At 36.8% G+C, this 56,728-nt stretch carries 63 protein-coding genes (1 of these 63 running past the window's edge); 30 read left to right on the forward strand and 33 right to left on the reverse strand.

The window, feature by feature from the left end; translation table 11 throughout:
• Window positions 1-144 precede the first annotated feature (144 nt).
• Window positions 145-771, forward strand: coding sequence for a hemolysin III family protein (locus Q0X77_RS04155; RefSeq protein WP_297793468.1), 627 nt, complete (start codon window positions 145-147; stop codon window positions 769-771).
• On the opposite strand, the gene Q0X77_RS04160 is transcribed toward Q0X77_RS04155, so the two are convergent.
• Window positions 768-1,439 (reverse strand): ZIP family metal transporter, encoded by a 672-nt coding sequence (locus Q0X77_RS04160; protein WP_297793471.1) that lies wholly within the window; start codon window positions 1,437-1,439, stop codon window positions 768-770. The two genes, Q0X77_RS04155 and Q0X77_RS04160, sit on opposite strands and share 4 nt — an antisense overlap.
• Before the next feature lie 83 nt (window positions 1,440-1,522).
• Here Q0X77_RS04160 and Q0X77_RS04165 point away from each other — a divergent pair, with 83 nt between their 5' ends.
• The gene (locus Q0X77_RS04165; protein WP_297793474.1) at window positions 1,523-2,692 is read left to right on the forward strand and encodes a THUMP domain-containing protein; all 1,170 of its coding nucleotides are present in this window, start codon (window positions 1,523-1,525) and stop codon (window positions 2,690-2,692) included.
• 180 nt (window positions 2,693-2,872) lie between these two features.
• Here the strand turns inward: Q0X77_RS04165 and Q0X77_RS04170 are convergent, their stop codons facing one another.
• The 3 genes from Q0X77_RS04170 to rlmD are packed head-to-tail and all read right to left on the reverse strand — an operon-like array spanning window position 2,873 to window position 5,599.
• Window positions 2,873-3,658, reverse strand: a complete 786-nt coding sequence (locus Q0X77_RS04170; RefSeq protein WP_297793477.1) for a DUF6048 family protein — start codon at window positions 3,656-3,658, stop codon at window positions 2,873-2,875.
• Window positions 3,639-4,142, reverse strand: a complete 504-nt coding sequence (locus tag Q0X77_RS04175; RefSeq protein ID WP_297793479.1) for a DUF6452 family protein — start codon at window positions 4,140-4,142, stop codon at window positions 3,639-3,641. Before Q0X77_RS04175 ends, Q0X77_RS04170 begins: the two co-directional genes overlap by 20 nt.
• Before the next feature lie 38 nt (window positions 4,143-4,180).
• Complete coding sequence (rlmD, locus tag Q0X77_RS04180) at window positions 4,181-5,599, reverse strand: 23S rRNA (uracil(1939)-C(5))-methyltransferase RlmD (RefSeq protein WP_297793482.1); 1,419 nt, start codon at window positions 5,597-5,599, stop codon at window positions 4,181-4,183.
• A gap of 116 nt (window positions 5,600-5,715) precedes the next feature.
• Here rlmD and Q0X77_RS04185 point away from each other — a divergent pair, with 116 nt between their 5' ends.
• From Q0X77_RS04185 to rocD, 3 genes are all read left to right on the forward strand, one after another.
• Window positions 5,716-6,264 (forward strand): sigma-70 family RNA polymerase sigma factor, encoded by a 549-nt coding sequence (locus Q0X77_RS04185; protein WP_297793486.1) that lies wholly within the window; start codon window positions 5,716-5,718, stop codon window positions 6,262-6,264.
• A complete protein-coding gene (locus Q0X77_RS04190) occupies window positions 6,257-6,640 on the forward strand; it encodes a DUF6768 family protein (protein ID WP_297793489.1) in 384 nt (127 codons plus the stop codon). The genes Q0X77_RS04185 and Q0X77_RS04190 overlap by 8 nt, the downstream gene beginning before the upstream one ends.
• Window positions 6,641-6,764: 124 nt before the next feature.
• Window positions 6,765-8,051, forward strand: coding sequence for an ornithine--oxo-acid transaminase (rocD, locus tag Q0X77_RS04195; protein ID WP_297793492.1), 1,287 nt, complete (start codon window positions 6,765-6,767; stop codon window positions 8,049-8,051).
• 80 nt (window positions 8,052-8,131) lie between these two features.
• On the opposite strand, the gene rplS is transcribed toward rocD, so the two are convergent.
• From rplS to Q0X77_RS04225, 6 genes are all read right to left on the reverse strand, one after another.
• Window positions 8,132-8,482, reverse strand: coding sequence for a 50S ribosomal protein L19 (rplS, locus tag Q0X77_RS04200; protein WP_297793495.1), 351 nt, complete (start codon window positions 8,480-8,482; stop codon window positions 8,132-8,134).
• Between the two features lie 137 nt (window positions 8,483-8,619).
• Window positions 8,620-9,297 (reverse strand): tRNA (guanosine(37)-N1)-methyltransferase TrmD, encoded by a 678-nt coding sequence (gene trmD, locus Q0X77_RS04205; protein ID WP_297793498.1) that lies wholly within the window; start codon window positions 9,295-9,297, stop codon window positions 8,620-8,622.
• 27 nt (window positions 9,298-9,324) lie between these two features.
• Window positions 9,325-9,768: a GNAT family N-acetyltransferase gene (locus Q0X77_RS04210; protein WP_297793501.1), complete on the reverse strand. Its 444-nt coding sequence runs from the start codon at window positions 9,766-9,768 to the stop codon at window positions 9,325-9,327.
• Between the two features lie 42 nt (window positions 9,769-9,810).
• Window positions 9,811-10,431 carry a tRNA (guanine-N1)-methyltransferase gene (locus tag Q0X77_RS04215; protein WP_297793504.1) on the reverse strand — a complete coding sequence of 207 codons (621 nt, stop codon included), beginning with the start codon at window positions 10,429-10,431 and terminating at the stop codon, window positions 9,811-9,813.
• Window positions 10,432-10,570: 139 nt separating this feature from the next.
• Window positions 10,571-12,019, reverse strand: a complete 1,449-nt coding sequence (locus tag Q0X77_RS04220) for a glyceraldehyde-3-phosphate dehydrogenase (protein ID WP_297793507.1) — start codon at window positions 12,017-12,019, stop codon at window positions 10,571-10,573.
• A gap of 122 nt (window positions 12,020-12,141) precedes the next feature.
• Complete coding sequence (locus Q0X77_RS04225; protein ID WP_297793510.1) at window positions 12,142-13,539, reverse strand: trypsin-like peptidase domain-containing protein; 1,398 nt, start codon at window positions 13,537-13,539, stop codon at window positions 12,142-12,144.
• A gap of 127 nt (window positions 13,540-13,666) precedes the next feature.
• On the opposite strand from Q0X77_RS04225, the gene dapF reads away from it, so the two are divergent.
• The 4 genes from dapF to Q0X77_RS04245 all read left to right on the forward strand — a co-directional run bounded on the left by dapF (window position 13,667) and on the right by Q0X77_RS04245 (window position 16,783).
• A complete protein-coding gene (gene dapF, locus Q0X77_RS04230) occupies window positions 13,667-14,443 on the forward strand; it encodes a diaminopimelate epimerase (protein ID WP_297793513.1) in 777 nt (258 codons plus the stop codon).
• Window positions 14,440-14,961: a GNAT family N-acetyltransferase gene (locus tag Q0X77_RS04235; RefSeq protein WP_297793515.1), complete on the forward strand. Its 522-nt coding sequence runs from the start codon at window positions 14,440-14,442 to the stop codon at window positions 14,959-14,961. Before dapF ends, Q0X77_RS04235 begins: the two co-directional genes overlap by 4 nt.
• Window positions 14,961-16,004 (forward strand): endolytic transglycosylase MltG, encoded by a 1,044-nt coding sequence (gene mltG / locus Q0X77_RS04240; RefSeq protein WP_297793518.1) that lies wholly within the window; start codon window positions 14,961-14,963, stop codon window positions 16,002-16,004. Before Q0X77_RS04235 ends, mltG begins: the two co-directional genes overlap by 1 nt.
• Window positions 16,005-16,186: 182 nt before the next feature.
• Entirely contained in the window at window positions 16,187-16,783 is a 597-nt protein-coding gene (locus tag Q0X77_RS04245) for a hypothetical protein (protein ID WP_297793520.1), read from the forward strand.
• Between the two features lie 57 nt (window positions 16,784-16,840).
• Here Q0X77_RS04245 and Q0X77_RS04250 read toward each other — a convergent pair whose 3' ends face one another.
• From Q0X77_RS04250 to dnaA, 3 genes are read right to left on the reverse strand one after another with little or no spacing between them, the layout of a single operon-like run.
• A complete protein-coding gene (locus tag Q0X77_RS04250) occupies window positions 16,841-17,563 on the reverse strand; it encodes an SAM-dependent methyltransferase (protein WP_297793523.1) in 723 nt (240 codons plus the stop codon).
• Window position 17,564: 1 nt separating this feature from the next.
• The gene (locus tag Q0X77_RS04255) at window positions 17,565-18,032 is read right to left on the reverse strand and encodes a low molecular weight protein-tyrosine-phosphatase (RefSeq protein ID WP_297793526.1); all 468 of its coding nucleotides are present in this window, start codon (window positions 18,030-18,032) and stop codon (window positions 17,565-17,567) included.
• Window positions 18,033-18,039: 7 nt separating this feature from the next.
• Window positions 18,040-19,464, reverse strand: coding sequence for a chromosomal replication initiator protein DnaA (dnaA, locus tag Q0X77_RS04260; RefSeq protein ID WP_297793528.1), 1,425 nt, complete (start codon window positions 19,462-19,464; stop codon window positions 18,040-18,042).
• 207 nt (window positions 19,465-19,671) lie between these two features.
• On the opposite strand from dnaA, the gene Q0X77_RS04265 reads away from it, so the two are divergent.
• Window positions 19,672-20,100, forward strand: coding sequence for a thioesterase family protein (locus Q0X77_RS04265; protein WP_297793531.1), 429 nt, complete (start codon window positions 19,672-19,674; stop codon window positions 20,098-20,100).
• A gap of 25 nt (window positions 20,101-20,125) precedes the next feature.
• Here Q0X77_RS04265 and Q0X77_RS04270 read toward each other — a convergent pair whose 3' ends face one another.
• The 4 genes from Q0X77_RS04270 to ribD are packed head-to-tail and all read right to left on the reverse strand — an operon-like array spanning window position 20,126 to window position 23,255.
• A complete protein-coding gene (locus tag Q0X77_RS04270; RefSeq protein WP_297793534.1) occupies window positions 20,126-20,743 on the reverse strand; it encodes a YigZ family protein in 618 nt (205 codons plus the stop codon).
• Window positions 20,743-21,606 (reverse strand): DMT family transporter, encoded by an 864-nt coding sequence (locus Q0X77_RS04275; protein WP_297793536.1) that lies wholly within the window; start codon window positions 21,604-21,606, stop codon window positions 20,743-20,745. The genes Q0X77_RS04270 and Q0X77_RS04275 overlap by 1 nt, the downstream gene beginning before the upstream one ends.
• Before the next feature lie 7 nt (window positions 21,607-21,613).
• Window positions 21,614-22,210 (reverse strand): HAD-IA family hydrolase, encoded by a 597-nt coding sequence (locus Q0X77_RS04280; RefSeq protein ID WP_297793539.1) that lies wholly within the window; start codon window positions 22,208-22,210, stop codon window positions 21,614-21,616.
• A complete protein-coding gene (gene ribD, locus Q0X77_RS04285) occupies window positions 22,203-23,255 on the reverse strand; it encodes a bifunctional diaminohydroxyphosphoribosylaminopyrimidine deaminase/5-amino-6-(5-phosphoribosylamino)uracil reductase RibD (RefSeq protein ID WP_297793542.1) in 1,053 nt (350 codons plus the stop codon). Before ribD ends, Q0X77_RS04280 begins: the two co-directional genes overlap by 8 nt.
• Window positions 23,256-23,357: 102 nt before the next feature.
• Here ribD and prmC point away from each other — a divergent pair, with 102 nt between their 5' ends.
• Genes prmC through ligA form a run of 3 tightly spaced genes read left to right on the forward strand, consistent with a single transcriptional unit; the run spans window position 23,358 to window position 26,852 of the window.
• Complete coding sequence (gene prmC / locus Q0X77_RS04290; protein WP_297793544.1) at window positions 23,358-24,218, forward strand: peptide chain release factor N(5)-glutamine methyltransferase; 861 nt, start codon at window positions 23,358-23,360, stop codon at window positions 24,216-24,218.
• Window positions 24,219-24,273: 55 nt separating this feature from the next.
• Window positions 24,274-24,855 carry a TIGR00730 family Rossman fold protein gene (locus Q0X77_RS04295; RefSeq protein ID WP_297793547.1) on the forward strand — a complete coding sequence of 194 codons (582 nt, stop codon included), beginning with the start codon at window positions 24,274-24,276 and terminating at the stop codon, window positions 24,853-24,855.
• Complete coding sequence (ligA, locus tag Q0X77_RS04300) at window positions 24,855-26,852, forward strand: NAD-dependent DNA ligase LigA (protein WP_297793667.1); 1,998 nt, start codon at window positions 24,855-24,857, stop codon at window positions 26,850-26,852. Before Q0X77_RS04295 ends, ligA begins: the two co-directional genes overlap by 1 nt.
• Before the next feature lie 55 nt (window positions 26,853-26,907).
• Here ligA and Q0X77_RS04305 read toward each other — a convergent pair whose 3' ends face one another.
• On the reverse strand, window positions 26,908-27,675 hold the full coding sequence (locus Q0X77_RS04305; protein ID WP_297793550.1) for a hypothetical protein: 768 nt from the start codon (window positions 27,673-27,675) through the stop codon (window positions 26,908-26,910).
• A 133-nt stretch (window positions 27,676-27,808) separates the two neighbouring features.
• Here Q0X77_RS04305 and Q0X77_RS04310 point away from each other — a divergent pair, with 133 nt between their 5' ends.
• Window positions 27,809-28,123 (forward strand): hypothetical protein, encoded by a 315-nt coding sequence (locus Q0X77_RS04310; protein WP_297793554.1) that lies wholly within the window; start codon window positions 27,809-27,811, stop codon window positions 28,121-28,123.
• Between the two features lie 35 nt (window positions 28,124-28,158).
• Here Q0X77_RS04310 and Q0X77_RS04315 read toward each other — a convergent pair whose 3' ends face one another.
• The 3 genes from Q0X77_RS04315 to Q0X77_RS04325 are packed head-to-tail and all read right to left on the reverse strand — an operon-like array spanning window position 28,159 to window position 30,314.
• On the reverse strand, window positions 28,159-28,605 hold the full coding sequence (locus Q0X77_RS04315) for a hypothetical protein (RefSeq protein ID WP_297793557.1): 447 nt from the start codon (window positions 28,603-28,605) through the stop codon (window positions 28,159-28,161).
• A 30-nt stretch (window positions 28,606-28,635) separates the two neighbouring features.
• Window positions 28,636-29,547, reverse strand: coding sequence for a bifunctional UDP-sugar hydrolase/5'-nucleotidase (locus tag Q0X77_RS04320; RefSeq protein WP_297793560.1), 912 nt, complete (start codon window positions 29,545-29,547; stop codon window positions 28,636-28,638).
• Window positions 29,544-30,314, reverse strand: a complete 771-nt coding sequence (locus Q0X77_RS04325; protein ID WP_297793563.1) for a 5'-nucleotidase — start codon at window positions 30,312-30,314, stop codon at window positions 29,544-29,546. The genes Q0X77_RS04320 and Q0X77_RS04325 overlap by 4 nt, the downstream gene beginning before the upstream one ends.
• Before the next feature lie 66 nt (window positions 30,315-30,380).
• On the opposite strand from Q0X77_RS04325, the gene Q0X77_RS04330 reads away from it, so the two are divergent.
• The 13 genes from Q0X77_RS04330 (at window position 30,381) to Q0X77_RS04390 (ending at window position 42,906) form a co-directional block, all read left to right on the forward strand.
• Entirely contained in the window at window positions 30,381-30,920 is a 540-nt protein-coding gene (locus Q0X77_RS04330) for a hypothetical protein (RefSeq protein ID WP_297793565.1), read from the forward strand.
• Between the two features lie 11 nt (window positions 30,921-30,931).
• The gene (gene dapA / locus Q0X77_RS04335; protein ID WP_297793568.1) at window positions 30,932-31,822 is read left to right on the forward strand and encodes a 4-hydroxy-tetrahydrodipicolinate synthase; all 891 of its coding nucleotides are present in this window, start codon (window positions 30,932-30,934) and stop codon (window positions 31,820-31,822) included.
• Between the two features lie 168 nt (window positions 31,823-31,990).
• Window positions 31,991-32,833: an outer membrane protein assembly factor BamD gene (gene bamD / locus Q0X77_RS04340; protein ID WP_297793571.1), complete on the forward strand. Its 843-nt coding sequence runs from the start codon at window positions 31,991-31,993 to the stop codon at window positions 32,831-32,833.
• A complete protein-coding gene (locus tag Q0X77_RS04345; RefSeq protein WP_297793574.1) occupies window positions 32,830-33,165 on the forward strand; it encodes a DNA-directed RNA polymerase subunit omega in 336 nt (111 codons plus the stop codon). The genes bamD and Q0X77_RS04345 overlap by 4 nt, the downstream gene beginning before the upstream one ends.
• Before the next feature lies 1 nt (window position 33,166).
• Window positions 33,167-34,372, forward strand: coding sequence for a bifunctional phosphopantothenoylcysteine decarboxylase/phosphopantothenate--cysteine ligase CoaBC (gene coaBC, locus Q0X77_RS04350; RefSeq protein WP_297793577.1), 1,206 nt, complete (start codon window positions 33,167-33,169; stop codon window positions 34,370-34,372).
• A complete protein-coding gene (locus Q0X77_RS04355) occupies window positions 34,365-35,258 on the forward strand; it encodes a DUF4835 family protein (RefSeq protein WP_297793579.1) in 894 nt (297 codons plus the stop codon). The genes coaBC and Q0X77_RS04355 overlap by 8 nt, the downstream gene beginning before the upstream one ends.
• Before the next feature lie 60 nt (window positions 35,259-35,318).
• Window positions 35,319-36,971, forward strand: coding sequence for a DNA repair protein RecN (recN, locus tag Q0X77_RS04360; protein WP_297793582.1), 1,653 nt, complete (start codon window positions 35,319-35,321; stop codon window positions 36,969-36,971).
• A 125-nt stretch (window positions 36,972-37,096) separates the two neighbouring features.
• Entirely contained in the window at window positions 37,097-37,909 is an 813-nt protein-coding gene (locus Q0X77_RS04365; protein ID WP_297793584.1) for an SDR family oxidoreductase, read from the forward strand.
• Between the two features lie 67 nt (window positions 37,910-37,976).
• A complete protein-coding gene (locus tag Q0X77_RS04370; RefSeq protein ID WP_297793587.1) occupies window positions 37,977-38,993 on the forward strand; it encodes a glycosyltransferase in 1,017 nt (338 codons plus the stop codon).
• Window positions 38,993-39,949: a YbbR-like domain-containing protein gene (locus tag Q0X77_RS04375; protein WP_297793590.1), complete on the forward strand. Its 957-nt coding sequence runs from the start codon at window positions 38,993-38,995 to the stop codon at window positions 39,947-39,949. The genes Q0X77_RS04370 and Q0X77_RS04375 overlap by 1 nt, the downstream gene beginning before the upstream one ends.
• Window positions 39,946-40,533 carry a dephospho-CoA kinase gene (gene coaE, locus Q0X77_RS04380; protein ID WP_297793592.1) on the forward strand — a complete coding sequence of 196 codons (588 nt, stop codon included), beginning with the start codon at window positions 39,946-39,948 and terminating at the stop codon, window positions 40,531-40,533. The genes Q0X77_RS04375 and coaE overlap by 4 nt, the downstream gene beginning before the upstream one ends.
• 79 nt (window positions 40,534-40,612) lie before the next feature.
• The gene (locus tag Q0X77_RS04385) at window positions 40,613-42,193 is read left to right on the forward strand and encodes a HAMP domain-containing sensor histidine kinase (protein ID WP_297793595.1); all 1,581 of its coding nucleotides are present in this window, start codon (window positions 40,613-40,615) and stop codon (window positions 42,191-42,193) included.
• 5 nt (window positions 42,194-42,198) lie between these two features.
• Window positions 42,199-42,906, forward strand: a complete 708-nt coding sequence (locus Q0X77_RS04390; RefSeq protein ID WP_297793598.1) for a response regulator transcription factor — start codon at window positions 42,199-42,201, stop codon at window positions 42,904-42,906.
• A 55-nt stretch (window positions 42,907-42,961) separates the two neighbouring features.
• On the opposite strand, the gene Q0X77_RS04395 is transcribed toward Q0X77_RS04390, so the two are convergent.
• The 8 genes from Q0X77_RS04395 to Q0X77_RS04430 form a co-directional block, all read right to left on the reverse strand.
• Complete coding sequence (locus Q0X77_RS04395) at window positions 42,962-43,456, reverse strand: gluconokinase (RefSeq protein ID WP_297793600.1); 495 nt, start codon at window positions 43,454-43,456, stop codon at window positions 42,962-42,964.
• A 1-nt stretch (window position 43,457) separates the two neighbouring features.
• Window positions 43,458-44,372 (reverse strand): tRNA (adenosine(37)-N6)-dimethylallyltransferase MiaA, encoded by a 915-nt coding sequence (gene miaA / locus Q0X77_RS04400; RefSeq protein ID WP_297793603.1) that lies wholly within the window; start codon window positions 44,370-44,372, stop codon window positions 43,458-43,460.
• Window positions 44,372-45,208, reverse strand: coding sequence for an ion transporter (locus Q0X77_RS04405; protein WP_297793606.1), 837 nt, complete (start codon window positions 45,206-45,208; stop codon window positions 44,372-44,374). The genes miaA and Q0X77_RS04405 overlap by 1 nt, the downstream gene beginning before the upstream one ends.
• Window positions 45,205-46,326 (reverse strand): exonuclease domain-containing protein, encoded by a 1,122-nt coding sequence (locus Q0X77_RS04410; RefSeq protein WP_297793609.1) that lies wholly within the window; start codon window positions 46,324-46,326, stop codon window positions 45,205-45,207. The genes Q0X77_RS04405 and Q0X77_RS04410 overlap by 4 nt, the downstream gene beginning before the upstream one ends.
• A 38-nt stretch (window positions 46,327-46,364) precedes the next feature.
• A complete protein-coding gene (locus Q0X77_RS04415) occupies window positions 46,365-47,024 on the reverse strand; it encodes a YggS family pyridoxal phosphate-dependent enzyme (RefSeq protein WP_297793612.1) in 660 nt (219 codons plus the stop codon).
• Window positions 47,025-47,107: 83 nt separating this feature from the next.
• Window positions 47,108-48,361, reverse strand: a complete 1,254-nt coding sequence (locus Q0X77_RS04420; protein WP_297793615.1) for a DUF1015 domain-containing protein — start codon at window positions 48,359-48,361, stop codon at window positions 47,108-47,110.
• Between the two features lie 4 nt (window positions 48,362-48,365).
• Window positions 48,366-49,259, reverse strand: coding sequence for a 3-hydroxyacyl-CoA dehydrogenase family protein (locus tag Q0X77_RS04425; protein WP_297793619.1), 894 nt, complete (start codon window positions 49,257-49,259; stop codon window positions 48,366-48,368).
• A gap of 50 nt (window positions 49,260-49,309) precedes the next feature.
• The gene (locus tag Q0X77_RS04430) at window positions 49,310-50,278 is read right to left on the reverse strand and encodes a Gfo/Idh/MocA family oxidoreductase (RefSeq protein WP_297793670.1); all 969 of its coding nucleotides are present in this window, start codon (window positions 50,276-50,278) and stop codon (window positions 49,310-49,312) included.
• A gap of 117 nt (window positions 50,279-50,395) precedes the next feature.
• On the opposite strand from Q0X77_RS04430, the gene Q0X77_RS04435 reads away from it, so the two are divergent.
• Entirely contained in the window at window positions 50,396-51,037 is a 642-nt protein-coding gene (locus Q0X77_RS04435; RefSeq protein ID WP_297793622.1) for a protein-L-isoaspartate(D-aspartate) O-methyltransferase, read from the forward strand.
• A 34-nt stretch (window positions 51,038-51,071) separates the two neighbouring features.
• Here the strand turns inward: Q0X77_RS04435 and smpB are convergent, their stop codons facing one another.
• Entirely contained in the window at window positions 51,072-51,533 is a 462-nt protein-coding gene (gene smpB, locus Q0X77_RS04440) for an SsrA-binding protein SmpB (RefSeq protein ID WP_297793624.1), read from the reverse strand.
• 112 nt (window positions 51,534-51,645) lie between these two features.
• Between smpB and Q0X77_RS04445 the strand changes: the two genes are divergently transcribed.
• Window positions 51,646-52,395, forward strand: coding sequence for a DUF6503 family protein (locus Q0X77_RS04445; protein ID WP_297793627.1), 750 nt, complete (start codon window positions 51,646-51,648; stop codon window positions 52,393-52,395).
• On the opposite strand, the gene Q0X77_RS04450 is transcribed toward Q0X77_RS04445, so the two are convergent.
• Window positions 52,373-52,918 carry a histidine phosphatase family protein gene (locus tag Q0X77_RS04450; protein ID WP_297793630.1) on the reverse strand — a complete coding sequence of 182 codons (546 nt, stop codon included), beginning with the start codon at window positions 52,916-52,918 and terminating at the stop codon, window positions 52,373-52,375. The two genes, Q0X77_RS04445 and Q0X77_RS04450, sit on opposite strands and share 23 nt — an antisense overlap.
• Before the next feature lie 92 nt (window positions 52,919-53,010).
• Here Q0X77_RS04450 and Q0X77_RS04455 point away from each other — a divergent pair, with 92 nt between their 5' ends.
• Entirely contained in the window at window positions 53,011-54,648 is a 1,638-nt protein-coding gene (locus Q0X77_RS04455; protein WP_297793634.1) for a PorP/SprF family type IX secretion system membrane protein, read from the forward strand.
• Between the two features lie 4 nt (window positions 54,649-54,652).
• Here the strand turns inward: Q0X77_RS04455 and Q0X77_RS04460 are convergent, their stop codons facing one another.
• Window positions 54,653-55,249: a TetR/AcrR family transcriptional regulator gene (locus Q0X77_RS04460; protein WP_297793636.1), complete on the reverse strand. Its 597-nt coding sequence runs from the start codon at window positions 55,247-55,249 to the stop codon at window positions 54,653-54,655.
• Between the two features lie 119 nt (window positions 55,250-55,368).
• Window positions 55,369-56,728, reverse strand: the 3' portion of a protein-coding gene (clpB, locus tag Q0X77_RS04465) for an ATP-dependent chaperone ClpB (RefSeq protein ID WP_297793638.1). It continues 1,241 nt past the right edge of the window; only the last 1,360 of its 2,601 coding nucleotides appear in the window; the start codon falls outside the window, past its right edge; it ends in the stop codon at window positions 55,369-55,371.

The following is a 56,728-nucleotide window of genomic DNA, read 5'->3' on the forward strand; positions in this document are numbered from 1 at the left end:
TATTTAGATCTTGCAACTGTTGCTTCCGGGAAACATATTTTGAAAGTGGCCCGAAAGGATCATATAAATGATAGTATCTATATGAGAACCATTGTCGATATTCCATTTTGGTATAATCCGGAATAGCGAAATACGAATTCTATAATGAAGTTGAATTATCACAATGAAGAAAAACTAAACGCCCTATCACATGCAATAGGCATAGTTCTGGGTATATTCGGATTCTATTTTCTTATAAAATTGGACGGACATAAATCTGAGTATTCTACCATTTCCGTTATTGTTTATAGTATTTCCATTATTTTATTGTTCACAGCTTCAACCCTCTATCATTACGTTTCCTCTCACTCATTGAAAATGAATCTAAGGGTATTGGATCATATTTCAATCTATTATTTAATTGCAGGAACTTATACGCCTGTAGCACTCATTACCTTATCAGAAGGCAATGGCTGGACCATTTTATATGCTGTTTGGGGGATTGCCGTTGCAGGCACTTTTCTCAAATTGTTTTTTACAGGAAGATTTGAGGTATTATCTTTATTACTGTACCTTTTTATGGGGTGGTTAATTGTTTTTGATCTACGCAACCTGCTTTCAAGTACATCAACGCTTGGATTGTATTTGTTGCTATTAGGTGGTGCATTTTATACAATTGGTATTTTTTTCTATGCTTTTAAGCGTATTCCACATAATCACCTGATTTGGCATTTTTTTGTCCTGGGGGGAGCCGTAAGCCATTGGTTATATATTGCTTTTGCTGTAGTCTAGAGGAAATAAGCTATCGCTGTTCCCAGTACTATGGCCGTTAACTTTCTAAGATTAAAGGTATGACCTTCTGTACTTTCAAATAAAATCACGGTAGAGATATGAAGAAAAACGCCTATGACAACAGCGTTTATCGGGGCACTATAATTAGAAATAAATTCGAATTTTGAGGCGGCATAACTGCCCAACGGGGTCATTAATGAAAAAGCGATCATAAACAAGGCCCCGTACAAAGGTTGAATCTTAGACCCAACCAAAAAAATGCTTAAAATTATGGCAATTGGAATTTTATGAACCAAAATACCATAGAGTATTGTATTGTTTCCTTCAATAGGGATACCTTCTAAAAAAGCATGAATACACAAACTAACAAAAAGTAACCAGGGGAAGTCACTTGCTTTACTATTCAGATGAACATGACCATGTTCTGCACCTTTTGAAAAGAACTCCAGAAAAATCTGGAGTAAAATACCTAACATGATAAAGATCCCAATTGTTTTGGGATCCGCTTCTTTATAGACACCTGGTAAAAGTTCGAAAAGTGTAAGGGCTAACAGGAATGATCCACTGAATGCCAGGAGCAGTCGCAGGCCTTCTTTCTTTCTGGGTCTTGCAAGTACTACAAATCCATAACTTAGAAGAACAGCGATAATCAGTAAGAAATAGGTCATACTTAGTTTAAATATGGATAAAGTTGGTTGTAAAACAAAGTGGTTAAATTTAGTGTATTTTTGTGGTATTCTTTGAAAGGACTATGAGTAATAATTTTAAAATGGTGGCCAAAACCTTATTTGGTTTTGAAGAAATTCTATCGAAAGAATTGCGTAACCTCGGTGCAGTAAACGTGAAAGAAGGTGTGCGAAATGTTTCTTTTGAGGGGGATACGGGCTTTATGTACAAAGCCAATTTAAGTCTGCGTACCGCTATAAAAATTTTAAAACCGATAAATTCCTTCTATGTCAGGGATGAGAAGGACCTTTACAATAAGATTTACGACATGGACTGGTCTGAATATCTTAGTCCGGAAACAACATTTGCTATAGATGCCACGGTAAATTCAGATCATTTTACGCATTCTCTTTATGTTTCGCAAAAGACGAAAGATGCTATTGCAGATAAGTTTCGGGCAACAGATGGAAGAAGACCCAATGTAGATATAAAGTTTCCCGATATCAGGATTAATATCCATATCCAAATGAACAATTGCAATGTCTCCTTAGACACTTCGGGACCTTCTCTGCATCATAGGGGGTATAGAACTGCAACCAATATAGCTCCAATAAATGAAGTTTTGGCAGCTGGCCTCCTGCTTTTAAGTGGATGGGATGGTCAATGTCATTTCTTAGACCCTATGTGTGGAAGCGGAACATTTTTAACTGAGGCGGCAATGATCGCATGTAACATTCCTGCAAATATTAATAGAAAGGAATTTGCCTTTGAAAAATGGCAGGATTTTGATGCCGAACTTTATGAGAAGATAATTGATAGTTGCCTGAATAAAGCCAGGGAATTTCATTTTAAGATTATCGGTTATGACAAAGCTCCCTCTGCCGTTCAAAAGGCACAAGACAATGTTGAAAATGCCAACCTAACAGAGTACGTAAAGATTGAGCGCAAAAACTTCTTCGAATCTGAAAAATTCACCAAAAACCATTTGCACATGGTTTTTAATCCACCATATGGGGAACGCCTTAATATTGAAATGGAAGAATTTTATGGAAAAATCGGCGATACTTTAAAACAAAATTATCCGGGAACCGATGCATGGTTTATAACATCTAATCTTGAAGCTCTAAAGTTTGTAGGTCTTCGCCCGTCTCGAAAAATAAAGGTATTCAACAGTCATCTCGAATCGCGTCTGGTGAAATATGTGATGTATGAGGGCAGTAAGAAGGCTAAATATAAGAATCAAGTAAAGTCCTAGATACTTCAACGGGGATTTGTTACCTTAAAATTGCGCCAAATTAGTGCTGATCTATATCAGATCTTAAAAGAATACTTTCACGGTATAATCGATAAAATCGGTTGTATAAATTATGCACCTGTATTGGAATATAAAATATTGCTGATGTGAATTAGTGTTAAACAGTGCAGGAAATTTTTATTATTCTTCAGTAGGTTTTTCCTTTTTCTTTTTATTTCCATTTTTTCTATATAATGGTATAAAATAGGATATGGTATAATTATAACCGACTCCAAAATTGCTATTATCGTTTACCTTATTAAAACCGGGAATCCATAAATTAGGGAAGAATTCAGCTTCTTTATTGGTAATTAAATAGGATAGTCGGACACTCGCACTAAGGTAGAAATTAGCAAACAACTCAACTTTAATTCCCAAGAGGATCTCTAACCAAGAGGCATTTAAATCCGTGAATTCCTGGGTGGGGCCAGATCCGGGTGCAAAATCACTGGGATTCCAATATCTATTGCTATCGTAAATTGTATAATTATTTAGGGTTTGACTAAACGAACTTCCCGCATATCTTGCACCGGCAAATATGGCATTGGTCATCCCGTACCAATTCTCATAGGTGTTGAAATCAACCCCCAGTTTAAGATAACTACCGGAAGTGGTATAATTGTATATTTCTACTCTATTCAGGTCGTCTATATTTTCAAGAGATTCAATACTGGTTTTTTTCTCATTTCCAAATTCAGCGGCGATGTATAGTTTCTTTGTTATGCGATAGTCGGCAACGAATTCTAACCCCGAATAGTCATCATCAAAAAGCCCTCTGATCGGTTTACTTAAGTCTACACCAACTCTTAGCCCATAGCGCTGAGCAAAACTTGTAGAATCCCTGGCTCCTAAATCCAGGGAATCTGTTTGTGCTTCACTTGTAAAAAAGCATAAAAGAAATAAACAACTAGTGAAAAATCTTGACATGGGCACTATCTTGCTTTTGTACTAAAGGTGAAACTATTTCAATATTTTGTATCCAATTTTCACTATCTGTTGTAAGTAATTCACCTAATTCATCGTAATTGGCTATAAAACCACAGGCCCTAGAAACAAATACTTCAAGGGTATTGTAATCAAAAGTAAGGGTGTCAGTATTACCTGTTTCCAGATCATCTTCATCGGCAGAATCAGAAATAAGTATGAAGCCGGTATTGGGTTCATTTATCCTTAATGGTAAGGAAATAGAGTCTAAAGATGTTCTGTCGGCAATTGTATTTACGGTAGAGTTTTGTCCCAAACCAATCACTCTGATATTCGGGACTGCTTTTAATTCACCGGGGTTTTCATTGTCATAAAATCGAATGATCAACAAAGGGGTGTCACCATCAACGCAGATATCGTCTTTCTCACAGGCATTAAAGGAAATTACTGCAGCCAATACTAAAATAAAAATCCTTATTTTCCGCATATCTAGATAGCAAGTTTTTTAAGCATGTTCAAAAGCAATTATAGCTGACCGTGTTTCTCCAAAAGTACAACATTTTCTACATGATGTGTCTGAGGAAACATGTCTACCGGCTGAATTAATTTTACGTCATACACCTCTTTCATGAGTTCCAGATCCCGGGCTTGCGTGGCACTATTACAACTAACATAAACAACTTTACGCGGGGCAATTTGCAGAATCTGAGCTACTACATCTTTATGCATTCCATCTCTTGGTGGATCTGTAATAATAACATCCGGCCTGCCGTTAGACGCAACAAACTCCTTATTAAATATATTTTTCATATCCCCTGAGAAAAAATCAACATTAGTGATGTTATTCTCCAGCGCATTTGATTTGGCAGCTTCAATAGCCTCAGGTATTGCCTCAATCCCTATTACCTTTTTAGCTTCAGCAGCAACAAATTGGGCAATTGTGCCTATTCCTGTATAGAGATCGTAAACTACTTCGGTTTTATTCAAATGTGCAAATTCCCTAACTACTTTATAAAGCTCATAGGCTTGTTGTGAATTAGTTTGATAAAAGGACTTGGCCGTGATTTTGAATTTTAGCCCCTCCATTTCTTCATAGATATATTCCTTGCCCGCATGGCATTGTATATCCTGATCGTATATGGTATCATTCCCTTTACGGTTAATTACGTACAATAGCGACGTAATTTGCGGAAACTTCTTTTTGAGATGATCAAGTAGTCCGTTTCGTTTATCTTCAGCATCATCATAGAATTGAATTAAAACCATAATTTCTTTTGAAGAAGATGTTCTGATCATTAGTGTACGAAGAAGCCCTGTATGATTTCTTGGGTTAAAAAAACGAAGCTCATTTAACTGTGCATATTTTTTTATTTCCAAACGGATCTCATTTGAGGGGTCTGCCTGTAAATGGCATTTCTTGATATCCAGGATTTTATCCCACATACCCGGGATATGAAATCCAAGAGCATTTTTATCAGTTATTTCATGTTTACTATTAATCTCTTCCTGCGTTAGCCACCTGCTATCTGAAAACGAAAATTCCATTTTGTTCCTATAAAAGTATTTTTGATCGGAACCTAGTATAGGTAGAATTTCAGGTAGGGTCAGATGGCCAATGCGCCTTAAATTGTTTTCGACTTCTTTTTGTTTGTAGTACAGTTGGTAATCGTAGTCCATATGTTGCCATTTGCATCCCCCACAAACCCCAAAATGTTCGCATAGGGGATCTGTGCGTTTATCGGACAAGCTGTGAAATTTAGTAGCAACACCCTCAAAATATGCCTTTCTTTTTTTAGTGGTTTGAATATCAACAACATCACCGGGCACAGCATTAGAGATAAATATTATCCTGCCATCAGGTGCTTTGCCCACACTCTTACCTTTGGCACCGGCATCCAGAACGCTTACATTCTCAAAAATTAGCCTGGTCCTTTTTTTTCTCATTGGGCAAAAATACTATTTACCGCGAATCTTTAATCTTATCTTTAAGAGGAATTGGATAAAAACAATCAAATAATTGAACCTTTTCAATATAAACCGGTCTCTATAGTAGAAACGACATGGGGAATACCAAAAAAATATTCGAGGGATTACTGGTTTTACAATTCCGAACCGGAAACAAAGAAGCATTAACCTTCCTGGTAAAGCGGTATAATACCAAAATGTGCAAGCATGCTTTTTGGTATACGTACGATATGGAAATTGCAAAAGATATAGTTCAGGACAGCTGGAGGACCATTTTAAAGAAATTACACTCCTTGAAAAACCCCAACAGTTTTGGAAGCTGGGCGATGCGGATTGTCACACGAAAATCCATTGACCATTTAAAAAGGAATCATAGTGATATAGAAAAATTAAAAGAATATTATCACAATCCTCGCCTAAATATACATTCGGATAATAAGGAATCAGATCTTTTAAAAGTTTATGATGCAATTAAGAAATTACCTGGAAATCAACAAGCTGTGCTAAGGCTATTTTATCTGGAAGAATATTCCCTCAGGGAAATCAGTGAGATAATGAACATATCCGAAGGGACTGTTAAATCCAGGCTGTATCATGCAAGGGAAAAATTAAAAACAATGGTAAATAATAGAAATTATGAATAAAAAGAAAGAAAAAATTGATGAATTAATTAAAGCAACTTTGTCCAAGGAAGAATCAGCTTTTTACGATGACCTGGAAGAACAAAACCTCATAGGAAAGATTGGGGAAGTATATAAAGGCAAATTAGGATGGTTAGCTGCTATAATGAATGTAGTACACCTGTTAATGTTTATGGCTTTTATATACTGCATTTTCCAGTTTTTTAGTACAGATAACACCAACGAACTCATTAAATGGGCATCTGCCGGATTCTTGAGTATGATAGTCATGGGGATGCTTAAATTATTCGTTTGGATGCAAATGGATAAGAATGACATATTACGTGAATTAAAGCGTTTGGAATTGCAAATTGCAATGCTCAACAAATTGGAAAGATAAAGTAGGTAAGGTGGGCGAACATATTTCATAAATAGCCCCATAATTTGTACTTTAGCAACTCTGCATAGGATGATTTCTCTCCCAAAGAAGGAATTGCTAAAGTTTTATCTAAATTGTCACCTAAATGTCAGTATTGGAAAAAATATCTTCCCAAGACGCGATAGCATTGGAAGAAAAATATGGAGCACAAAATTATCATCCTTTACCCGTAGTTTTAAATAGGGGAGAAGGTGTTTACGTTTGGGATGTGGAAGGTAAAAAGTATTATGATTTTTTATCTGCCTACTCAGCTGTTAATCAAGGACATTGCCACCCACATATTATTGGGGCTCTAAAAGAACAGGCAGAAAAGTTAACACTTACTTCCAGGGCATTCTATAACGATATGCTTGGTAAATACGAGAAATACTTATCCGAATATTTTGGATTTGATAGGGTCTTACCTATGAATACAGGAGCGGAAGCTGTAGAAACGGCCATGAAACTTGCCCGAAAATGGGGTTATGAGAAAAAAGGAATTCATTCAAATCAAGCCAAAATAATCGTTTGCCAAAATAATTTTCATGGCCGAACCATTTCAATTATTTCGGCCTCCAATGATCCGGCGGCTACAGAGAATTTTGGTCCTTTTACACCGGGAATATTCTCCATAAGATATAATGATATCAACGCATTATATGAGGCCCTAGCCGACAAGAATGTAGCGGCATTTATGGTTGAACCTATTCAGGGCGAAGCAGGCGTTTACGTTCCTGATGAAGACTACCTGAAAGAGGCATATAAACTTTGTAAAGAAAAAAATGTATTATTTATTGCTGATGAAGTTCAGACTGGTATTGCCAGAACTGGTCGTTTACTTGCTACCTGCGGAAATTGTACCTGTTCTGACAAACTATGCAGCGGAACCCCGGATGTGAAACCAGATATTCTAATTTTAGGAAAAGCCTTGTCCGGTGGTGTTTTTCCGGTTTCGGCTGTTTTGGCTGATAACCATATTATGGATGTAATACGCCCCGGGAATCACGGATCTACATTCGGAGGAAATCCATTGGCATGCGCAGTGGCAATTGCCGCCTTAGAGGTCGTTAAATCTGAAAATTTAGCAGAAAAGGCCTTCTGCCTTGGGAAATTATTTCGGTCGGAGATGAGAAAATTAATCGAAAAAACCTCCCTCGTGAAGCTGGTTCGCGGGAAGGGGCTCTTAAACGCTATCGTAATAAATGATACGGAAGATAGCTCTACCGCCTGGGAATTGTGTATTGCTCTAAAAGAAAATGGGCTGCTTGCCAAGCCTACCCATGGGAATATTATTCGTTTTGCACCTCCACTTGTCATGACAGAAGATCAACTTTTAGATTGCATATCCATTATATCTAAAACAATTTTGGCTTATGAGAAAGAAAAATCTTAATCATTAATAAACCCACCAGAAACAAAAAAACCCTGATAAACATATCAGGGTTTCTTTTTTTTGTTGTAAATACTAAATTCTTAGGACCTAACTTCTTTGATCCTTGCTTTTTTACCAGTAAGGCCTCTAAAGTAAAATATACGAGCTCTACGTACTTTCCCTTTTTTGTTAATTTCAATTTTTTGTAAAGCTGGCATGTTTACAGGAAATATTCTTTCTACACCTATTGTACCTGACATTTTGCGGATTGTAAAAGTTTCTGTTGCACCAGATCCTCTTCTTTGTATAACCACACCTTTAAAAAACTGGGTACGTTTCTTTTCTCCTTCCTTTATCTCGTAGTAGACGGTAATTGTATCACCGGGGCCAAATTGCGGAAAATCTTTTTTGGGAACAAATTCGTTTTCAACAAATGATATTAAGGATTCCATTTAATTTTATTTTAATTAAATCAAAACCAACGTTCACGGACTTCGTCAGAGGTTGATTTCAAATCGAATGCAAAAATAGTCTTTAAATTATTACCTACAAGACTTTTTAGGCAATTTTTAATGGTGAAAATTGTTTTTTAGTCTTCCAGTAAATCGGGTCTTCGTTTTTTGGTTCTTTTTATTGCTTCTTCTTCCCGCCATTTTTCAATTTCTGGAAAGTTGCCGCTTAATAGGATATCAGGAACATTTAAGCCTTTGTATTCCCTTGGCCTGGTATAAACAGGCGGCGCTAATAAATCGTCCTGAAAAGTGTCTGTAAGGGCGGAGGTTTCATCATTGAGGACACCAGGAAGCAAACGTATAATGGAATCGCATAAAACCGCAGCTCCTAGCTCGCCGCCCGATAGTACATAATCACCAATGGATATCTCCCGGGTGATTAGGGTATCCCTAACCCTTTGATCAACTCCTTTATAATGTCCACAGAGTATAATTATATTTTTTAGTAAGGATAGCCGATTTGATGTCCGTTGGTTAAGAGTTTCACCATCAGGAGTCATATAAATAATTTCATCGTAATGTCGTTTTTCTTTCAACGCCCCGATGCATTTATCAATGGGTTCGATCATTAAAACCATCCCTGCTCCTCCTCCAAATTGGTAATCATCTACCTGATTATAAGTCTTATCGGTATAATCTCTTAAATTATGAAAATAAATTTCTACCAATCCCTTGTCAATTGCTCGCTTCAATATTGAAGCTTCAAAGGGACTTTTTAATAATTCAGGCAAGACGGTTATAATATCTATTCGCATAGGTAATATTCTTATTCTTTTTTTTGACTAATCCGCTTTCCAAAAATAATGATAAAAGTTAGTGTCTTTTTCCCAGCCCAACCGTTCGTATAATTTCTGTGCGGGATTATTCGTTGCGGTTTCCAGAGACAATCCCTTATAGCCCATAAATTTGCAATGATCCTGAGCCCTGTTCAAAAGTAGTTCACCAATGCCCTTTTTTCGATATTCATGGGATACATACAAATCGTTTAAGATATATAATGGTTTAAGGCTCACGGTAGAAAAGGAAGAAAATAATTGTACAAAACCTGCCGGGGTATTGTTAAAATATGCAATAAAAATTACAGAATCCTTATTTTGTAATCGGGCTTCCAGAAAGTTTTTAACCGCTTTTTCATTTGAATTCTGCTTATAGAATATTCTATAACTATCTAATAGCGGAATCAATAGGGAAATATGTTCTTCTTCTGCCTGAATTATGGTAATCATGGGATTCTCTGGTCAAAAAAAAGCTCCTTTAAGGAGCTTTCTTTATTTTGATTTTTTATACTTATTGATTTCGTCCTGAAGTTGCCGGCTTATGCGCTGTTCTCTTTCCAGAGCCCTGCGCCTGTGATCCTCATATTCCGTCTCTAATTCAGACAAGTTGGTTTTGGCTTGCTGGGTTAGGAAATTACTACTCCTGAATTTATAAATAAATAGTAATAGTAAAAGGAAAAGACCAATAATAATTGTCCATAAAATAAAATTATAAGTCCCTTTGGAAACCTGGGCACCCAAAAAAGACATACTATCTTTTTCTTCACTAACGGCTGCTAAACTGTCCGACGTTTCTTTTAACTTGCCATTGAGAGAGGAAATCGTTGCTTCGTGATCACTTATTGTTTTTTTCAGAGCGACAGCCTTCTGATTAGCCACATTTATCGAATCAAGGACATTATTCCTAATTTTATCCAAGTTGATTTTTCGAACAACCTCGTACCTTTTCCCTTCAGCGTTATAGTTGCCGGATTTTATATATAAATATTCAAACTGACTTTCTAAAGAGCCACTATCCAGAGACAATTCTTCCTGTTGCGCAGCCTGTTGAGCATAATGTAGGTTACATGTCAGGAAAGCGATTACAATATAAAACTTGCTAAAACCTTTCATTAAAATTATTCTTAGTATTAATATATGATTTAAGGAGGGAACTAAAGTACTCTATAAATATTAATTAATAAAAAAAATTAATAGTATCCCTTGTTTTGTGGTAAAGAATAATTACACCATTTCCCTTGCTAAAGGATATTTAATAGTATGTGAACCTTCTCACTTTAGCAATATATTTGGCTAATCTTATTACCTGATGCGCATACCCAAATTCATTATCGTACCAAACATATAGTACAATATTTTTACCGTCAGACGAAACTAAAGTCGCATTACTGTCATAAATAGATGGTGCAGAGGTTCCTACAATATCAGTTGAGACCAGTTCATTACTTAGAGAATATTTTATCTGCTCTACCAAATCCCCTTCTAATGCATATTTTTTTATTATTGTATTTATGGCTTCCTCGGAGGTTTTGTTTTTTACCTCCAGGTTTAGAATAGCCAGGGAACCATTGGGAACAGGAACCCGAATTGCATTTGAAGTTAGCTTTCCACTTAACGAGGGCAAGGCCTTTTCCACTGCACTTCCAGCTCCGGTTTCGGTTATAACCATGTTTAATGCTGCTGCCCTTCCTCTGCGATATTTACCATGCAAATTGTCAACTAAATTCTGATCATTTGTATAGGCATGGATAGTTTCCAAATGTCCTTTTTTAATACCCAGGGAATCATCTACGACCTTTAAAATTGGGGTAATGGCATTTGTTGTGCACGATGCAGCCGAATATATTTTATTAGCATCCGGCTCAAATTCATATTGATTTACGCCATGCACAATATTTGGTATTTCCTTACCTGGGGCGGTTAAAAGAACTTTACCTGCACCGGAAGCCTTCAGATGTCTTTCCAATGATTTCTTATCTCTAAACGCGCCTGTATTATCAATTATCAACGCATCCTTAATTCCGAACTTGGTATAGTCAATATCTTCAGGCCTATCAGAGGTTATCATATGAACTGTGGTACCATTAATTAATAATGACTTTTTCTTCAGGTCATAATCAACTGTTCCGGTGAACTGGCCGTGTACCGAATCGGTTTTTAGCAATGTTGCTCTTTTTTCCAGAATTTCAGGGGTTAGCTGTCCCCTGGTTACGATTGCCCGCAGTCTCAGCTGATTGCCTTTACCGGTTTTTGCCAATAACTCACGTGCCAATAACCTTCCAATACGACCAAAGCCGTATAGTACTACGTCTTTAGGTTCAATGGCCTTAGTGGTTTTGGCATCCTTCAGTTTATCGAGGATAAAGGATTTGGCATCAGGATAATTATTGTCATCTGAATGATATTCATATGTAAGTTTTCCAATATCTATTTTTGAAGGCGGCAGTAAAATTCCATTAATGGCGTGCAATAATTCTACAGAATCAAAGATGGAAATGGGTTTTTGAACAAATTCACCGGCATATTCATGGAGGTTAATTATATCACTCACATTTTTATCGATCACTTGATTTTTAAAAAGCACTATTTCTATGGCCTTATCATACCATAGGTCACTGATGATTTTTATGAATTCAGTAGTTGCTTTTCTTCTATCAGCTTGGAATGCAAGCTCTTTTTCATAAGATTTGGTTGGGCTCATTTATGATCTGTGTTTAAAATATGCACAAAATTATTGAATTCCTGTAGCATTACATAAAGAAAAGATAAACAAATAAAGCACTCTGGTATTGAGTGCTTTTTTTTAGGATCCGGTCAAATTTTTTACTGGAAAACTATTCGCTCTTTCTCCCCGTTTTTATCGATTAGAGTAATCATGGTTTTATCATATTTTGAGATTGCACCAAAAATGTTTTTGGCTTCGTAAATATCATTTATTTCCTCATTATCAATTTCTAAAATTACTTTTCCACTCAATCCATAACCTCTATAGGTTTCTGGCACCCCGGTAATCTTAACACCGGTTTTTGTGTTATAAATTTCTTTATCTTTTTCCGTTAAATTTTTTACACGAAGTCCCATTAAAGGTACAATTAGAGACTGCTTTGCTTTAAGTTCAACAGGGACCACCATATCCTCACCATTCCGCTCTATAGTAACACTAATCTTATCCCCCGGTCTTTTGGTGGATACATAACCTGTCAAATCAGCGAACCTTCTTACCTTAATATCGTCTACCATTTTTATAATATCTCCTGATTTTAAATCAGCATCATCTGCACCAGAGTCTTCTTCAACACCGTTAATATAAACTCCATCTATTTCATTTATTCCATTGTTGACTGCATAAGGTGTGGTCAGTTTCGGAGAAGTAATGCCAAGGATCCCTTTTTGAACATTTCCATATTCCAAAATGTCTTCAACTACTTTTTTCGCAATATTACTGGGAACAGCAAAAGAGAATCCTACGTAGGAACCGGTTGGGGAGGTAATTGCAGTATTAATGCCTATCAGATCACCATTTGTATTAACAAGAGCGCCTCCACTATTTCCCGGATTAACTGCTGCATCTGTTTGGATAAAGGATTGATCACGTCCTAAATCTCTGGCTTTTGCACTTACTATTCCTGCAGTTACAGTTGATGTAAGGTTAAAAGGGTTGCCGACAGCCAGCACCCATTGTCCTATTTTGGCTTCATCAGAATCTCCAAAGGCCAGATATGGAAGATTCTGATCCACATCAATTTTAATCAATGCAATATCCGTATTCGGATCAGTGCCAATAATTTCAGCCTCGTAGGTTTTATTGTTATTTAAAGTAATTCTTATTTCATTCGCTTTATCTATTACATGATTATTCGTCACAATGTAGCCATCAGGGGATATGATGACACCAGAACCCGTGCCTATCTGCGGAATTTGCCGACTTTCGGAACCATAGAAAAAATCTAAAATACTTCCTGAGCTACTATTCAGGGTCAGATTTTTAACATGCACTACAGCATTAACGGTGTTTTCAGCTGCAAGAGTGAAGTCCGCTTCGTTAATACCATTGCCTTTGTAGGATGCCGGACTGCTACTGGTTGTAAGTAAAGGCTGTGGTATATCCGAATTGGATGTGACAACGGTATAATTTTTTTCTTCAATGAAGAATTTATAGGAAAATAAAGTAATTGCTCCTGCGAAAATGGCAACTAATAATAAACTTCCAATATTTTTCATAAACTAATGCTCTTTAAAATTCCAAAGTAAAAATACTTGATTTTTAAATTAATTATTTTCATTTAACGACTTTTTAACTGATAAAAATTGCTTAAATAAAGTCATATCTTTGTTTATTCAAGAAGGTATGATAGTAACTTTTTACAAATATCAGGGATCGGGAAACGATTTTATCATAATAGATAATCGTAAAGGGGAATTTCCTAAAACCGCCGGCAAAATAATTTCAAATCTCTGTGACAGACGCTTTGGCATCGGTGCCGATGGATTAATCTTGCTCGAAGAAGATGACAGGGCGCATTTTGGAATGGTATACTATAATTCCGATGGTAAAACAGGGAGTATGTGCGGGAATGGCGGTAGGTGTATCGTTGCTTTTGCAAAATACCTTGGGATTATTAAAGAAAATACCGAATTTAATGCAGTGGATGGTTTGCACCAGGCAAGCATTAATGAAAAAATTGTTAGACTGAAAATGCAGGATGTCAAAGAAATAATGGAAAAGTCCAATTGTCTATTCCTAAATACGGGCTCTCCGCATCATGTTCAGCTGGTATCCAATTTGAAAGATTTTAATGTAAAGGAGGAAGGCGCTAAACTGCGATATGGTATTTATGGTGAAAGTGGGAGTAATATAAATTTTGTAGAACAAAAAGGGGAAAATAAATTTGCTGTACGTACATATGAAAGAGGTGTAGAAAACGAAACCTTATCCTGCGGAACCGGTGTAACCGCAGTAGCCTTGGGAATGCATTATTGGGGTAAGACAAACGGGGAGACTGTTAAACTTCATACCAAAGGAGGAAATTTGTCTGTGCAATACAGTAAGGCTGCGAATGGTTATGAGAATATTTGGCTGGAAGGTCCGGCTGAACAGGTTTTTAAAGGAACAATTGAGATTTGATTTTAAAAGGAAGACATACCAATTTACGGGCATTGGAACCAGGTGATCTGGAGTTTTTATATGAGCTTGAAAATAACCCTGAGATCTGGGAAATAAGTGGTACCATAACACCTTATTCCAGGCATGTACTTAAAATGTATCTGGATAACGCCCACAGAGATATCTATGAAGTAAAGCAATTACGCCTTTCTATTTGCAATGAACAAGATAAAGTAATTGGGTTTATTGACCTTTTTGATTTTGATCCAAAACACCAAAGAGCCGGAATAGGGATTGTAATTTTGGATAAAGAAGATCGCAATAATGGCCATGGCTCGGAAGCTCTTGCTTTGCTTTGTGACTACGCTTTCCAAATATTAAACTTAAATCAGGTGTATGCCAATGTCGGGGAGTCCAATGAACCGAGTATACATCTATTTAAAAAGATGGGCTTTAATCTCGCTGGTGTTAAGAAGGATTGGATTCTTTCGGGTGGAGAATTTAAAAATGAATTACTTTTTCAAAAGATTTGTCAATAATGTATATCAGGAAGATTTTATTGGTTGTTGTGCTTCTCGGTCTCGTTGCTGCAGGAGCTTTTGCATATTTGATATATAATGCTCTTTTTGTATCGAATACATCGTTTAAGAATGATGAGGCCTATATCTATATTCCTACGGGGACTACCTATGACGAGCTTGAAAGTATGCTTTTACCTCTTTTAACTGATATGGAGACCTTTGAAGCAGTAGCTAAGCGAAAAAAATATGCAGATAACATCAAACCTGGAAAATATGTTATCAAGAAAGGAATGAATAACAATGATATTGTAAATTCCTTACGAAGTAACAATATTCCGGTTAAGGTTTCTTTTAACAACCAGGTTACCCTGGCCAATTTGGCCGGTAGAATTTCGAGCCAGATAGAAGCAGATAGTATTTCTTTGCTGGATGCTTTCCTGGATCCTGAATTTCTGAAGAAAAATGACCTTACAACAGATACTGGTCTTTCAATCTACATACCAAATAGTTATGAATTTTTCTGGAATACCTCTGCCACAGAATTTCGTAGTAGGATGCTCAAGGAATATCATCGTTTTTGGAGTAATGATCGGCTAAAGAAGACAGAAATGTTGGGTTTAACACCAATTGAAACAATATCCCTGGCTTCAATTGTGCAAAAGGAAACTGCCAAGGTAGATGAGCGTCCCAGAGTGGCCGGGCTCTATATTAACCGTCTGAAAAAGAATATGTTACTTCAGGCGGATCCAACGGTTATATTTGCTTTAAAACGAGAACTGGGCAACTATGATACGGTAATTAAAAGAGTTCTTTACAAAGATTTGGAACTCAATTCACCTTATAACACCTATAAATATGCGGGTATTCCACCCGGGCCAATTACAATGCCGGACATTTCTTCCATTGATGCGGTTCTCAACCCGGAAAAACATGAATATTATTATATGGTAGCTAATGTTAAGGACTTTGGGTATCATATTTTTGCTGAAAATCTGTCGCAACACAACCGGAATAAAGCGCAATACATCCGATGGATTAATGAGCAAAATATCAATAGGTAGGCAGTTTATCCAAAATTCGGAACAACTTAACAAATAAAGACTTCTTTTAAGATTTACTAAAGATAATTCGTACAAATCTCCTATATCTTTGTATCAGAAATTTAAGCATACCGCTTGTTGGTAATAAGTCTTAAGAAAACACATATATGAAAAAGTGGCCATATATTATTTGCCCGCTTATCATGATTTTAGTTTTAGTTAGTTTTGGATTTACAAAGACCTCTGAAGTTAAGGTACCCAAAGCACTAAGAGTAAAAGAACCTACGCAAGTTCTGTTCCCCAAAAACAGAACAAAATTCTACCCATCAATTGTTGCAACTCCTTTTTTAGGAAGCTGTTACATTGGATTCAGGGAAGCACTTGCATTCCGCGAGTCTCAGGGGAATTATTTTATCATAAACACCCTTGGTTATCTCGGAAAATATCAATTCGGAATTGGTACTTTGCAATTAATGGGAGTGCATAATGCAACAAGATTCCTTAATGATCCAGGGCTTCAGGAGAAGGTATTTTACACCAATATTGCCCGTAACAAATGGATTTTACGTAAGTACATCAAATATTTTGTAGGAAAAAAAGTTAAGGGGATTGAAATAACCGAATCCGGAATATTGGCCGCTGCCCATTTAGCGGGTCCGGGTAATGTGATGAAATATTTATACTCCAATGGCAGAAATGATGTTAAGGATGCCTATGGGACCAGCCTGGCGGATTACTTAAAAAAATTCTCAGGATACGATATTTCACAGATTTCGGCAACACGCAATCCTAAAGTATAATTGAAATCTACCTTCATACTATACAAGGGCCCTGGCTGAAAAAAACGGGGCCTTTTTTTAGGCTTGAATTATAAAAATTGTAGGTCGTTTATGAAGGTCAACTTCATCTGTCACCCAATCACCAACTAACTTGGTAGCAATAAATTCAGTGGCTAAAGTAATATCAGTAGCCACACAGAGCAATGTGGTTTTGGATAAGGTTCTTACAAATTCCTGAAGCAGATTGTTATTTCTATACGGAGTTTCAATGAATAGCTGACTCTGATTATTTTCCCTTGAAATTTTTTCAAATTTCCTGATGGCCTTTTTTCGTTCCGCTGTTTCGATTGGTAAATAACCGTTAAATGCAAAATTTTGGCCATTCAGACCGCTGGCCATTAACGCCATAATTATGGAAGAAGGCCCTGCAAGGGGCACTATTACTATTCCTTTTTGATGCGCAATCCGCACTACATCAGCTCCTGGATCCGCAATTCCAGGGCATCCTGCTTCAGAGAGAATACCAACATTTTTGCCGTTTAAACATGGATCCAGGAAAGATGGAATGATCTCTGCGCCTGTAAATTTATTTAAAAGTGAAATATGTAAATTTGGTTGTGATTTTCTCGGACTTATTTTTTTGATAAATCGTCTTGCAGATTTTTCATTTTCTACAATGTAATAATCAATTTCCTCAATTATTCTTTTAATTGAAATGGGTAAAACTTCAAGTGGTTCAGTTTCACCCAAAGTAGTCGGAATCATATATAATTTACCTTTTGAAGGTTTTGTATTCCGCATTTTATGAGTGCTGTTGTGAATTTAATTTTTTGGCAATCATATCGCAGGCATTATCAATTAGGTCATATATCTGCTCAAAACCATCGGATCCTCCATAATATGGATCAGGAACTTCATTCAAAGAAGTGTTTGTCTCTTCCAATAAGAGTTTTACTTTTTTAATTTCGGCTTTGTCATTTGTTAATGCAACAATATCATGGTAATTACTCAGATCCATAGCGTAAATCAGGTCAAATTGCTTAAAATCCGAATAACTGAACTTTCGGCATCTTTGGTCAGAAATATCAATCCCGTATTTTTTGGCAACTGCAATGGATCTTAGATCAGGATTATTTCCAATATGGTATCCTGCGGTTCCGGCGGAATCTACAATTACGTTTTGCGGATCAGTTTTGGATTTTAATATACCTTCGGCTAATGGTGACCTGCAAATATTTCCAAGGCATACCATAAGTACCTTTGTTTGCATAATCTAATCAGGAAAATTTCTTAGTTAAATCTTCAATGTATTTTCTAAACTGCTTATCTGTTTCTGCCAGATTATCTACCGTTTTACATGCGTGGAGGACAGTAGCATGATCCCTTTTGCCTATCTGAGAACCAATACTGGCCAAAGAGGCTTTTGTAAATTTTTTAGCGAAAAACATTGCCAACTGCCTTGCCTGAACTATGTGTCGCTTTCTTGTTTTGGATTGTAAGGTAGCTACATCCATTTCAAAATAATCTGAGACAACTTTTTGTATGTAGTCGATAGAAACTTCTCGTTTTGTGTTTTTAACAAATTTTTCGACTACCTGTTGTGCCAATTCCAAAGTAACTTCTTTCTTGTTAAATGAAGATTGGGCAATTAAGGAAATTATTGCACCTTCTAATTCCCTGATATTGGTTTTAATATGTTTAGCTACATATTCTACAATTTCATTGGGCATTTCAACACCGTCGCGATACAATTTATTTCGAAGAATAGAAATGCGCGTCTCATAATCCGGATTTTGAAGTTCAGCGGACAATCCCCATTTAAATCGGGAAAGCAAGCGTTGTTCTATATCCTGCATATCAACAGGCGCTTTATCGGAAGTTAGAATTACCTGTTTTCCATTTTGGTGCAAATGATTAAAAATGTGAAAGAAAACATCCTGAGTTCCCGATTTCCCGGATAAGAATTGAACGTCATCAATGATGAGTACATCTATCAACTGATAGAAATGAATAAAATCGTTCCTGGTGTTTTTCTTGACAGATTCAATGTATTGTTGTGTAAATTTTTCAGCAGATATATAAAGCACTGTTCGCTCCGGGTATTTATCTTTAATTTCTACGCCTATCGCATGTGCCAGATGTGTCTTACCCAGTCCTACACCCCCAAATATGAGAAGCGGATTGAATGATGTTCCTCCCGGTTTATTGGCTACAGCCATTCCCGCTGATCTTGCCAGTCTGTTGGAGTCACCTTCAAGGAAATTGTCAAAATTGTAATTAGGATTTAGCTGAGACTCTATTTTAATGTTCCTGATACCGGGAATAACAAAAGGATTCTTAAGCTCAGGGTTTTTAGATTTTATTGGTACATCCATCTCCTGTGGATTAACACTTCCCCTATTTGAGCTTGGTATTTGTTCTGTAAAAGGCTCCCGGTTTCCATAGGTATTTTCCATCTTGATGACATACACCAGTTTGGCATTTTCTCCGAGTTCCTTGGTAAGTGCAACCTTTAATAATTTCACATAATGTTCTTCAAGCCATTCATAAAAAAACTTGCTGGGGACTTGAATACTTAATGCATTATCTGCTAACTTAACTGGTTTAATAGGTTCAAACCACGTTTTGAATGCCTGCGGTTGGATATTATCTTGAATAAAAACCAAGCAATTGTTCCAAACGGAAATAGCAGTAACACTCATATGAAGGAATATCTTATTTGGCTGGTTAGTGTTTATGTTAAATTGGTCAATCTAAACGCTTATTCAGTGACTCTTTTAAGCGAGACAAATATGTGAACAAAAATTCTAAAAAAAAAATCATTTTAGGTTGATTTTTCTCTTTTTTTTTTGCATGTTCGACAACCACTTAAGGTTACGTATAAATATATTGTTTTTAGCTGATAAAATATGCATTTTTATCGATTTTCTTTTCGGGTTCGCTATGGAGAAACGGATCAAATGGGAGTTGTATATCACGGTAATTACCCGCAATACTTGGAGATGGGCAGGGTTGAATGGCTGAGGGCTTTGGGAATTTCTTACAAAAGCATGGAAGAAAACGGAATAAGGCTACCCGTAATTTCCTTACAGTTGAAATTTATAAAATCTGCGTTGTATGATGATCTAATAACTGTTGTTACCAAACTAAAAAAAACACCCACGGCTAAAATAGAATTTGACTACGAAATTTACAATGAAGCAAAGGAACTTTTAGCAGAAGCAAATACCATTTTGGCATTTATTAATATGGAGACCAACAGACCTGTAAGATGTCCTGAAAGTGTCTTGGAAAGACTTACCAACACCCATTATGATTTAAATGCCGATCGGGTATAATCCGTAGAGGCTTTTCTTTTAATATTTACCCTTCAATTTTTGACATTGAGACTCCTTTGAGACCTCTTAATTGGTTTTCCACCCGGGAAACTTCTTTTACATTGACTGCTATTAAGAGGGTGCAATCAATGTCCATGTCTCTTGCCATTATTTCAATTGCATTTGATTTGATAATACGCATAACGCCGCTCATGAGTGGGTAAACAAAACGTAGTTCGTATTGTATTTGAACTGATTTTACAACAATTTCCGAGGATTCCAAAGCATATTTTGCAGACGTTCTGTAGGCGGATATAAGACCACCAACCCCTAATTTGGTCCCACCAAATATTCGCACTACGGCTATTAGAACATTGGTTAATCCAAATGACTTTATTTGACCAAAAATGGGAATACCAGCAGAATTATTAGGTTCGCCATCGTCATTAGCCCGATATCTTTGGTTTTCTATTCCTATTCTCCATGCATAACAAATATGATTAGCAGTTGGATGCTTACGGCGCAAATCTTCTAAAATTGGTTTTATATCACCCTCTTGGGCGACAGGAAATGTATAAGCATAGAATTTGCTCTTTTGTTCTTTATATAAAATGCCTGCTGAGGCTTTCGATATTGTTTTGTAAAGACCAGTATTGTTTTCCATTAAAAAAAAGCAACCAAAATAATACTTATTACTGCCAGGGTTATACCACCCCAGTTTTTTGAACTAATTTTTTCCCGGAACAATATAATTCCCAATAAGGTCGAAAACATTACTATAGCCACATTGTTAAGTGTAAATATTGAAGCGCTGTTCAACGTTTTATTTTGAAGGGCTCTTAATAAAAAGAAAATAGAAAAGAAATTGGGGATTCCCAGCGCAATGCCACCCAAAACGTTTTTAAGGTTTAATTTTAATGGATTCTTAATAGATTTTATAAGAATAAATATTAGGCCGGTTGTAGCTGCCGCAGCGAATACGGTGGCCGAGAAAATGGGAAATTCATTGGTCTCAACGTAATTTTCTTCCAGGTATTTTATACTTCCATCAATGATTCCGGAACCCAGAAAAACCATGACCGGCAATAAAAAAGCTCTTTTCTGAATAGCTCTGGGCGTGTCTTTCACAGAAGCAAAGTAAACGGCGGCCAAAGCTAATAGTATACCCAATATTTTAAAAAAGCTAAGTCTTTCGTTATACAAGATAAGACCCAAAATAACCGGGATAACAAAGGACATTTTTGTGGCAACGGATGCTACAGATACCCCCAGGCGTTGGGATGTCCTGGCCATTAGATTAAAGACTACGATGAATAAGACACCTAATAGAAGTGTGCCATAAAACCAACCCCTATTTGGAATAGTATGTAATTGAATAGGTTGATTGTAAAATAAGATACCCACCAGGCATGCCGTGATGTAATTTACAATAATCGCATAAATAGTTTGAATTTTATGTGTGTCATATAATTTGAAGATTACAAATATCAGGCTGGAAAAAAGTACACTTAAAGCGAGGTCTAACATTTTGCTGTTATAAATTTAAATCCAAAATATCCTCTTGTCCAACCTTAAGGTGCCTGCATTTTATACCAAGCCCTTTTGCAACTTTCGTATGTCCTTCGGTATCGTCTATAAAAAGTGTTTTTTCCGGATTAAGGTTATTCGTATGCAGCACATATTCAAAGATTTCGGGCTCGGGTTTCCTTAAATGAAGCTCGTGGGATAAATAGAAATTTTCAAAACAACTTTTAAAACGGACATATCTTTCTTCACCCATTTGCTTCTTTACAAATTCTATATGCATTTCATTGGTATTACTTAAAAGGAACAGCCGGTACTCTTTTTTTTGAGCCAAATTTTCAATATATCGCAATCGTTCTTCGGGAAAATCAAGAATTATAGCATTCCAGGCGTATATTAAATCAGATTTACCTGCTTTGGGAAATAGTTTATTTGTGCGCTTAAGGAAATCTTCCGTGGAAATAAGGCCTTTTTCATATTCCACAAATAAGTATCCCAAATCAGGCGTAATATTTCGGAATCCAAACGATTGCATTTCTCTTGCCGTAGCTTCTTTATCAAGGTTTATAAAGACATCTCCAAAATCAAAAATAATATTCTCAATCATGTAAAAATGTATTTATTGTATTGTTGGCAATTATTTCGGTATTTACTAAAATACCTGAAAGTTTCGGTGCCTTTTTACCACTGCCAAAGGTGTTTTCGCTGGTAATTATTCGGGCCTCATCCCATAAGCCCGAATTGATAAAAGTAGCCAATGTGGTGGATCCTCCTTCAATAAGAACAGTGGATATGTTTTTTTCGAACAAAACCCTGCAGGTTTCTTTTGCAACATCCTTATTGAAATCAATAATCTCATATAGAATCCCTTCTAAGTATTTTGATTTGTCTTTTTCCTGAGTCAGGACTATTGTACGAATTGAATTATCAAAAATATGCAGCTCCTTGGGTAGTTTAATCACTTTATCAATAATAATACGTGTAGGGGACATTCCTTTCCATTTTCTAACATCCAATTTAGGATTATCCTTTATTGCGGTATTAGTACCAACCAATATAGCCTGCACTTCACTACGCCATTGATGTACTCTTTGTCGGGCATAAGAATTACTTATCCAATAAGGTTCCGGCCGGGCTTTACGCTTTTCATCAGCCGGGGCAATAAAACCATCTTTAGTTTCTGCCCATTTCAATACAATATAGGGCCTTTGTTTTTCGTGATAGGTTAAAAATCGCCTGTGATGCTTTCTGCATTCATCTTCCAATATGCCTGCCACTACTTCACATCCCGCTTCTTTAAGTTTGCGTATCCCCTGTCCGGATACTTTTTTATTAGGATCTTGGGTGCCAATAATTACTTTTTTCAGATTATGCTTAATAATAAGTTCAGCACATGGCGGGGTTTTTCCATAATGTGAGCAAGGCTCGAGAGTAACATAAAGAGTAGCTTCTCTTAATAGTGATTTGTCCGCCACAGAATTTATGGCATTTACTTCTGCATGAGGCCCTCCATAAATACTTGTAAACCCTTCGCCAATTATTTTATTGTTAAAGGTAATAACACAGCCAACCATTGGGTTTGGTGCGGCTGAACCCAGAGCCTTTTCACCTAACTCTATGCAGCGAAGCATATATTTTTCATGTATCTTCACCTCGCAAAAGTAGGATATTCCGGAAGAATATGAATATCAACAAAAGTTTGTAAATCCTGATCTTTAAAATACAATTCCCTACAGGATTTAGTGGCGTTAATAATGTTATTAAAAGAGATAAAGAACATATATCACAAAGAGTTGGATCAGCTGTATCCAAAAGAGGAGGTTGATAGTATGTTCTATTTAGTTATTGAACATTTTTTGGGCTTAGAAAGGTTCATTCTTGCCATAGATCCCTCTATTGTGATTAGCAAGGAGGAAGAAAAGTATTTGTTTGAAAGTTTATCGAAACTAAAGAAAGAAGAACCCATACAATATGTCTTGGGAGAAACAACTTTTTTAGATATGAAAATGCTGGTGAATGAGTCTGTGCTCATACCAAGACCAGAAACGGAAGAATTGATAAAATGGGTGCTTAATGATCATCTGGATTTAAAAAAAAGTTTGAATGTAATTGATATTGGCACCGGAAGCGGATGTATAGCCGTTTCACTTGCTAAATTTAATCCAAACCTGAAGCTTACTGGCATGGATGTTTCGAAATCCGCTCTCGCCGTGGCTAAGAAAAATGCATTAGGAAATGATGTGGAAGTTGATTTTGTTCAGGCAGATATTTTGAAAGTTTCGTCCTTAAACAGAAACTATGATATTATTATTTCCAATCCGCCGTATGTTAGGGAAATGGAGAAAGTTGACATGCGAAATAATGTACTACTGCATGAACCCCATGTGGCCTTATTCGTTACAGACGAAGAACCCTTGCTTTTCTACACGGCTATAGTAAAACTGGCTGCGAATAGTTTAACATTAAATGGATTAATTTATATGGAAATAAACCAATATTTAGGTAAGGAGGTTCAGAAATTAATGCAGGAATTCCATTTTACTGAAATTGAAATTAGAAAAGATATTTTTGGAAACGACCGAATGATAAAAGGAAAATACCCCGGGGTAATATAAAAATGATGAGTAATGATCTTTTTTAATATTTTTAAACCCCGTGAATAGTGAGGATATGAAAAGTATAGTGGTGTTTTGTGGCAGCAGTGAGGGAAACGACCCTTTAATTTGGGGCAATGCCTATAAATTAGGCAAAGTAATGGCAGAACGAACAATTGCCCTTGTTTATGGAGCAGCAAGAATTGGAGTAATGGGGAAGGTGGCCGAAGGAGCATTGGACCATTCAGGCGAGGTAATTGGTATTATCCCCGATTTCCTTAAACTCAAGGAGGTGTTTCACAGTGGATTAACCAGGTTGATTGTCACTGATAATATGCATGAGCGTAAATTAAAAATGCATGAATTGTCTGAAGGTGTAATTATGTTACCCGGCGGATATGGTACGCTGGAGGAATTTTTTGAGATGATTACATGGGCCCAATTAGGACTACATCAAAAACCGATAGGCATCCTGAATATCAACGGATTTTACGATGATCTAATGCTAATGCTCAAAAAAATGGTAGATCAGGGATTCCTTAAACAAGAAAATTATGATATGATACTAATAGATGATTCAATTCATGGACTACTAGATAAAATGCTGTATTATCGGCCTCAACAGCTCCCAAAATGGATCAAAAAAGATCAGCTTTAATGACGATAAAGGAAAAAATTGAAGCCTTGCGAACGGAATTGAGAGAACATAATCATAGGTATTATGTGCTTGACACTCCCACTATTTCAGATTTTGAATTTGATATGAAATTAAAGGAGTTGCAGGCACTGGAAGAGCAGAATCCTGAATTTATGGATGCTACCTCCCCAACTGTGCGTGTTGGCGGTGCAGTTACCAAAAATTTTGAGACCGTGGTCCATGAAGAAAGGATGTATTCATTGGATAACTCGTATTCCAAAGAAGAACTTTTAGATTGGGAAAAGCGCGTTCTGCGTATTTTGGGTAATTCTGAGGTCAGTTTTACCTGTGAGTTAAAATATGATGGAGCCTCTATTAGTTTAACATACGAAAACGGTGAGTTGTTGCGAGGAGTCACCAGGGGTGATGGATTTCAGGGTGATGATGTAACTGCAAACATAAGGACGATTAAATCTGTTCCACTCAGACTTCAGGGAGATTTTCCACCCAAATTTCATATCAGGGCTGAAATTGTACTACCCCTGGATGGTTTTGATAAAATGAATCAGGAACGTATTAGTAACGGGGAAGATCCTTATATGAATCCTCGCAATACAGCAGCAGGTAGTCTTAAACTGCAGGACAGCTCATTAGTTGCGGAAAGACCACTGGAATGCCTTCTTTATGGCATAACGGGTAAAAACTTAAATTTTTCAACTCAATATGAGATGCTGTCAAAGGCAAAGGAATGGGGTTTTAAAGTGCCGGAGGCTGCCAAATTGTGTAAATCTACATCGGAGGTAATGGAGTTTGTGGAATATTGGGACACAGAACGTCATAATTTGCCTTATGAAACAGACGGAGTCGTTGTTAAAGTAAATAGCTATGCCCAACAGGAAGAATTGGGGTATACCGCCAAGGCTCCGAGATGGGCCCTGGCCTATAAGTTTAAAGCAGAACGCGCTACGACGCTGCTAAAAGAGATAACCTATCAGGTAGGCAGAACCGGGGCCATTACGCCGGTTGCCAACCTGGAACCCGTTCTTCTGGCGGGAACCACCGTTAAAAGAGCTTCTTTACATAATGCGGATCAAATAGCAAAGTTGGATATTCGTGAGGGTGATACTGTTTATGTTGAAAAAGGGGGTGAAATTATCCCTAAGATTATTGGTGTCGATCTGTCAAACCGCCCTGTTCAATCGTCGGCTACGGTATATATTAAATATTGCCCTGAATGTGGTACCGAGTTGAATAGAAAAGCTGGGGAGGCTCAGCATTTTTGTCCTAATGAAACCGGATGTCCGCCGCAGATAACAGGGAGAATTCAACACTTCATTTCCAGAAAGGCAATGGATATTGAAGGTTTGGGAAGTGAAACGGTAGAATTACTTTTTAAGGAGGGCTTAATAACTAATTATGCCGATTTGTATACCCTTACCAAGGAGCAACTCATGCCATTAGAACGAATGGCGGAAAAGTCTGCCGAAAATTTAATAAATGGAGTAGCTGCTTCCATAAATATTCCTTTTGAACGGGTCCTATTTGGGCTGGGAATTAGGTATGTTGGTGAAACGGTCGCGAAGAAACTAGCCAAGGCATATAAGAATATTGATGCATTAATGGCGGCAACAACTACGGAGCTTTTATCAGTTGATGAGATTGGAGATAGAATTGCAGAAAGTGTGGTTAATTTTTTTAAAGAGGAAAAGAATATAGAAATCATAGACCGACTTAAACGTTACGGGTTGCAGTTTTCACTTACTGAAGAACAGTTGGAGGGACAAACAGAAATACTTAAAGGTCAGACCTTTGTGGTCTCCGGGGTATTTGAAAAAGTTGGCCGTGCGGAGCTTAAAAAATATATTGAAGATAATGGGGGCAAAGTGAGCACCTCCATTTCATCAAAGACCTCCTATGTTGTGGCAGGAGCCAACATGGGTCCCAGTAAAAAAGAAAAGGCAGATAAATTAGGGATAGCAATTATTTCCGAGGATGATTTTTTGAACATGATCCAATAAAAAAACCCCCTTTTTATAAATAAAAGAGGATTTTAATAAATTCATCAAGGATTTGTTAATCCCCACTCATGTTTTTGTCGTAAACCCATATTTCATCCCAGCTATTATCCATTACCTGATCCATGTTTCTTAGGAAAGCGTCCCATTTATCTTCTCCATGAACACTAAAAAAGGTTTTTTTAAACCTTGGTGCTTCATCAAATTCAGCCCAATTTTTAGAGAAACCAACTGTCGCGATATGCCGACCTATTTTGGTTCCCTGTCTGAATTGGTTATAATAAACGCCCCAGGCGTTGTTGCCATCCATGGCTTTTATTGTTTTACTAATAAGCGTTAGCATGGCCTCCACATTATGAGAGTGCTCGAGATTAACTTCCCAATACCTGATAAATTGAATAGGATAGTCTGAAGGATCATCGGTTAACATATCTGTATTGGAGAGTTTAACATCACCTTTCCAATATTCTCCATGTTGCATTTTCTTTACATACGCCATTATGTTATCCCGCCAGTCCTCATCATGTCCTCCTTCAGCAGGTCTGGAATCGAGATGTGCATATTTCAAAGGACCCATCATCCATACAATTTTGCCAATATCCGGACCGCTCGAAATATTATAGACAGTGGCCTTATGAGGACCTTCTTTATGGTATTTTTGATTATGTGCCCGCATATTTTCACTAAGAACTTTTAACTTAGTGTTATCGGGAGTTAATACAATAGATTCCCACATAGGGGCTTCTGTCTCCTGAGCATTGCTAATGAAAGCAATACCCAATAAGAACATTGCTGTTAATAAATAAGAAATTGAAATTTTTTTCATAATAATTGTGTTAAGTATTAGACTGTTTTATAGTTGTATTCAAGAACGGTCTATTCTTTTTATGTTTCAATTTAAATAGGACCAAATAGGGTTAAAATTGTCCGAATGAAGTGTAAAATTTACCCAGGCAAAAATGAAAGAGTCGTTTAACTACCAGGATTTTTTAGATTCCTTAAAAAATGAGTATCCTTCAGAGTCGTTGCCAGAAAGCTTGCAAGCTCTTTGGTATGATGCAAAAGGGAATTGGAATGCTTCACACGACATTGCGCAAGATATTCCTTCAAAACTAGGGTGTTGGATACATGCTTATCTGCACCGCAAGGAAGGGGATAAATTCAATGCTCAATATTGGTACAGAAGGGCGAACAAGCCCTATCCAACTTTTACACTGGAGGAAGAATTTAGAATATTGGTGGATTACATTCTAAATACCAAAGAATTGAATTAGTCAGGAAGATTTAGGTTTCAAACGCCTGTAGACCCTTATGGTATAAACAATTGCAGTTGTTTATCTGAAATATCAATGTAAACCTGCATCCCATAGGACAGCCCGGAGATTCTTGGCATAATTAGCTCCAGGACTGAATTTTCCTGAATATGGTCAATCTTAGTATCTGGATCTGGCATATAAATTAAACCGGTGTATGCCTCTTTTCTAAAAAATAAAGTTACATCTAAGAAATAAAAATTTTCGGGTGGAATATGCTCCGACCATGGAATAGCTTCAAAAAAGAATTTTGGTTCGCCTATTTTATATTGATAAGGTGAAATATCCAGATTTATGGTTCCTAAATAATAGCTGGAAAGATCTAACCCTCCTTCTTTAAAATAGGGGAGTTGCTCGCTCAGGGTACCCTTAGGATATCTAATATCTTGTGTCTTCCCGGAAGCAATTCCATGTCCTTTGGAGATCTTCCCATTTACTTTCATAACATTTTTAAAAGAATAGATCAATTAGCTTCAGACACTAATGGATAAGCCATCTGACTGAAAGTTCTTTTTAGCGTCAAAATGGAAATCAATTCTACCGAGGTTGATACCATAACAACCGACCTGATTAACCAAAACAGGTTTATCTAAACGGTTTTGTCGCACTACGGGTTTATCTAGAAAAGTATGTGTGTGTCCACCAATAATGAGATCAATATTATCGGTCTTTTGAGCTAGTTGCAAATCACTGGGTCTTTGATTGTCCTTATAGGCGTATCCTAAATGCGATAGGCAAATAACCAAATCACAATTTTCCTCATTCTTCAGCACACTACTCATATCCTGCGCGATTTCAATCGGATTCTGATAAACTGTTTCTTTAAATAAATTCTCCGGAACAAGGCCGTGTAGTTTTATTCCTAATCCAAAAACTCCAATTTTGATACCATCCAATAAAAATGTCTCGTAGGCTTTCACAAAACCATTCATAACCGTATTCGTAAAATCATAATTAGCTGAGAGCAATTTAAAGTTAGCATATGGCATCTGCGCTAATAGGCCTTCAATGCCTTTATCGAAGTCATGATTTCCGATAGTAGCCGCGTCATACCTGAGCATAGTCATTAATTTAAACTCCAATTCACCGCCATAAAAATTAAAATATGGCGTGCCCTGGAAAATATCACCGGCATCCAGTAAAAGGGTATTCGGATTTTCCTCTCTGATTTTATGGACTAATGCAGCTCGTCTTGCTACGCCACCCCTATTCGGGAATGAATTATGCCCCTCCGGGAAAGGATCTATATGACTATGAACATCATTGGTATGTAAGATGGTAATGCGTGTCGTCTTTTGCAATTTGCAGCTATTCAGACTCAGTCCACCCATACTTATGTAGGTACCTCCGGCAAACGAATTTGTAACGAAGTCTCTTCTCTTCATTTCTCCTGAATTTTAACAAAACGATCGTCTACTTCCGCAGTAAGGGTATCTACTTTTATAAAATAATCAATCATGGCATTTCGAATAAAATAATTCAAATCTTCGACTTTGAGACCATCTTTGAAAAACCCCATATTATCGCCACCATCTGCCAAATAACTGGATGTGGCCACCTGATATGTTTTATTTTCATCAAAGGGTTTGCCCTTAATATTCACATCCCTGAGGGTCCCGTTTTTATTTAAAACAATCTGTATACCTGCTATAGGATGTGGTCTATCCGCCTTTATTAAAAAGGAAATCAAATCTCTTACCGACTTCCCTTTGATCGCCACAACAACTATAGAATTGTCAAAGGGCATTACTTCATAAGCGGTTCTTGCGCTTACTTTTCCTTTTGAAATAATACTTCGAATACCCCCATGATTTAAGATAACAAAATCTATATTTTGTCCGGATGTTGAATTAAAAACGGGGTTAGCTTCACTCAGAACTATATCAGCCATTAAATTGCCAGCCGAAGTATTGAATTTGCCATCTAATTTTGTAATTGTTTTGGGTGCAAAGGCCAATGCGCTATCTAAAACCTCATTTACACGTTCCCGATATGGAGCAACAAATAATTCTATTGAATCTGCCCCAACTATTGAATCGGTAATGGGGAGTTGAACGCCGGATATCCCGGTAAGTCGCTGAGGTGTATTCGTACAGGAAAAGAAAACTGTAATTGTTACAAAAATAACAAAATGTTGTATTTTTAAATTCATTATCCTTTTTATCTTAGCACTATAATTGCCGGGATATTAATTACATTTGCCTAAAGGTAAAGGTACATGTTTTTTAAGGGAATTAGAGATAAATTCAAATACAAATCCGGTTCAAAGTATTTGAAAGAACAAATGGCAAAACAGCAGGAAGTAGTAGCTCGTAAGAGTGGTATTACTTCGGTTGCCATAATTGTAGATTTGGATAAATTTGACCAATCGGAATTGTTTTATGAATTTGTGGAGGACTATAAATTAAGACCTAATGCCATTAAAATTATTGGATATAAAAGCTATTATGACAAAAATTCCCCATACGCGACCCCTATTTTTTCCGATAAAGACCTGGGGTGGAACGGGGACATTGAAAATAGCTATGCTTTGGAATTTTTAAGCAGGGATTATGATATGCTAGTAAATTATTATGATGAAGAAAATTTAATGCTCCAGTTAATGACGGTAAAAACCAGGGCAAGAATTAATGTTGGATTTGCCGAAATTGATGAAAGACATAATGATTTGATTTTGGGAACCCCGCTCACAGATTTTAAAACGTTTAAAAAGGAACTAAAGAAATACCTCAAAGTTTTAGGAGAAATTGATGTTTGATGCCAAATGCTATGAAGAATTTATTAGGAACCGGAGTTGCTTTAATAACTCCTTTTAAGCCTGATTTATCCATTGATATTGTCGCGTTAAAACGCACCGTAAACTATTGTATTGATGGAAACGTGGATTACCTTGTGGTTTTAGGAACCACAGCTGAATCTGCCACGCTTTCAACATCAGAAAAACAATTGGTAATGGAAGTGGTGGCAGAAGAAAATGCCGGAAGACTGCCCCTTGTGGTTGGTATTGGGGGCAATAATACACTTCAGCTGACAGAGGAAATACAAAGGACCAAACTACATGATTTTGAAGCAATCTTATCGGTATCACCTTATTACAACAAGCCTACCCAAGAGGGCATCTATAGACACTTTAAAACCCTGGCCGGGGTTTCAGATAAACCGATAATTTTATACAATGTACCCAGCAGAACGGGTAGCAATATTGAACCGGAAACAGTGATCAGACTAGCAAATGATTGTTCTAATATCATTGGAATAAAAGAAGCTTCTGGGAATATCAGTCAAATAACAACACTTATAAATTCATTACCTTCTGATTTTTTGGTGATTTCAGGTGATGATTTTACGGCTTTACCTACTGTGCTTGCAGGAGGAGCAGGAGTAATTTCGGTTTTAGGACAAGGTCTGCCAAATGAGTTTACAAAAATGATCAGTCTGGGACTACTTGGTGAAAAGGATCAGGCATACGCTTTGCACAACGCTCTGCTCGTTGGGATGAAATTGATTTTCCAAGAAGGTAATCCTGCAGGGATAAAATCTGTTTTAGAAGTTCAGGGAATTTGTGGTCCCGCAGTCCGCTTACCTTTAATAGAAGCATCCTCGAAGCTTAAAGGACAGATTAATGACTTTATGAGGACTTTCTCAAAAATTAGGGCTTAGGTTACTTATAATATCTGTTTTAGGCTTAATTATAGCTGGTTTTAAGAGAATTCAAATGCCAAAATTGGGTTAAAACTTCAATAGAACAGCATTTTAATAGCTTTACAGGTAGTATCTTAGCTAGTAATTAAAGTTTTTTATTCCGCCAATTATTCCTAATTTTGCAAAATGTTTTTTAGAACCAAATATCTTTTCCTCCTACTTTGTGTTACCTTTATTTTCAATTCCTGTGGTGAATACCAAAAGGTGTTGAAAAAGCCCAACACAAATAAAAAATATGAGTTGGCGGAGAGGCTTTATAAAGAAGGTGATTTCAAAAAGGCCAATCGTTTATTTGAACAAATAGCCCCGGGTTATGTGGGTAAACCACAAGGCGAGCGTGTAATGTTCCTTTTTGCCGACAGTTATTTTAAGATAGGAGATTATAATTTTGCAGGATATCAGTTTGAGCGTTTTTTAAAATCCTATCCAAAAAGTGACAAGGCTTCAGAAGCAGCATTTCTTGGTGCTAAGAGTTATTATATGCTTTCACCCAGATATTCTGTAGATCAGACTGATACGGATAAGGCATTGACAAAATTACAGTTGTTTATCAACCTTTACCCTGAATCTGAATACTTTGCCGAAGCTAATATTATGGCAAAGGAATTAACTACCAAAAAAGAACGAAAAGCTTTTGAAGTAGCCAAACAGTTTACAAAACTGGGGAAATCCTACATTTTGGATTACAGCATTTCCGCAATTGCTTCTCTGGATAATTTTATCTCAGATCATCCGGGATCAATTTATAGGGAGGAAGCGCTTTATCTCAAAATACAGGCTACAACAAATCTCGCTTTGAACAGTACAGAAAAACGTAAAAAAGAACGCCTGGAGGATGCAAAATTGGCGTATAACAATTTATTTAAATATTTTCCTGGAACCAAATATGCTGAAGATGCCAATGATTTGGTGGAAAAAGTAGATGAACAATTAAACAATTATTCCGAACAAGAAAACCTTTCAAAATGAATATGAACGATTTAAAGAATTCCAAAGCTCCGGTTTCTACGGTTACCTTCAATAGAAATGAATTTGATGAACCGACGGATAACATTTATGAGGCAATTTCAATTGCTTCAAAGAGGGCAATTCAGATTAATTCAGAGATTAAAAAGGAGCTTTTGGAAAAGCTGGAAGAATTTGCAACATATAGCGATAGCCTTGAAGAGGTCTTCGAGAACAAGGAGCAAATTGAGGTTTCCAAATTTTATGAAAAACTTCCTAAACCTCATGCACTGGCTGTTATGGAATGGCTAGAGGACAAAATTTATTACAGAAATACAGAGAAAGACGAACAGTAATATGTTAGGCGGTAAGAAAATCCTGTTGGGTATTACCGGGGGTATTGCTGCCTACAAAACTACTTTTCTTGTTAGATTATTTATAAAAGCTGGCGCTGAAGTTAAGGTCATCTTAACTGAAAGCGCTCTTTCTTTTGTTACCCCTTTAACACTTGCTACCCTATCCCGGAATCCGGTTCTTATGAGTTTCACAAAGGAGGAGGAAGGTACCGTAGACTGGAATAACCACGTTGACCTGGGCCTTTGGGCAGATATTATGCTAATTGCTCCGGCTACTGCAAACACATTGAGTAAAATGGCTAGTGGTACCTGCGATAACTTATTACTGGCTACTTATTTGTCCGCCAAGTGCCCTGTATTTTTTGCTCCCGCCATGGATCTTGATATGTATAAACATCCCAGCACAAAGGCGAGTTTGAAAAAATTACAAACTTTTGGAAATAATATGATTCCAGCAGGAAAAGGGGAATTGGCCAGCGGATTATCCGGAGAAGGACGAATGGCGGAACCAGAGGATATCATACAGTTTTTAGAAGATTATCTCTCCAAGAATTTGCCTTTTAAAGGAAAAAAATTCGTTATTACTGCCGGCCCTACATATGAAGCTATAGACCCGGTAAGATTCATAGGGAACCACTCTACTGGTCTTATGGGGTATGAATTGGCGAGAGCCGCAGCCAATCTGGGGGGTAAGGTAGTGTTGGTTACAGGCCCTTCACATTTAACACTGGAAAACCCCTCAATTGACGTCGTAAGAGTGGTATCTGCTCAGGAAATGTTTTCCGCTGCTCACGAGCATTACGATGATTGTGATATTGCTATTTGTGCGGCTGCTGTATCAGATTTCAGACCTGGTAAGGTATCTGAACAGAAAATCAAAAAAGAAGCCACTAGTCTTCAAATAGAATTCGTTAAAAACGAAGATATTCTATTGTCTATGGGTGAGAAGAAGAAAAATCAATATTTAGTGGGGTTTGCATTGGAAACGGAAAATGAACTGGAGAATGCCAAAAAGAAATTAATGAAAAAGAATTTGGATGCTATCGTTCTGAATTCACTTAATGACCCTGATGCCGGCTTTGGTAAGGCAACAAACAAAATTACTTTTATAGATAAGAATTTGGATATAAAAACGTTTGATGTTAAGAGCAAGGCTGAAGTAGCCTTGGACATTTTGAATGAAATCATCTCCAGGGGTCATGCGTAATTTTCTATATCTCTTTGTAATCTTTGCTTTAGTACATAACATCGGTGCTCAGGAGATTAATTGTACTATAACAGTTAATGCTGATCAGGTTAATCAGACCAATCGGCAAATTTTTGGGACTCTGGAACGTGCTCTTAATGATTTTGTCAATAAAAGCCAATGGACGAACAGAATTTATAAGGAAAATGAAAAGGTAAACGCCAGGATGTTTATTACCATTACGGATTATGCATCTGACAGATTTAGTGGAAATATTCAGATTCAGTCATCTCGTCCCGTATTCAATACTTCGTACGAAAGTCCAATTTTTAATTATAAGGACAATCAATTCAATTTTCGATATATTGAATTTCAGCCTTTGGTCTACAATCCCAATGTGTTTGATTCCAACCTGGTAGGTGTTATTTCCTATTATATTTACATTATGCTAGGACTGGATGCCGATACCTTTGCCCTTGAGGGCGGTACAGATTTTTACAAGGAAGCACAGCAAATTGTAACCAATGCTCAGGGAAGTGGATTTTCTGGCTGGAGTCAATCTGCCTCCGACAATAGAACAAGGTTTGTACTTGTAGATAACCTTCTGTCCAATACATTCAGGGAATATCGGATAGCCATGTATAATTATCACCGAAAAGGCCTTGATATTTTGGGAGATAATAATAGTACCGGAAAACAGGTCATAGCAGGCTCAATGCGGCTGTTTGAGACTTTAATGCAAAGAAGGCCCAATGCATTATTAATACAAACTTTCTTCGATGCTAAATCTGAGGAAATACAAAACATCTTTTCTGATGGTCCTAAGGTAGATATAGTTTCACTAAAAGAAACTTTGAATAGAGTAGCGCCGTTCTATTCTACAACCTGGGATGAAATAACATATTAACCACTACTTTTTCATTGCAATAATAAATTATCTTTACAGACCATATTATAAGATATAGCTGTGCTGATAAATCTATCCATAAAAAATTATGCATTGATTGATAGTCTCAATGTTACCTTCACTAGTGGTTTTACAACAATCACAGGAGAAACAGGAGCCGGAAAATCAATACTATTAGGGGGACTTTCCCTGGTATTGGGAAAACGGGCCGACATGTCATCTCTAAAAGACAAAGCAAACCGATGTATTATTGAAGCCGTATTTGATATCAAGAATTACAATTTGGAATCGTTTTTTGAAAAGTACGATTTGGAATACGACCCAAATACAATTATTCGAAGGGAAATTCACCCCGGTGGAAAATCAAGAGCTTTTGTAAATGATTCACCTTTAACACTTGACATACTTACAAAACTTGGGAAACGTCTAATCGACATTCATTCACAACATCAAACGCTGCAATTGACAGAACATGATTATCAATTAAAAATGCTGGATGCATTTGCAGACAATACAAAATTACTGGACTCATATACTCGTAAACTCCATACATATAAAACCAGCGTAAGGGAGCTAGATGAGTTAACCGAATTTCAAAAGAATGCAAATAAGGAATATGATTACAATACATTTTTGTTGGATGAATTGGATGCTGTATTTCTTGAAGACGGGCTTCAGGAAAATTTGGAGGAGACATATCAGCAACTAAACAATGTTGAGCTAATTCTTGAGAACCTTTCTAAAGGAAATTACCTTCTTAATGATGAAAATAGAGGTATTATAAGCATGCTTTCGGAACTTAAACAGGTATCCGCCCAGCTTTCAGCAACAGGGAATAAATTTGAGGATCTCAGGGAAAGAATTGATTCGGTATTTATTGAAATAAAGGATATTGCAGAAGAAATGCAAACACTCCAGGAGTCTGTTGAGCCAGATCCCGCCAAGCTTGAGGAAATAAGCAATAGATTAAAGGTTTTATACGACCTCCAAAGAAAGCACGATGTAAGCAGCGTCTCCGAATTGCTTGAAGTAAAAGAAAATATCGCTGCCAAAGTAGGGGCTACACAAAATCTGGAAGAGGAAATAGAAACAAAAAGAAATTTACTTTTAAAGTTAAAAAAAGACCTGGATGAAGATGCTAATTTATTAACGTCAAAAAGGGCTGATGCAATACCTGAAATCAAAGAAAAGCTTGAAATTTCTTTACATTCCCTGGGCTTACCCAATGCTACGTTCAAGATTGAAATTATTCCAACAGAGGATTATAAAAGTAATGGCAGGGATACCTTATCTTTCTTGTTTTCGGCAAATAAAGGCTCAGATTACAATACGTTGAAAAAAGTAGCTTCAGGAGGTGAACTTTCCAGGATTATGCTTGTGATAAAATCCATACTTGCCCGATACGAACAATTACCCACGCTAATGTTTGATGAAATAGACAGTGGTGTCTCCGGTGAAATCTCAAATAGAATGGGTGATATTATGCACGATATGAGTAAATATATGCAGGTTTTTTCAATTACACATCTTCCGCAAATTGCTTCAAAAGGTGATCATCATTTTAAGGTATTTAAAACAGATAAAGACCATAGCACTCTAACGCAGGTGAGAGAGTTATTAGCAGATGAACGGGTATTTGAACTCGCAGAAATGCTTGGAGGAAAGAACCTGTCGGATTCTGCTTTGGCTCACGCAAGGGAACTTTTAAATTAGAAGGGTTTCGGCATTTTTTGTTTTTTTTATCTGATATGAATGGCAATTCAATTATAGGTGCTAAGGACCTTAGTTTCTACTTTTTTAGATATCTTTGACAACAACTTAAACCAAAGAATTTTAAGATGGCATATAATTTATTAAAAGGAAAGAAAGGGATTATTTTTGGGGCACTTGATGAAAATTCCATTGCATGGAAAACAGCAGAACGTGTACATGAAGAAGGGGGAACATTCGTTCTGACAAACGCACCAATTGCAATGCGCATGGGCCAGATTAATAAGCTGGCTGAAAAAACCGGATCACAAATAGTTCCCGCAGATGCCACGAACGAGGAAGACTTGAATACTTTGGTTACAAAATCAATGGAAATCCTGGGAGGAAAACTAGATTTTGTTTTACATTCTATAGGTATGTCAGTTAATGTCCGAAAAGGTCGATTATATACTGATGAGAAATATGATTTCACGGCCAAAGGATGGGATGTTTCGGCGCTTTCTTTTCATAAGGTTATGCAAAGTTTATACAAGGCAGACGCAATGAATGAATGGGGTAGCATAGTTGCCCTTACCTATATGGCAGCGCAACGTACATTCCCGGATTATAATGATATGGCTGATAATAAGGCTTATTTGGAATCAGTCGCGAGGAGTTTTGGGTACTTTTTTGGCAAGGAAAAAAAGGTTAGAGTTAATACGATTTCTCAATCGCCTACACCAACTACAGCAGGCCAGGGAGTTAAAGGTTTTGGCGCTTTTATCAACTACGCAGAAAAGATGTCTCCACTTGGAAATGCGACTGCTCAGGATTGTGCAGATTATACGGTATCTCTCTTTTCAGATTTAACGAAAAAAGTTACCATGCAGAATCTATTTCATGATGGCGGTTTTTCAAATACCGGAGTGAGTCAGGAGGTAATTGAGCATTTTGAAGACTAAGGGCATATAAATATTTTTAAAACGCATACATTACGGGATGGCTATAAATTGTATCCTATGTTGAGATATGGTATTTTCTTTTTCTTTAATTATTCCCGTATTTAACAGGCCTGATGAAATTCGGGAACTTCTGGAAAGTCTGATCAGCCAGACTTATAAAGATCCTTATGAAATAGTTATAGTGGAAGACGGCTCAGTTACTACTTCTGAAGCTGTAATTGACCATTATAAGGGTGATTTGAAGATCACATATCTGTTCAAACAAAATACCGGGCCGGGGGATTCGAGAAACTATGGGATGAAACATGCCCGGGGGAATTATTTTATAATACTGGATTCAGATTGCATAATTCCACCGGACTACCTGGAAAAGGTAGCTGTTTCCCTAAAAGCTCACTATGTGGATTGTTTTGGAGGCCCGGATGCCGCCCATGAATCTTTCTCGAACATTCAAAAAGCCATTAATTACTCCATGACTTCGGTTTTTACTTCAGGGGGAATAAGAGGCAACAAAAAAGCTGTAGATAAATTTCAACCCAGGAGTTTTAATATGGGGATATCCAAAGAAGCTTTCGAAAGATCCGGGGGTTTTGGTAATATACATCCGGGCGAGGACCCAGATTTAAGTATGCGATTATGGAATGAGGGTTATGAAAGTAAATTAATTCCGGAGGCCTTTGTATATCATAAACGAAGAATTAGTTTCAGTAAGTTCTTTTTACAAGTTAAAAAGTTTGGAATGGTACGTCCAATCCTTAATAGCTGGCATCCTGGTTCTGCCAGGATATTCTATTGGTTTCCTTCCTTCTTCAGCATAGGGTTGGTCGCTTCCCTGTTCTTACTATTGGTTGGACAACAACAATATCTTTGGCCATTCATACTTTATGTCGCTTATTTCACGTTAGTTTTTTTAGATGCCTTGATAAAGAATAAAAACCTTTCAGTTGCCATGTTGGCAGTCTTAGCCGTCTTGATTCAATTTTTCGGTTATGGTTATGGTTTTTTAAAATCGGTTATCTTAATTAATTTTAGCCAAAGTAAACCTGAGGAGCTTTTTCCGGAATTATTTTTTAAACGGATTTAATGATACAAAAAAGAGTCAAAAGCAGGCATGACAAAAGGAAGATAAATATCTTTTTAGTCTTTCTATTATGTTCATTTCTGGCATGGTTGGTGAGTAAATTATCCGAGACCTATGTCGACCGCACTACATTTGACCTGGAGTATATCAATGCACCTGATAGTCTATTACTGGCAGATAACTCAGCAAAAAACATTGATGTAAAACTCAGAGCCAGTGGATTTCAATTCCTTGGATTTTACTACAATAGGAAAAATGTTGTAATAGATCTGTCAAATATGACCAGCGCTCAATCGAAGTATTACGTGACCCAATCCAATTTCAAAAAACAAATAGAGGACCAATTATCGGGCTCAATGACCCTTATGGAAGTAGAACGGGATACTTTGTTTTTGGATTTTTATCTAGTTGAGGTGAAGGAAGTTCCGGTTACACCTAAAATTGGCTTGAATCCTGCTCAGAATTATCTCGTAGACGGACCATTAAAAATAGAACCACCAAATATTTCTATTACCGGCCCAAAGACGGAATTAGACCTTGTGAAGTCTATCTCAACATCAGAGTTGGAGCTCAATGAAATTACTGAGAATTTTACGGTTACGGTTGATTTGGTTAAACCCGAGGAATTAATAAATTCTAAATTAGCTGTTCAAAAAGTTAAAATCTCCGGAGAGGTATTTAGATTCTCAGAAAAAGTGATTGAAATTCCTGTGGAGGTTATTAACCTTCCGGAGGGAACTCAGATTAATACATTTCCAAGCACTATTTCTGTGCTGTGCAAGGCTCGAATAGATCGATTAAAAGATATTAGCTCTAAGGATTTTACAGTTGCGGCTAATTTTCAGGAGCACAAAGGAAATAGTAAATATCTTAAGGTAAGTATCATCGAAAAACCGGAAGATGTATACAATGTTCAACTATTGAAGAATGAAGTGGAATTTATTTTGAAACGTCAATGAGGATTGTTGGATTAACAGGCGGTATAGGTAGTGGTAAAACAACAGTGGCCAAACTTTTTAAGGAATTGGGTATTCCTGTTTACAATTCTGATTCACGCGCTAAAGAATTAATGTGCGAGTCTGAGGAGTTAAAAACGGCAATTAAAGATTTACTGGGTAAAAAATCATATAAAAATGAAAGCCTAAACAAAAAGTATATTGCCGATAAGGTTTTTACAAATAAAAATTTACTTCAAAAACTTAATGCGATAGTTCATCCTGCGGTTAAAAAAGACTTCATGGCCTGGGTTGAGAAGAAAAGTACACCTTATGTTATACAGGAGGCGGCCGTACTATTTGAAAATGGCTCCTATAAGAATTTTGATAAGATGATACTTGTAAAAGCCCCGAAAGCCGACCGTTTAGAAAGGATTATGAAAAGGGATAAACATGAAAAAGAGGAGATTCTGGCACGGATGGAGAATCAGTGGAAGGATTCTGAAAAGATTCCGTTATCGGATTTTATTATTGAAAATATTGACCTGGAAAAGACAAAATTACAGGTTCATAGTATTCACGATCAACTCCTTAAAATAGTGGTTTAAACGCTTTTTTAACATTTTTGTTAAGGTTAGGTTAAACAGGCAATCCACTAAATGTTAAATTTTTAAATTTACCAAAACGATGAATAAGAGATTATTTGTTAGCCTGGTTATTCTAATGAGCCTTTCTCTTATAGGGATCATTTCTGTACAATTGTATTGGATCAAAAGTTCTGTTGAAGACAAAGAGGAACAATTTTCGAATACGGTTTCTGAAGTTCTTATCCGAGTTACCGATAAAATTGAAGACAGGGAAATGGACGATTATTCAGAGAGGTTTTTAAATCTTAAGGATAGTGTAGGTGAATTCAAGAGTTCCCATTTAAGCAATATATTTTTTATTGATCGTGATTTAAATTCTAACGAAATTCTGTATTATTCACATGGGATTTTAGAAGAGGATTATAATATCGCATCTACGTTCTTTGACAATGGCAATAATAATGATACCACAACAATAAGGAATTATACCAGTAAACGCACCAAAACAATTTATAAGGAAGATTTTGGTCTTGATGGAAAGAGCTACAAGCTAAATCCTATTCAAAAACTGGAGAAAGTTGGTGGTTTATCATCTATAGATAAGGCAATTTTTGATGATGTATACAGGGAATATGCTGAAAAAGTTCCAATTCACAAGCGTGTTTCAAAACAGGAGATAGAATTACTTCTTGATCGTGAACTGGAAACCCGGGGTATAGATATTGACTATGAATATGGAGTTTATAGCAAAGGCTTACCTACTAAAGTAAGATCCAAAAGGTTTAAATTTGGCAGTACCACTGTGTATAATACGCCATTCTTTAAAGATAGCGAGGGTAATAGTAATTTTAAACTTTTACTGTCTTTTCCTAAAAAGAAGACCTTTTTGCTTCAATCTGTTCTTGGGATGGCTGTTCTATCTTTAGTATTTACGCTTATTATAGTAATCGCTTATTCCGGAGCAATATATCAGTTAATTAAGCAAAAGCAAATTTCAGAAATAAAGTCAGATTTTATAAATAATATGACGCATGAGTTTAAAACACCCATCGCTACGATAAACCTGGCAGTTGAAGCTATAAAAAACCCAAAAATAATTGGGGACACGGAGAAAGTTCAGCGGTATTTGCAGATGATAAGGGAAGAAAATAAGAGAATGCATGCCCAGGTTGAGAATGTTCTTCGAATATCAAAACTTGAAAAGAATCAATTAGATATTAGTAAGGATAGGGTAGATGTTCACGACATTATTAAAAAGGCAATTACACATGTTCAGCTCATCGTAACGGATAGGGGAGGATATATTCATACCCGGTTAGATGCTGAAAGATCAGATGTACTGGCAAATGAGATGCATTTTGGAAATGTGATGGTAAATATTTTGGACAATGCGGTGAAATATTCACCCGAAGCTCCCAAAATTGATGTTTATACTGAAACTGTTAATAATTTTATTGTCATTAAAATACAAGACCAAGGCGCGGGAATGAGTAAAGCGGTGCTCAAGAAAGTTTTTGAGAAATTTTACAGAGAACACACCGGAGATATTCACAATGTTAAGGGGCATGGGCTGGGTTTGGCTTATGTAAAGAAAATTGTAGACGATCACCAGGGAGAAGTTTACGCGGAAAGTGAAAAAGATAAAGGAAGTAGCTTTTATATTAAATTACCATTAATTTAAAATTTATGGAAACAGCAAACAAAAAGATTCTATTGGTTGAAGATGATCCTAACTTTGGGATTGTTTTGAAGGACTACCTGTCCATGAACGATTTTGACGTTACTTTGGCCAAGAATGGAATGGAAGGATTTGAGAAATTTAAAAAGGATAATTACGACGTTTGTATATTAGATGTTATGATGCCTTATAAGGATGGGTTTACGTTAGCCAGAGAGATTCGTGAAAAGAATGAAAATGTACCAATCGTTTTTCTTACTGCGAAGACTATGAAAGAGGACGTGCTAAAGGGTTATAAAGCGGGGGCTGACGACTACTTGAATAAACCGTTTGATTCTGAAGTATTGCTGATGAAACTCAAGGCTATTCTTCAAAGGAAGGCGTCTAACACCCTGGCCGATAGCAAGCAGTTTGAATTTAATATTGGGAACTTTCACTTAAATTCGAAGCTGAGGTTCCTTAAATACAAGGAAGAAGAACCCATTAAACTTTCTCCTAAGGAAAATGAATTATTAAGATTACTTGCTTTGCACGAAAATGACCTTATGCCTCGTGAATTAGCATTGACCAAGATATGGCGCGATGACAATTATTTTACTTCCAGAAGTATGGATGTCTATATTGCAAAATTGCGTAAATACCTCAAACGAGATGATGTTGTTGAGATCCTAAACATACATGGAGAAGGATTCAGACTGGTGGTAAAAACAAATTAAGACTAATATCCTTTCAAGATATATAGGCATCTGCAAGATGCCTTTTTTTGTATAACTAAATTTGCTCCATAATATTTTCCACTATCTCTTCAGGAGCCCTATTGATAGATACCTGTATAGCTTTATGTGGTGGTTCCAATGTTTCAAACTGAGACTTTAATAAATCGGAAGGCATAAAGTGACCTTTTCGTTTACGCAACCGGTTCATTATATCTTCAAAAGAACCATCAAGGTATATCCATTTGCTATTTCCCTTTAAATCAGCATCCAAAATATGCCTGTAAGACTCTTTTAAAGCAGAGCAAGCAATCACAGCTCCTTTTTGAGAGTGTGATCTTGCTAAGTCATTCAAACTACGTAACCAGTCCTGTCTGTCGTTATCCGTTAAAGGCCGTCCTGAAGCCATTTTCTTTACATTCAATTCGGAATGGTAGTTATCTCCGTCATAAAATGGAACATTTAGTTTGTCTGCCAACAAATTACCAATGGTGGATTTACCACAACCTGATACTCCCATTATAAAATAAATTCCTGAATTCTTTTTCACCATTTTATAAGGTATCTTTTAATTTTGTGATCTTATTGAGAATAGAATCATGAGGATCGGAATAATTTACCCACAAAATGGATGCACTTTTTCTATACCAGGTTAGTTGCCTTTTTGCATATCTGCGTGTATTCTTTTTTATTTCTGAAATTGCAAAATCCAGGTCCTGTATACCTTCAAAGTAGTCAAAGAGTTCTTTATATCCCACGGTTTGTAAAGCGTTTAAATCTTTAAATTTGTATAAAGCTCTTGCTTCCTCAAGAAGTCCGTTTTTCATCATACGATCTACCCGTTGATTTATTCTGTCATAAAGAATTTCTCTGTCAGCTGTAATGCCTACAATAATTGAATTAAATGAACGCTTAGGTTTGGTTTTATTCAAAAAGGATGAGTAAGTTTTTCCCGTGCTTAAACATATTTCTAAAGCACGAAGTACTCTGCGTGGGTTTTGAATATCCGCTTTAGCATAATATTCAGGGTCGAGTGTCTTGAGTTGATTTTGTAAAACCTCTAATCCTTCATCCTTATGCCTCATATTTAATTTGAATCGTATCTCCTTATCAATCTCAGGAAAGGTATCCAATCCATAAATAACAGCATCAACGTACAATCCGCTGCCTCCCACCATAATAACGTAATCTTTTTTAGCAAAGAGTTGGTTCAAAACTCTAAGAGCATCTTTTTCAAAATCCCCAACATTATAGTCTTCGTGAATACTCTTGTGTTGAATAAAATGATGCGGCACGCTTTCCAAATCCCGGCTTGAAGGTACAGCTGTGCCTATTGACATTTCCTTGTAAAATTGTCTGGAGTCTGCCGAAATGATTTCGGTTTTAAAATAGTTGGCCAGTTTTACAGCCAGTTTTGTTTTGCCAATTGCGGTTGGGCCTACAACTGTTACAAGGTATTTACCCTTCATCAGTCAGGACTTAATTTAGTGCCACAGCTTCTACAATATTCGGCATCTATTCTTAGAATTTCTGTACCACAGGAATGACAGCACCTTCCCATATCTGCTTGTTGGTCTTCTTTATTCATTGTTGAATATTCTGCGGATACAATACCTGTTGGCACTGCGATTATCCCATAACCAATAATCATAATAAAAGTAGCAATGATCTGCCCTAGTCCGGTTTCTGGTGAAATGTCACCATATCCTACTGTAGTCAGGGTAACAATGGTCCAGTATACACTATGAGGAATGCTGTTAAACCCATGCTCAGGACCTTCCACCAAATACATAATCGTACCCAGCAATACAGAGATAACCAGGACAAAAAAGACAAAAACAAAGATCTTGGTCCTACTTGCTCTTAAGGCCCGCATTAGATTATTGGATTCGCCAACAAAGCGAACCAGTTTAAGAATTCTAAATACACGCAGTAATCTTAAAGCTCTAAATGCCGTAATATATTGAGTACCGCCTATGAAGTAGGACAAGTATTTAGGAATAGTAGAAAGAAGATCGACTATACCAAAAAAACTGAAGATATACTTAGAGGGTTTTTTTATACAAATTAGCCGAAGGATGTATTCTATTGTAAACAATATCGTCACCACCCATTCTGAAGTATCGAGAAATTTGTGGTATTTCCCATCTACACTAGGGATGCTCTCTAACATTACTATTATAACACTATATACGATAACAATCAGCAGGACAATATCAAACAGCTTGCCTGCTGGCGTATGCGTGCCATAAATAATCTCATGAAGTTTATATTTCCAGCCTTTTTTTGCTTCGTCGTTTGTCACTCGTAATCTTTCAGTTCAATAATCTCTTGCACTCTTTTATCCCTCAAATAGGATTCAATAATCTTTCTGGTATACCCAGAACTTTCCATAGGAGTAATAATCGATTCTAAGATATGAATATTATTTATTTGATAGTTAAGGTTGTAGTATCCTAAACCATGAAAAAAGCCATTTTTAATTAATATGGCACTACGTTCACCTATTTCGCGCCCTTTGTCCACAATAATTAAGCTATTTGATAAACTCTTATATCCATTAATTTGTATCCGTTGTTTTTTTTTGGATGAATTAACGGGAGTATTTCTGGTATTGTATTTTGGTTTATTCTTTATGAGTTCCTCATTCTCTTTTAAAAGAGCGACTAATTCATTACCGGTTTTTTCATAAGTAACTTTTTTAGTCTCTTTTTGTATTTGTCTCCCTATTTCGCCACTTTTTAAAAAATGCCTGTTCACGCGTTTTTTTATATTGTTGCTTTTACCAAGAAATATAATTTCACCATCCTTATTATACATATAGTAAACTCCAACCTCTGTTGGCATGCTTTCTACAATATCTAATTGCCTTTGGGTTAGTTCTCCAAGAGATTCTTCTCGTACAATCTCTTTAATTATTGATTTATCGCTGTCTTTCGTAAGCAGAAGTTTGAACAATTTCAAAGTAGCAAGGGCATCACCATTCGCCCTGTGACGATCGCTGACCGGGATACCCAGAGAACGCACCAATTTGCCAAGGCTATGTGAAGCTGCATCAGGAATTAACTTTTTAGATAGATCTACTGTGCAAAGCGTTTTCCTCTCAAAGTCATATCCTAATCTGCGAAATTCAGTTCTTAATATTCGGTAGTCAAATTGCGCATTATGGGCAACAAGGACGGCATTTTCAGTAATTTCAACAATTCTTTTGGCGACCTCGTGAAATTTAGGCGCGGTCCTTAGCATTTTGTTATTAATACCGGTGAGTTTAACAACAAAAGGCTGAATTTCTTTTTCGGGGTTCACCAGGCTGATGAATTTGTCAACAACCTCATGTCCGTCAAATTTATGAATCGCGATTTCAGTTATCCCTTCTTCATTATATTTTCCTCCCGTGGTTTCTATGTCAAGTATAGCGTACATTTCCAATATTACAACTTAGAATAGCCTTTTTCGATCTTTTAGGGGTAATTTCTCATCCCAAAGATACTACTTCCTATGCGTACCATGGTACTGCCTTCCTCAATCGCAATTTTATAATCCCCACTCATTCCCATTGAGAGAACATTTAATTGGGGCATATTATTTTTTAGTTTGTCATAAATTGATTTCAGATATGAAAATTCTGATTGAATCCGGACTTTGTCATCGGTAAAAGAAGCCATACCCATTAATCCCTGTATACTAACATTTTGAAGGGTTTCAAATACCGCATCATTTATTAGCTCGAATAATTCCTTTTCACTAAGTCCGAATTTTGACGGTTCCTGTGCGATGTGGACCTGAAGCAAGCAGTTTATTTTCCGATTGTGTTTCAAAGCTTGTTTATTAATTTCCTTAAGAAGTTTGAGACTATCCACACCATGGATTAAAGTAACGAACTCGGCCATGTATTTTACTTTGTTGGTTTGCACATGTCCAATCATATGCCATTCGATATCTTTTGGTAATTCACCCCATTTACGGACCATTTCCTGAATTTTGTTTTCTCCGAAGATGCGCTGGCCTGCCTCGTAGGCCTCCATGATCTCTGAATTTGATTTTGTTTTTGAAACGGCAACAAGGGATACCTTTTTTGGAAGGTTTTCAAGTATTTGAAGCAGATTGTTTTTTATCGACACTTGTTCTTATTTTGAAATTATTTCATGGTCATTTTTGAATGAAGCCACAGACAAATACAATTGTTATATTTAAAGGTAAGCTTTTAATTTTTCGGTGGTAAGCCTAGTTCATAAATTGCTAGTGCGCTTCGAAGCTTGGGTTCTATGTAAGTGCTTTTGGGAGGCATAACTAGTCCGGCATCGGCTATTGCTTTAATTTCATTCACTTCTAAGGGCACCAGACCAAAACCTACAGTGAAATTTCCTTTATCAATTTCATCTTTCATCCGAAGTACATTGCGTTTCCCAAATCCATATTGTATTCTTTTGTCATTTCTTAAATCCTTAATGTCCAGGATGGGTTCCAGAATAGTCTTGAATAATATTTGTGTATCCAGTTTGCTAAGGGCATCTGTGAATTTGTATACACTTTTCCTTAGGTATAAGGAATAAAATGAGCCGTTTAGATACATGCTAAAATGATGCTTTTTGCCTGGTCTGTACAATCGATTGCCGTGTTTCTTAATCCTAAAAAGTTCATCTAATTTAACCAGAAACTCTTCGGTAGTATGTCCGTTTAGATCCCTAACCATTCTATTAAATTCAAAGATTCTGATTTCCGATTCGGGAATGAGGTAACTCATTATGAAATTATAAGGTTCATTCCCGCTATGGTTGGGGTTTTGTTTTTTTGATCTAATAGACAACCGATTTGAAGATGCACTCCTGTGATGACCATCGGCAATATATAAGGAATTTACCTTGCTAAATTCTTTTTGAAACGCTTTTATTGAGTTGTTTTCTGAAATTTTCCAAAACGTATGTGTAATGTTATCGGGAGTTGTAAAATGCCATTCAGGAGTAGCAGAGGTCTGCTTCCCAATCATTTCCGCAATTTCTGTGGAATCGGGATATATCATCAAAACAGGTTCGGCTTTGAACTGGACCATTTCCAGATAATTTGCAAATAACTTTTCACGCTTTTCCAGGGTGTTTTCATGCTTTTTAATTGTGGAGTTTCTGTACTCTTCAGTACTGGTGGCACAAATAAGGCCACAACAATTAAAATTGTCTTTTTCTATTCTGTATAGATAGAAGCTTTCCTCACTATCCTCTATCAAGATTTTGTCTTCTACAAATTCCAAATATCGGTTGTGGATAAGATTATAGCGTTCTTTCCCGGATACGGATTTATTAAACCTGTATCCGGGATTAAGGATTTGTAAAAACGAAAATGGATTGTAATTTAAAATACATTCCAATTCTTTTTTTGAATACTCCTGGTAGGATTTTGAAGCAACAAAAGGTACTTTGTCTTTGGCTGGTCTAATGCCTTTAAAAGGTTTGATGATTGCCATTGGACTATGAAGTGAATTGAGCTGCTACTTTTTCCGCCTTACGCGATTCGGAATAATCATAAAACCCCTCTCCGGATTTAACACCTGTTTTACCGGCCATAACCATATTAACCAAAAGTGGGCAAGGTGCATATTTTGGATTTTTAAACCCATCGTACATGACATTAAGAATAGAAAGGCATACATCGAGCCCTATGAAATCTGCCAATTGAAGTGGTCCCATAGGATGTGCCATACCAAATTTCATTACTGTATCAATTTCCGTTACACCTGCTACCCCGGTATAAAGTGTTTCGATGGCTTCATTTATCATAGGCATAAGAATTCTATTAGCTACAAACCCGGGATAGTCATTTACTTCAGTAGCTATTTTGCCTAATTTTTCAGCAATTTCTATTGTTGTTTTAGTAACACTGTCACTTGTATTATAACCCCTGATTATTTCTACCAATTTCATAATGGGCACGGGGTTCATAAAGTGCATTCCTATAACTTTATCCGGTCTATTTGTTGCCGCTGCAATTTGAGTTATTGATATGGAAGACGTATTAGTTGCAAGAATGGTGTCTTCATGGCAATGTTTATCAAGTTCTTTGAATATACCCTGTTTTAGGGAGAGGTCTTCCGTCGCAGCCTCAATAACCAGGCTAGTCTTATCTACTCCCTCTCTTAGGGAAGTATAGGACCTTATATTATCCAATGTTTGCGCTTTATCACTTTCGGTAATTGCTTCCTTTACGAGCATCCTGTCCAGATTCCTGGAAATAGTAGAAATCCCTTTGTCAAGCGCTGCCTGTGAGAGGTCTACCAAACTGACTTCATAACCGTTTTGGGCGAAAACATGGGCTATACCATTCCCCATCGTTCCTGCACCTATTACTGCAATTTTTGTTGCCATTATATTCAGATTAATTCTTAGATCATTGTTGATTACTATTTGCTCTAAAGCTACGCGTCTTTAAAAGAGGCAATTACCTGCAGGGCCACATCCAGTGCCTTAGTGCCCTGTTTTAAGGTTACCATAGGTGTGTTGTCATTGGTTATTGCATCGGCAAATGTTTCAAGTTCATCCTGAATAGCATTATTGCTCATTATTTCAGGATTTTCAAAATAGATTTGCTTCTTTTCTCCTTCGGCATTCTGAAGGACCATATCAAATTCTCCGGGTATTTCGGGAGCGTCCTTCATTTTTACAACTTCCACTTGTTTTTCCAGGAAATCAACTGAGATATAGGCATCACGCTGGAAAAATCGCGATTTTCTCATATTTTTAAGTGAGATTCTACTAGCAGTAAGATTTGCAACACAACCATTTTGGAATTCAATCCTGGCATTGGCGATATCAGGTGAATTGCTAATTACAGATACACCACTGGCGTTAATTCTTTTTACTTCCGAATTTACAACACTTAGAATTACATCGATATCATGGATCATTAAATCCAGTACCACCGGTACATCTGTACCTCTCGGGTTGAATTCTGCAAGTCTGTGGGTTTCAATAAACATAGGATCCTTGATCTTATTTTTTACTGCCCCAAAGGCCGGGTTAAAGCGTTCAACATGCCCAACTTGTCCTTTTACCTGATTTTTGTCTTCAATAATTAAAAGCTCTTCAGCTTCTTCCAGGGTATTGGTAATGGGTTTTTCAATAAAAACATGTTTACCTTTCTGCATTGCTTTTTTTGCACATTCGTAATGAGATAGAGTAGGGGTTACAATATCTACCACATCTACTTCATTCATCAGGGAATCTATATTTTCAAAATAGGTATATCCAAACTCGGACTCAACCGTTTTGCCATTTTCGGCATCGGGATCGTAAAAACCAATAAGATTATATTTAGGGGATTCGTTAAGAAGGCGCAAATGAATTTTTCCTAAATGTCCTGCACCTAATACACCAATCTTGAGCATAAGTTTATGTTTTTTCAAAAATAAGGAGATTAATTCTAAAATATAGCAAGGTATCGCTTTGAAAATGCACCTATTTCCAAATTGATTTTCTAATTTTAGCAACACAAAACCAAACTATTGAAAGATACTTTTAAACATAGGGGAATGCGCAATAAATTGGTAGAAGTTATTGCTGCTAAGAATATTAAAGATAAAGGTGTCTTGGATGCTATCAGAGCGGTTCCAAGACATTTATTTATGGACAGCAGTTTTGAAGATCATGCCTACCAGGACAAAGCCTTTCCCATAGCAGCAGATCAAACCATATCACAACCGTATACAGTGGCATTCCAAACGGAATTATTAGAAGTGAAGCCCGGGGATAAAATACTCGAAATTGGCACAGGGAGCGGTTATCAGACCGCCGTGCTTTTGAAGTTGAAAGCCAAAGTATACACCATTGAACGCCAACTGGAATTGTTTAAAAAAACCTCGCTGTTTTTTAAAAAAATGGGATATAGACCCAAAAAGTTCATTTTTGGAGATGGGTATAAAGGGCTTCCCGAAGAGGCTCCATTTGAGGGAATTATTGTTACCGCAGGAGCTCCTGAAATCCCCAAAGCTCTTTTATCTCAATTAAAGGTCGATGGTAAACTGGTAATCCCTGTTGGTCTTGATGATCAAATTATGACCCGTATTATTAGAAAGTCTGAAAAGGAATTTGAGCGACAGGAATATGGATCCTTTCGTTTTGTACCACTATTGGAAGACAAAAATTAATTTTTTGCCCTTTAGTGAAGGGACCCAATAAGATTTAGTTGTTAAAATTCTTTTTAAGCCGGTCCAGGTTCCTTTTATTTTCACGGTCCTTAATACTTTCCCTTTTATCGTATAACTTTTTTCCTTTTGCCAGGGCAATTTTGAGTTTTGCCAACCCCTTGTCATTCACAAAAAGATTTAAAGGGATAATAGTAAGGCCGGTATTTTTTACTTCTTTCTCCAATTTTCTTAATTCTTGCTTTTTCAGAAGAAGTTTACGCGGAGCTTTTGGTCTGTGGTTAAAATGGGTGGCATGTGAATATTCATCAACTTGCATATTTACGACAAATAGTTCACCAGCTTCATTGAATTCACAAAAACTTTCGGTAATTGAAGCTTTACCCAGCCGTATAGACTTAATTTCAGATCCTGAAAGTACAATTCCCGCGATATAGGTATCCAGGAATTCATATTCAAACCGGGCTTTTTTGTTTTTTATGTTAATAGCTTTCTGCATAAGTAGCAAAAGTAAGAACAATTAAAAGAGTACAATATGAAGGATTTAGATTTTATTTTTATGAAAAGTGTAAAGAAAAGAAGACTTTTACGATTACGTAATAAATGACAACATGATAAGAATAATTTTTTCTGTAATCTTCCTTGTAGCCATAGGTTGTAAAAATGTTGATTCAGATCAATTCTCTGCACAGGATATCGTGGATAAATCCATTGAAGTCTCTGGGGGTAAGCTTTACAAATCAAGCAATATTTCATTCACCTTTCGTAAGCTTAGGTATGAAAAGGAGAATATAGAAGGTAGAAAAATACTAAAACGAATTATTAAAGAAGATTCGACAACTATTCTTGATATCCTTAAAGACAATAGTTTTGAGAGGTACATTAATGGTTCCCCCAAGGATGTCGTTGATTCGATGGCAATTAAATATTCAAATTCAATAAATTCTGTTCATTATTTTGCTTATCTGCCGTACGGATTGAATGACCCTGCTGTGAACAAAAAGCTACTGGGTGAAACTAAGATAGGGGATAGGCACTATTATAAGGTGGAAATTACTTTTGATGAAAAAGATGGAGGTGAGGATTTTGATGATATTTATATCTATTGGTTCAATAAAGATACCTATAAACCGGATTATTTGGCCTATGAGTTTCATGTAAATGGTGGCGGAACCAGATTTCGTGAAGCTACTAACGAAAGGGTTATAAATGGAATTCGATTTGTGGATTATATTAATTATAAACCAGCCACAGCTAGTTCAGTTTATGATATGGAAGCACTTTTTAAATCAAAAAAATTAGAAATTCTTTCAAATATCAGACTTGAGGATATTAAAGTTAGTCCGGGCAATTACAATTAAAATGTAAACGGCTGGAAGTGATATTTTGACCGCTTATTTGGACAATAAAAAGACTGCCATTGTCATAGTCATCCATAGCTTCGTATTTCTCTTCTCCAAGCATCTTATTGACAAAATCCGGGGTTGAATTACTATGCCCTACAACAAGTACGTTTTTCCCTAAATTATTCATTTTGAATTGCTCGATATTGATATCAGACGGATCGTAGTACTGAACTGTGATTTCCTGTTTAACTGAAGTTGGCGCGGCAGTCATTGTTGTTCTCTCATAATCTGTAGAATAAATAGCATCCAGGTTTATATCGTTCAATATTTCCGCCCAGTGCATGGCCCGGCCAAGACCTTTTTGGTTTAATTCCGGATCAATATCTTCGGAATTACTCCTAATCTTCTCAGCATGTCTTATAAAATAATACGTAGATACTGTCGGCTCAACCTGAGTCTCTGATAATTTTTGATCATCTTTGCAGGAAATTACTGCTGTTACACATAAGGCAAAGATTAGAAGTTGAATTGTTTTCATACTGGATAGGTTTGCATAATTTTGTATGTATGCTCTAATGTAACAGAATTTCGGTAAAATTAGTATGTTAACAGATTGTTTTTTGCATAGGCATGTTTAAAAGATTCATTTTTCTTTTCATGATATTGACGGTGGTTTCTGTGAAATCTCAAGAACCGGAATTACCCTATGATTTCAGACAGCATAATCTTACTGAGTTTAATAGCAATTTATTAAGTCCGGCGTTTTTGTTAGACCGGAATAACCCACAATCTATTGCTATTTGGTCCCGATGGCAATGGCAGACGATTGATGGCAGCCCTTCAACCTTATTTTTAAATTATTCGCGTAAGATAAATGAGGTATCTGGAATAGGAGGAGGTTATATTCAGCATAATACAGGTGTTTTTGTAAATCGTGGCGGATTAATAAATTATGCTTACAATTTTGTATTGAGTTCTAAAACTCAAATAACACTTGGTGTAAATGTAATTGGTTTTCAACGCGAACTTGCGGAAGATTTTGTTATAAATCCCGATATTGGCTTGCCAATATTTGAAGAACGAAATAGTTTTATTCTTCAGGTTGCGCCCGCAGCTAAACTTCAGTTAAATGCTTTCAGTTTTGGCATTGTAATGGAGAATGTGGTGGATAGAAATCTTACATCGAATGAAGGTAAGGCAAGTGCAACAGGATTAATTTATATGGGAATGGCCAGTTATGATATACCAATAACCATGTTTGGCGATTCCAATAGTTCTTTTATAAGGCCGAGTTTATACTATAAGCGGTTGCCGGATTTTGACAATCAGATAGGAATTAACACTTTTTTTTCTACACCTAAGTTCTGGGCACAGGCCGGATATAATAGTTTTTATGGGATTTCTACCGGAATAGGAGGCCGCTTCTTTAAAAAGTTATCTCTCGGTGCTTTGGTTGAGTTTGGGACCAGTTCTGCACTTAAAGGTGAGGATCCCAGTTTCGAAATTGTGACTGCCTTTGATTTTGGACGCCAGGTATTTGAAGCACCTGAAGAAGTTCCTGAAGAAGAAACTCTTGAGGAGACACCGAAAGAAGAAGAATTGGCTAAAGAAGAGGCTTTATTGGCAGCTCAAAGAAAACAAGATTCTCTTGATGCCGTTAAAGCAGCTGAATTACTGGTTCTGGAAGAATTACAGCAACAAAAAACAAAAGATTCAATTGCCGCCGTCAATCAGCAGTTAGAATTAGAAAGAATTAAAGGAGAAGAAGAAAAGAAAAGAAGAGATTCTCTTGATGCCATAAAACGTGCAGAAGCGTTGGCTGTGTTGAAGGCAAATGAGGAAAAGAAAAGACTGGATTCTCTTGATGCCATAAAACGTGCAGAGGCTTTGGCTGTGTTGAAGGCAAATGAGGAAAAGAAAAGACAGGATTCTATTGCTAAGGCAATGGAGGAGGAAAAAGCTCCTGAGGTGACTGTTGTTCCGGAAAAAGGTGAAAAATATGAAGAAGTGGCAACTGAAGATGGCTTAGAGCCCGGATTTTATTTAGTAGCCAATGTCTTTGGCACGAAGACATATTATGAAGCCTTTATGAAGAAATTATCCGATGAGGGATTAGAACCTAAATCATTCTATCGGTCTAAGAATAAATATAATTATGTTTATCTGAAGAGGTACAATACAATGCAGGAAGCCAGGAGAGCCAGGGATTCTAAATTTGGAGGACGCTACACAGAGAAGACCTGGATATTCAGAGTGGTAGGGAAGTAAGGAATTAATTTTTAAGTTCTTTCTTTAACAATACTTCAAGGTAAGTAACAGTGTTTATAAGGTATTTCCTGTCATCCGTTATAGTGGCCATCGCCGTTGCCCCCATGATCATGGTGTATAATTGTTTAGCAAATTGCAGCGGCGTAACAGGTAGTTTTAACTCATTATTCCTCGCTCCATTTTCAAGTACCAAGGCAATTTTTCCTTCAATAGTATGTACTGTTTCATTTGCAGCGGCCTTGAGGAGCGCATTATTATAATTGGCATCTACCCCAACATTTAAAACCGGGCAACCTCCCATATCTAATGTGAATACCTCATAATGGCGATAAAAATCAGTTAAAGCAAATAGTTTATCCATTGCAGTACCTTGTGCATTTAAGACTTCGTCCAGGGCATTGAGAAGTCGTTTGCTGCTAAATTCGAAGGCGGCCAATGCCAGAGCCTCTTTATTCTCGAAATTGCCATATAACGCACCTTTAGTCAGACCTGTAGCGTCTGTAAGATCATTCATGCTGGTTGCTATATAGCCCTGTTTGTTAAAAATAGGGGCTACGGTTTCGATTATGTATGCAGTGGTTCTCTCAGCTTTGGTGGGCATATGTTGACAATTTTGTACGAAGATAAAAAATCTATATACTGCATGGTATTTTAATCTATAAAAAAAATATACCCCTCCGAAAGATCCCGGAAGGGTACATTTTTAAAGCGTTAAAAGAATTAATTAACTAATTCACTTTGATTTCTGAACACCAAACCGTCATCAAAAGAATCTATAAGTACAATACTGTCTGCCTTTAGTTTACCACTGAGTAATTCCTTTGAGAGGTTGTTTAATACCTCTTTTTGTATGACTCTTTTAATGGGTCTTGCTCCATATTGAGGATCATATCCACGATCTGCAAGATAAGCTATGGCTTCCTTAGTAGCATCAATAGTAATATGCTGTTTAAGTAACATTTTTTTGAGTTGCTCTAATTGCAGTCCAACTATTAGTGTGATATCTTCTTTATTCAATGGAGTGAACATAATGATATCATCTATCCTGTTCAGGAATTCTGGCCTGATCGTTTTTCTGAGAAGTCCCAGCACTTCAACTCTGGCAGATTCCATAGCCGAATAAATGTTTTCGGTGGCCTCAAACTTGTCCTGAATAATATGGCTGCCCATATTACTGGTCATTATAATTATGGTATTCTTAAAGTCAGCAACCCTCCCTTTATTATCTGTTAGTCGTCCTTCATCCAGGACCTGCAATAATACATTAAATGTATCTGGATGCGCTTTTTCTATCTCATCTAAAAGGATCACGGAATATGGCTTACGGCGAACTGCTTCGGTCAGCTGGCCACCCTCATCATAACCAATATATCCGGGAGGAGCTCCAACTAACCTGCTTACCGAATGACGTTCCTGGTATTCACTCATGTCAATTCTGGTGAGGGCATTTTCATCATCAAAAAGATAGGCAGCTAAGGTTTTAGCAAGTTCGGTCTTACCCACTCCTGTTGTACCAAGGAAAAGGAATGATCCAATAGGTCGTTTGGCATCCTGCAGGCCGGCCCGGCTGCGTCTTATGGCATCCGATACAGCCTGAATAGCTTCATCTTGTCCTACGACACGTTTATGTAAGACATCTTCAAGATTCAAAAGCTTTTCGCGCTCGCTTTGCAGCATTTTGGTTACCGGGATACCGGTCCATTTAGCCACAACTTCAGCAATGTCTTCGGTCGTTACCTCTTCTTTTATAAGCGTGCCTTTTTTCTGCTCTTCACTTAATTCCTGCTGAAGTGATTCTAATCTTTCGTTGGCTTCTTTAATTTTTCCGTAACGCAATTCGGCCACTTTGCCGTAATCCCCGTTTCGCTCTGCTCTTTCGGCTTCTTGTTTGAAGTTTTCAATATCCAGTTTTGTTTTCTGAATAGTTTCAATTACCGTTTTTTCACTTTCCCACTGGGCAAATATTTCATTTCTATCTTCCTTGACATTGGCCAGCTCAACATTTAAAAGTTTTAACTTGGCATGGTCATCTTCTCTTTTGATTGCTTCTATTTCTATTTCCAGTTGCATGATCTTTCTA

Origin of the sequence: uncultured Eudoraea sp., from assembly GCF_947258925.1 — a bacterium.
Classification (GTDB): Bacteria; Bacteroidota; Bacteroidia; order Flavobacteriales; family Flavobacteriaceae; genus Eudoraea.

Coding starts and splice junctions, on each gene's coding strand:
- Q0X77_RS04155 (WP_297793468.1), top strand. CDS start 145: ATGAAGTTGAATTATCACAATGAAGAAAAACTAAACGCCCTATCACAT.
- Q0X77_RS04160 (WP_297793471.1), bottom strand. CDS start 1,439: ATGACCTATTTCTTACTGATTATCGCTGTTCTTCTAAGTTATGGATTT.
- Q0X77_RS04165 (WP_297793474.1), top strand. CDS start 1,523: ATGAGTAATAATTTTAAAATGGTGGCCAAAACCTTATTTGGTTTTGAA.
- Q0X77_RS04170 (WP_297793477.1), bottom strand. CDS start 3,658: ATGTCAAGATTTTTCACTAGTTGTTTATTTCTTTTATGCTTTTTTACA.
- Q0X77_RS04175 (WP_297793479.1), bottom strand. CDS start 4,142: ATGCGGAAAATAAGGATTTTTATTTTAGTATTGGCTGCAGTAATTTCC.
- rlmD (WP_297793482.1), bottom strand. CDS start 5,599: ATGAGAAAAAAAAGGACCAGGCTAATTTTTGAGAATGTAAGCGTTCTG.
- Q0X77_RS04185 (WP_297793486.1), top strand. CDS start 5,716: ATGGGGAATACCAAAAAAATATTCGAGGGATTACTGGTTTTACAATTC.
- Q0X77_RS04190 (WP_297793489.1), top strand. CDS start 6,257: ATGAATAAAAAGAAAGAAAAAATTGATGAATTAATTAAAGCAACTTTG.
- rocD (WP_297793492.1), top strand. CDS start 6,765: ATGTCAGTATTGGAAAAAATATCTTCCCAAGACGCGATAGCATTGGAA.
- rplS (WP_297793495.1), bottom strand. CDS start 8,482: ATGGAATCCTTAATATCATTTGTTGAAAACGAATTTGTTCCCAAAAAA.
- trmD (WP_297793498.1), bottom strand. CDS start 9,297: ATGCGAATAGATATTATAACCGTCTTGCCTGAATTATTAAAAAGTCCC.
- Q0X77_RS04210 (WP_297793501.1), bottom strand. CDS start 9,768: ATGATTACCATAATTCAGGCAGAAGAAGAACATATTTCCCTATTGATT.
- Q0X77_RS04215 (WP_297793504.1), bottom strand. CDS start 10,431: ATGAAAGGTTTTAGCAAGTTTTATATTGTAATCGCTTTCCTGACATGT.
- Q0X77_RS04220 (WP_297793507.1), bottom strand. CDS start 12,019: ATGAGCCCAACCAAATCTTATGAAAAAGAGCTTGCATTCCAAGCTGAT.
- Q0X77_RS04225 (WP_297793510.1), bottom strand. CDS start 13,539: ATGAAAAATATTGGAAGTTTATTATTAGTTGCCATTTTCGCAGGAGCA.
- dapF (WP_297793513.1), top strand. CDS start 13,667: ATGATAGTAACTTTTTACAAATATCAGGGATCGGGAAACGATTTTATC.
- mltG (WP_297793518.1), top strand. CDS start 14,961: ATGTATATCAGGAAGATTTTATTGGTTGTTGTGCTTCTCGGTCTCGTT.
- Q0X77_RS04245 (WP_297793520.1), top strand. CDS start 16,187: ATGATTTTAGTTTTAGTTAGTTTTGGATTTACAAAGACCTCTGAAGTT.
- Q0X77_RS04250 (WP_297793523.1), bottom strand. CDS start 17,563: ATGCGGAATACAAAACCTTCAAAAGGTAAATTATATATGATTCCGACT.
- Q0X77_RS04255 (WP_297793526.1), bottom strand. CDS start 18,032: ATGCAAACAAAGGTACTTATGGTATGCCTTGGAAATATTTGCAGGTCA.
- dnaA (WP_297793528.1), bottom strand. CDS start 19,464: ATGAGTGTTACTGCTATTTCCGTTTGGAACAATTGCTTGGTTTTTATT.
- Q0X77_RS04265 (WP_297793531.1), top strand. CDS start 19,672: ATGCATTTTTATCGATTTTCTTTTCGGGTTCGCTATGGAGAAACGGAT.
- Q0X77_RS04270 (WP_297793534.1), bottom strand. CDS start 20,743: ATGGAAAACAATACTGGTCTTTACAAAACAATATCGAAAGCCTCAGCA.
- Q0X77_RS04275 (WP_297793536.1), bottom strand. CDS start 21,606: ATGTTAGACCTCGCTTTAAGTGTACTTTTTTCCAGCCTGATATTTGTA.
- Q0X77_RS04280 (WP_297793539.1), bottom strand. CDS start 22,210: ATGATTGAGAATATTATTTTTGATTTTGGAGATGTCTTTATAAACCTT.
- prmC (WP_297793544.1), top strand. CDS start 23,358: ATGTTATTAAAAGAGATAAAGAACATATATCACAAAGAGTTGGATCAG.
- Q0X77_RS04295 (WP_297793547.1), top strand. CDS start 24,274: ATGAAAAGTATAGTGGTGTTTTGTGGCAGCAGTGAGGGAAACGACCCT.
- ligA (WP_297793667.1), top strand. CDS start 24,855: ATGACGATAAAGGAAAAAATTGAAGCCTTGCGAACGGAATTGAGAGAA.
- Q0X77_RS04305 (WP_297793550.1), bottom strand. CDS start 27,675: ATGAAAAAAATTTCAATTTCTTATTTATTAACAGCAATGTTCTTATTG.
- Q0X77_RS04310 (WP_297793554.1), top strand. CDS start 27,809: ATGAAAGAGTCGTTTAACTACCAGGATTTTTTAGATTCCTTAAAAAAT.
- Q0X77_RS04315 (WP_297793557.1), bottom strand. CDS start 28,605: ATGAAAGTAAATGGGAAGATCTCCAAAGGACATGGAATTGCTTCCGGG.
- Q0X77_RS04320 (WP_297793560.1), bottom strand. CDS start 29,547: ATGAAGAGAAGAGACTTCGTTACAAATTCGTTTGCCGGAGGTACCTAC.
- Q0X77_RS04325 (WP_297793563.1), bottom strand. CDS start 30,314: ATGAATTTAAAAATACAACATTTTGTTATTTTTGTAACAATTACAGTT.
- Q0X77_RS04330 (WP_297793565.1), top strand. CDS start 30,381: ATGTTTTTTAAGGGAATTAGAGATAAATTCAAATACAAATCCGGTTCA.
- dapA (WP_297793568.1), top strand. CDS start 30,932: ATGAAGAATTTATTAGGAACCGGAGTTGCTTTAATAACTCCTTTTAAG.
- bamD (WP_297793571.1), top strand. CDS start 31,991: ATGTTTTTTAGAACCAAATATCTTTTCCTCCTACTTTGTGTTACCTTT.
- Q0X77_RS04345 (WP_297793574.1), top strand. CDS start 32,830: ATGAATATGAACGATTTAAAGAATTCCAAAGCTCCGGTTTCTACGGTT.
- coaBC (WP_297793577.1), top strand. CDS start 33,167: ATGTTAGGCGGTAAGAAAATCCTGTTGGGTATTACCGGGGGTATTGCT.
- Q0X77_RS04355 (WP_297793579.1), top strand. CDS start 34,365: ATGCGTAATTTTCTATATCTCTTTGTAATCTTTGCTTTAGTACATAAC.
- Q0X77_RS04365 (WP_297793584.1), top strand. CDS start 37,097: ATGGCATATAATTTATTAAAAGGAAAGAAAGGGATTATTTTTGGGGCA.
- Q0X77_RS04370 (WP_297793587.1), top strand. CDS start 37,977: ATGGTATTTTCTTTTTCTTTAATTATTCCCGTATTTAACAGGCCTGAT.
- Q0X77_RS04375 (WP_297793590.1), top strand. CDS start 38,993: ATGATACAAAAAAGAGTCAAAAGCAGGCATGACAAAAGGAAGATAAAT.
- coaE (WP_297793592.1), top strand. CDS start 39,946: ATGAGGATTGTTGGATTAACAGGCGGTATAGGTAGTGGTAAAACAACA.
- Q0X77_RS04385 (WP_297793595.1), top strand. CDS start 40,613: ATGAATAAGAGATTATTTGTTAGCCTGGTTATTCTAATGAGCCTTTCT.
- Q0X77_RS04390 (WP_297793598.1), top strand. CDS start 42,199: ATGGAAACAGCAAACAAAAAGATTCTATTGGTTGAAGATGATCCTAAC.
- Q0X77_RS04395 (WP_297793600.1), bottom strand. CDS start 43,456: ATGGTGAAAAAGAATTCAGGAATTTATTTTATAATGGGAGTATCAGGT.
- miaA (WP_297793603.1), bottom strand. CDS start 44,372: ATGAAGGGTAAATACCTTGTAACAGTTGTAGGCCCAACCGCAATTGGC.
- Q0X77_RS04410 (WP_297793609.1), bottom strand. CDS start 46,326: ATGTACGCTATACTTGACATAGAAACCACGGGAGGAAAATATAATGAA.
- Q0X77_RS04420 (WP_297793615.1), bottom strand. CDS start 48,361: ATGGCAATCATCAAACCTTTTAAAGGCATTAGACCAGCCAAAGACAAA.
- Q0X77_RS04425 (WP_297793619.1), bottom strand. CDS start 49,259: ATGGCAACAAAAATTGCAGTAATAGGTGCAGGAACGATGGGGAATGGT.
- Q0X77_RS04430 (WP_297793670.1), bottom strand. CDS start 50,278: ATGCTCAAGATTGGTGTATTAGGTGCAGGACATTTAGGAAAAATTCAT.
- smpB (WP_297793624.1), bottom strand. CDS start 51,533: ATGCAGAAAGCTATTAACATAAAAAACAAAAAAGCCCGGTTTGAATAT.
- Q0X77_RS04445 (WP_297793627.1), top strand. CDS start 51,646: ATGATAAGAATAATTTTTTCTGTAATCTTCCTTGTAGCCATAGGTTGT.
- Q0X77_RS04450 (WP_297793630.1), bottom strand. CDS start 52,918: ATGAAAACAATTCAACTTCTAATCTTTGCCTTATGTGTAACAGCAGTA.
- Q0X77_RS04455 (WP_297793634.1), top strand. CDS start 53,011: ATGTTTAAAAGATTCATTTTTCTTTTCATGATATTGACGGTGGTTTCT.
- Q0X77_RS04460 (WP_297793636.1), bottom strand. CDS start 55,249: ATGCCCACCAAAGCTGAGAGAACCACTGCATACATAATCGAAACCGTA.